Consider the following 57,671-nt stretch of genomic DNA (forward strand, 5'->3'; position numbering starts at 1 on the left):
GACCTACTCTTTAACTACGGGCTACCCTTAAATTTCTAACTCGGCGATGGGAACTCTCATTTTGACTAACCGTTTTGATTAACCGTTTCAACTAATCGTATTGGCGCAACCGTTTGGGCTCGCTGACTAATCGGCGCCACGCCAATACAATGCCGGTATATACTAGTACACACGCTAGTAATGACACCAACCCCGCCACCGTTTGGCCAATAACCCCGAAGTATTCACCGGTATGTAAAAAACGTGCCGTACCCCATGCTTGCCCACCAAGAGACCAATCTTGTTTTCTTAGTACCTGGGTTACTTCGCCTGTTTGGGTATCGAAAAAAAGCGAATAAGCGAGTTCTTGTCTATGCCCAATGCTTTTATCAATGAAGAAACGGGCTTCGTGTTTATGCTCACCTATTTCCATCCACATTGAATACCAGTCTTCGTACTCATTCGCACTGGCGTGTTGCTGGGCTGCTTTAAAGAGCGTTTCGTAGGGCACTAAGTCAGCCGCTAAACTGGTAATTCCTTCATGTTGCTCTCGGGCAGGCACACTTTCACCAAAGGCGCCGTATATGGCCTTATTGGCCCAATCGAAGTGAAAAATAGTAGCCGTTAACGCAATAACAAACAGCGGTATTAAACACCAGATACCGAAGACGAAATGCCATTGCCGATTTCTATGATGTGAATTTTGATAGGTTTTGAGTAATAGGGTTTGCTGTTTAAAGGCCCTTAAATTGAAACGCTTGGGTAGCCATAAATAAAGGCCACTTACGATCAAAAAGATAAACACAAGATTGGCGTACGCCGTAATGTTTTTGCCTATTGCGCGATAGTCACCTGCAAAGGATAAATACCGGTGAAAATCGGTGACCACATGGAAAAATTCTCCCACCATACCCTCGCCTTCTCGAAGAATTTCGCCAGTATAAGGGTGTAGTAAAAAGCTGTGCCTACCCGCCCAAGCAGGAATGACCGCGCCTTCTCGGTTTACCCAACGAACATAAATATGTGGTTCATTAGGCTTAAGCTGTTGCAGTATCGACACCACCTCATCGGTGCTGATACGAGTGCGGTCTGTCGGTTTGGTTTGGCTGGCTGAATCTTCTTTAGTGCTAACTTCTACGTCGTATAGCCTTTCACTGAATTCTACGATTTGCCGTTCATAAGTCAGTAATACGCCCGTAAAGGACATACACAAAACAAATATGCCGGCAATTAAGCCGGCAATAAGGTGGGTCCAAAAAAACCACCTTTTTATCGTTTTAGCGCTCATAGCGTTAGTGACCTAGCGCTAAAAATTATACGTCACTGATAGCCTGATATCTCTACCGGCTTCATGAGGGCCGATGACAGTAGCAAATACTTCGCTGTAATCACCCACACTTGAATGATCGATGTAGTACTCGTCAAACAAGTTTGATACCGCTAAGTTAACAAGTATGTTGCTTGTAGCCTGCCACTCACCATAGATATCAACCAAGGTGTAACTGGGTTTGTTTAGGGTATACAAACTATCTGTCCAACCCAAATCAACTGCTTGGTGCAAAGTATCAATATCTCGAGATCTAACCTGCCTAATACTTGTACCAACGCTAATATCGGCGTTAACCGTGTAATCTACGCCAACCACTAAAGTATCGCCGCGGCTATTACCTAAGCCCACAAATTCATAACCGTTCAAATCAATAGATGAATAATCTACGTTGTAAATACCGTCTCTTGGGTCAAGTTCAGTATCAGCAGTTGAGAAACCAAAGAAAAAGTCGAATGAATCTACGCGATAGGCAAGATCGAACTCAATACCGCTGCTTTCTACAGTACCAATGTTATTAAAAACAGAATTACCTTCGTAACCTTCAAAAATCACATCATCTAGGGTTGAGTTATAAACGCTTAATCTCGCATTTAAGTTGTTAGCGCTGTATTCAATTGAGGCTTCAATGTTTTGTACCGTTTCTGGTACCAAATCATCAGCAACTACTGGAATATCTGAGCCATCATAAAGGTAACCGTCGATCGTGAAACCATCGCCAATCTCTTTTCCTCTAGCGGCTTCGGCATAACCTAGCCCTAAGGTCCAAGCTTCGGTAAGCTGATAAGCAACACCAATATTGAAGCTTAATTCAGAGTCGTCTAGTGAAGCTTCGCTGTCGGTAACTGGGGTACCGTAATACTCTTCAAGCAAAATGCGTTGCTGGAAATCATAGTCGTCGTAGCGCACACCATAGCTAAGCAATAGTTCAGGGGTAATGTCGCTATAACCTTGAGCGTAGATGCCCATAACGCTGCTTTCTTCCGCGTTCTCTACCGCTCCTGCTGCGGGGCCGCTATTCACTTCATCGCTGCGGTAATCTACACCGTATACAAACTTATGATTTGCTGTTTCGCTGGTATTGCGAATATCAAAACCGTAAGTATCAATTTCAGCTAACCAGTTAAACCTACCACCTTGGAATGAAGAGTCGGTTTGATAGGCCGTGGCTTCTAAATAGAGCATGTCACTGTGCGCGAAACGGTAGTTTGCCACATAAGTATCACGCTGTGCTTCACTTGGGTAAAGTGCTGCACCTTCTAATACTACCCAGTTAGGGCGGGCAGAAAACTCACCCTCTTCGTCACGTTGTTCAACACTCAGCGATAAGTAATGGTTTTCTGCAATATCACCACTGGCTTTAAGGAACAACATATCTTGATCGGCTGCTGTGCCGTAAATTTCGTTTCCGTCGCCATCTTCCATATTGTCGCGATCTACCGTGCTGTAATAACCAAGCACGCCCCATGTATCACTTAGTTTTCCGTATAAACTACCGCTATAGCGTGTACCGTCATTCGAAAAGTAACTTGCTTTAACACGGCCACCAAATTGCTCACCTTCAGCTAAAAGGTCGTCAGCATCTTTGGTTTTAAAGCGGATTGAACCACCAATAGCACCAGGGCCACTGGTTGCTTCACCAGCACCAGCCTGCACATCAATTTGCTGGAGTAAATCTGGATCGATGGTGACACGGCCAATATGATGAAATAGGGTTGAAGTTTGCTGCGCACCATCAACAGTAACATTTAAGTACGCGTCTTCCAGGCCACGGATATATATCTTTTGCGCCACGCCAACCGAACCACCAACACTAATGGAAGGCGAGTTGCGAAATATATCAGCGAGATCATTAGCTTGGTATTGCTCGATGTCTTCAGCAGTAATGCTTAAGTTTGTTGTAGCGCCTACTACCGAGATTTTTTCAACAGCGGCTGTTTCGACAGGCTTAGCTTCATCAACTGCTTGTACCTGGGCATAGGAAAACGCGCTAGATAGAGTGCAAACCGCACCAATGAACACTCGTTTTTTCAAAGAAAGCTCCAATTAAATGTTTAGTTATTCTTAATAAGAAACATTCTCATTTACTTCGCCTTGAAAAGGTAGTGTTTTTACAATTGTTACATTTTGAGCTAAGAGGGAGTTTGAAAGATTACTGTTGTTCGTCTACAGGCTGAGTATTTGGATCTTCACTATTCGCTTGCTCAGCTAGTTTTTCGCGCTCGGCTTTAGAAACATAAGCCGGTTTATTGCTCTTATGAATTTTAGCGTTCGCTTTTTTATCTTTCTTCTGAAGTTTCTTAATGATTTTTTTACGACGGTTCATACCCAATTGCCTCAAACAGCCTTACTCATTCTGCCTATTATACAGGGTTTACGGCTAAAGCTGCCAATATGCGTATTTGCGAAGGGGGCTTACTGAATAATGGTGCCTCGACCCGGGATTGTAACGCGCGGTGCAACCGCAGGGACACGCCAGCGTGTTCCGCTAACTTGATACATTAGCTAAGATCAAAAAAGCCCCGCATTTTCATGCAGGGCTTCTTGAATAATGGTGCCTCGACCCGGGATTGTAACGCGCGGTGCAACCGCAGGGACACGCCAGCGTGTTCCGCTAACTTGATACAATAGCCTAGATCAAAAAAGCCCTCGCATTTCTGCAAGGGCTTCCTGAATAATGGTGCCTCGACCCGGGATTGTAACGCGCGGTGCAACCGCAGGGACACGCCAGCGTGTTCCGCTAACTTGATACAATAGCTTAGATCAAAAAAGCCCCGAACATTTCTGTTCAGGGCCCTTCGAATAATGGTGCCTCGACCCGGGATTGTAACGCGCGGTGCAACCGCAGGGACACGCCAGCGTGTTCCGATAGCCTAGATCTAAAAAGGCCCGCATAAATGCGAGCCTTTAGAATAATGGTGCCTCGACCCGGGATCGAACCAGGGACACGCGGATTTTCAATCCGCTGCTCTACCAACTGAGCTATCGAGGCAAAATCTTTTAGCGTTTGGGCGTTTGCTGCCTGTCTCGCTGTGGGTGCGTATTAAACGGATTTCCGACTAACAAGTCAACCGTTTTTGTCGGTTTTTTTTCGGTTTTGTTACCGTTTGCACATTGTTTATGCAAAATACGCTTTTTTGGTTATTTTTCAGGCGGAACATAGCCTTCAATTGTAGGTTCTACACCGTCGAACAAGTAAGCCGACATACTTTGCTCTAAAAACTGTCTGGCGGTCGGTTCCATCATATTTAACTTATTTTCGTTAATTAGCATGGTTTGTTTCTTTTGCCAGTCGGCCCATGCTTCTTTTGAAATGTTGTCGTAAATACGTTTTCCTAGCTCACCGGGGTAAAGCTGAAAATCTAAGCCGTCGGCTTCTTTTTGTAAACGTTGGCAAAATACCACTCTACTCATTGTATGTCCTTAACCTATTCGATGCGCTAAAGCACATGCACTAATTGTTGAATGATTTTCTTAGTAGGCGCAGCTAAACCTACCTCAATAGGTTCATTAAACATAAACCATTGGGATTTTTGTTCTGCCACCTGCTTTCTGGGGACTGAGTTTATCACGGCAAACACCGGTGTTATATCCAAATGAAAGTGACTAAAGGTATGCCTAAACGCCGTTTGGGTTTCAAACGAACTGGCTTCAATACCTCGCTTGGCAAGTTCAGCTTCGGCGCTTTGTATATCTTGGGCTTCAATAAAGCCATATAAACCACCCCACAAGCCGCTAGAAGGCCGCTGCTCCAAATAAACCTGCTGTTGGAACAATGGCACTATAAGTAACGTACTTCGCTCTGGTATGGCTTTCTTGGGCTTTTTACCAGGGAATTCAGTTTGTGCCCCTTGAGCATACGCCAAACAATCGTGTTGTAACGGGCATTCATCACACTTTGGCTTGCTGCGAGTACATACCATAGCCCCCAAATCCATCATCACTTGCGTGTAGTTGGCACTGCGTTTTTCTGGCGTGTTCTTTTCTGCCACTTCCCACAGCGCATTTTCTACTGCTTTTTGACCGGGCCAGCCGCCAATAGCATAGTAGCGAGCCAGCACGCGTTTCACATTGCCATCTAATATGGGGTGGCGCTGGTTGCGCGAAATAGACAATACCGCGCCAGCGGTAGAACGCCCTATTCCAGGCAAAGCTATTACATCGTCTATGTTGTCAGGAAACGTACCGCCGTGCTGCTCTACAATTTGCTTCGCCGCTTTATGTAAATTTCTTGCGCGGGCGTAGTAGCCTAAACCTGTCCAATGGTGCAGTACATCATCTTGTGCTGCATTAGCTAGCTCCACCACGCTGGGGAAAGATTGCATAAACCGTTCAAAATACGGGATGACAGTGGTGACTTGTGTTTGCTGCAACATAATCTCAGACACCCACACTTTGTAAGGGGTAATATCTTGTTGCCATGGTAGGTGCTTGCGACCATGAATGTCGTACCAAGCAAGTACTCGTTCAGCAAAAGTGTTGGGGTTAACCGTATTTGTCATAAAAACTGCACAATGAATGACCTTTAGCTACATTTAATAGCCATTAGGTTTTATTGATAAATGGCCTGATATGTTAGCATGTCGAGGTATAAATGTATTTTAGGAGTCTTTGTGACCACCAGCGCCCCCGTTCTATTTCTACCCGGAACCTTATGCGACGAACGTGTTTGGTTGCCCGTTTGGCAACGCATGAAAATTTCCCAGCGTCGCTATGTGCCCTTACAGTGGGCCGCCACCAAAGACGACATGCTCGCGCTTACTTCTGACCGCGTCATTCAAGACGAAAAAGTACATCTTGTGGGCTATTCAATGGGTGGCTATATTGCAGCGTTATGGGCATCGCAAAATATGGAGCACGTGGCGTCTATTACGCTTATTGGATACGATGCCAAAGGCTTATCTAGCGAAGAAATAGCAAGAAGAAAGCAAATGGTCTCTATGCTGAGTAACGGTGAATTCAAGCCTGAAAACCCTGCCTATTTCGCTCGCTTTGTTCACACTACACATCAAGAAAATCCCGATGTTATGGGCGTTGTGCAGTCTATGGCCGAAGACTTGGGTAAAAATACCTTAGTGGGTCACACTCAAGCGACAACACCTAGAGAAGACCTGATAAAAGTATTCGCAAAATCAAAGGTCCCCGTTAATATCATTGCTGCGGATGACGATGAAATTGCACCACTAGGTTCGCTACAAGCAATGGCCGACAAAATACCTACTTCGAATATTTACAAAGTAGAAAATTCCGGACATATGATGCTGCTGGAACAACCCGAAAAGCTTGCTACACTGCTTAGCAATTGTATAGATGTTTAAAAAAACCGCATTTTATTCGCTCTTTATTGTGCTTTTAGTTAAATATAGCGTTGCATAACATGCCGCTAACTGGATAATGCGCCACCAGTAAATTGGGGCAAGAAAGGTATTGCAAATGAGGCAATTCAAAAGCCAGGCCGAGGCTGAAGCCGCTGGTGTTCACGTAAGTAAAGTTAAAAGCTTCGTAAAGCGCGAAGGCCGCTTAACAAAAGCGCAAACTCGCGCCATTGAAGAATTTTGGCCAACCATGGGTATTGATTACCAAAAGGCTGAACTCGACTTATCTGTGCTGTTCGGCAGAACCGCGCCAGTAGTCATTGAAATTGGCTTTGGTATGGGTAAATCATTGGTTGAAATGGCCGCAGCTGCCCCTGAGAAAAATTTCATTGGCATTGAAGTGCATCGACCTGGCGTAGGTGCTTGTTTGGCTGAAGCTGGCGAACAGGGTTTAACCAATTTGCGCGTGATGGATCACGATGCAGTTGAAGTACTTAAGAATATGATCCCAGATGGTGGGTTGTCTCGATTGCAATTGTTCTTCCCCGATCCTTGGCATAAAAAGCGTCACCATAAGCGCCGTATTGTTCAGCCTGAATTTGCTGCCCTTGTGCTAACCAAATTAGAAAAAGGCGGCTGTTTCCATATGGCTACCGACTGGGAACCTTACGCAGAACACATGGCCGAAGTAATGGATGCAACTTCAGGCTATGCAAATACTGCACAAGAAGGTACCTATGTGCCTCGCCCTGAATATCGACCTATCACTAAATTTGAAACCCGTGGCCAAAAGCTAGGTCATGGTGTTTGGGATCTTATTTACGAGCGAGCGCAGTAATGATTTTAACGCCTCAAAGCCAACTATTAGAACGCAATATCAACATTTTTGAGCAAGGCGAATGGTTGTTTATCAACCCTTCTGATGCCTACTTCCTTGATGCCCTTAAGCATAAAAATATAACGGTAATGCACCAATACTTCGACATATTTTCTGAATGTGTTCGAGTAATATCGTCATCAAGCTTTGATAGCCGCGATATCACTAAAGATGGTTTTGAGGTAGTACAAAAAGTGGGGTCGCACACTCATCATTTCACGCCATTTATGCGTAATGAGCATACCCATACTGACGTGCTAATTTTTCTGCCTAAAGCAAAATCTCATTTTCAAATGCTATTGCGCATGGCAGCCGGCATGGTGGGTCAAAATGGCCGCATCCATGTAGTGGGCGAAAACAAAGGCGGCATTAAAAGCGCTGCTAAACTCATGCAACCTTACGGGGTTACCCATAAAGTAGATTCTGCCCGTCACTGCAGTTTAATTACCACCATTGTTGAACAGCCTCACTTAGCGTTTGAACCAGAAGCTTGGCTTGAAACCGACACTTATGAGATTGGCAGCACAAGCTGGCCTGTATGCTCTTTACCTGGCGTATTTAGCCATGGCGAACTCGACAAAGGCACCAAGCTACTGCTAGAAAAACATACCTCGGGTATGAGTGGCAATGTATTAGACTTCGCATGTGGTGCCGGGGTAATTGCTAGTTACTTAATGCTTACCTACCCTCACTTAAAAATGCAGTTGTCAGATATAAGCGCCCTTGCGATTTATGCCAGTGCAATGACGTTAGCGGCCAATGGTCAATCAGCCACCTTGCATGCTGCGAACGGTTTATATGGCATCGAGGGGAAAGTACAGCATATTGTCACCAACCCACCATTTCATACTGGCCTTAAAACCGACTACACCATTACCAAGCGATTTATTGAAGACGCTCGTAAAATGCTAAGTCAAAACGGCACGTTGCAAATGGTTGCTAACCGTTTCTTGCCCTACCCTGGGCTGCTAGCTGAACACTTCCCTCGCGTGTTAACTACTGCACAAACCACACAATTTTCGTTATATCAGGCAGCATAGTAATAGCACTTTTACTAAAGCCTGTGCTAACGTAAATAGATTCCCCCTATATTCGATATATGGGGCTGAATATATGTCAGCCCTAATTCGCGCAACAGCTATAGAGCCCACTCAGAGGCCATAGGCGCGTTCATATAATACGAGGCATTCGTGTGAAAATTGTATTCGCTATCTCTGAAGTAGAAGAACTGGTAAAAACAGGTGGCTTAGCAGATGTCGGCAAAGCACTTCCACTTGCATTAAAAGACGCAGGAGAAGATGTAGCCATTGTTATGCCTTACTACAAGGTATTAGCAGACTCGTTAGACTTACCTACGGCATGTGAAACACAAACGCTATTCACCGAATACAAGGTATATAACTTCGAAGTGCGAGTAATGGACTGGCATGGCATACCCGTATACTTTGTAGATTACCCAGAATACTTCATGCGTGAAGGTTTGTACTCCAACGCGTACGAGGCTTATGAAGACAATGGCGAGCGCTTTTGTTTCTTTAGTGGCGCAGTATTGGCCGCCCTTCAAGCTATTAATTATTCGCCAGACGTTATTCATTGCCACGATTGGCATACGGCCATGCTGCCTTACCTAACAGCTTACGATAACACTGGATTTTTTGATAAAACCCGTACCGTATTTACCATTCACAATGCCGCGTTCCAAGGGGTAAACCTACTTGAAAAAGTACCGTTTCTACGCCATCACCCCGGCATTCTGGCACAGGTTCATGGCGGCTATATCAATATGCTTCAATCGGGTATCGAGTTTGCCACTAAAGTAACCACCGTTAGCCCCCATTACGCACAAGAGCTGTTAACCGACCTAGGCAGCCACGGTTTGCATGAACGTTTAGTTAGACGTAAAACTGACCTTTCCGGCATATTAAACGGGTGCGATTATACGCAATGGAACCCAGCTACTGATTCTTTCTTACCAGAACACTACGATGTAGATAACCTACTGCCTAAGCAAACCTGTAAGAGCGCCTTACAAGAAAAGTCTGGTTTGCCGAAAAATGTCAGTATTCCACTTATTGGTATGGTGTGTCGTCTTACCGAGCAGAAAGGTTTTGGCTATATTCTGCCTATTCTTGATGAACTGGTTCAGCATAATGTGCAAATCGTTATTGTAGGTACTGGCGATCCTAAAATGTGTATGGATTTGGGTGAATTTGCGCAAAATAATCCGTCTCAGTTCGCGTTTATTAATGGGTTTAGCTCAGAACACGCGCATCTTGTTGAGGCCGGCGCCGACTTCTTCTTAATGCCATCGCAGTTTGAGCCTTGTGGGCTAAATCAAATGTACAGTTTGGCCTACGGCACCATTCCTATCGTGCGCGCGGTAGGTGGTTTGAAAGACACTGTGGTGGACAATCGCCATAGCGAAGATGCCACAGGCTTTGTGTTTGAACAGCCACGCCCTGAAGCCCTGCTTGCCTGTATTCGTCGCGCTTTATTGTTTTATTACGAGCACCCAGTGAAGTTCAGAGAAATGCAGCAAAGAGGTATGAATACCCGCTTTACTTGGGAACGTGCCGCTGGTGAATATATAAAACTTTACGAATCTATGTTCGTTTAACTATGCGGCCTTTAAAGGCTTGTACGGCGTTTCTTTCTTTTTGTTAAAGAATGCGCCACTATTATTGAGCGTTCATTGAAACAGATAATCTGATAATTAGCATGACAGATCGGGCTATAAAACTTTCTATACGAAGTTTATTTTTGTGGGTGGTAATGACCATCGCCGCAATTTCGCTGGTAAGCACCTCCGGTTTGTCTATCTATACCCAAATAAACGCTTATCGATACGAATTGGATAACCGCGCAAATCTACTGTCTAAGATGACCGCTAATGCGGTTGCAGGCCCGCTTCGAAATTCTAGCCAGGCATTGATGGAAGAATCTTTACTATTCTTAGATGCTGCTGACAAAGTGTTAAACGTTCATATCTATAAAAGCTTACCTGATGGCGCTAACACCTCAAGTAACGTTGAACGCTTTGCTTCTTACAACAAAGGCGGCCAGTTACTTATTCCTGGAAAGCAAAAACAGCTAATTAACCTAGATCAAACTCCCTTGCTCACTGAAGATAATGATTACTTAGAAAGTAGTCGGAAAATTTTTGACCCAGAGACAAACGAAGTTTTGGGATGGGTTTACCTTCGGATGTCTGCAGATGGGTTTAGCCAGCACATGGTTAAAACGGTTCTAGTTAACCTTGGGATTATGCTTTTCTTACTCATATTCAGCTTTTTGTTAGCATTGCGTTTTCAGCGCCGTGCCACTACCCCGATTGAAAAGCTTTCTTTTTTCTTACAGCGCACCTCTAGGCAGCGTGACTATTCCGCTAGAGCAGAACCGTCAAATATTAAAGAAATAAACGTGCTGTCTGATGATGTGAATATTATGCTGTCTCGCATACAAGAATACATGCACAAGCAGCGTCAGGCCGAAGAACAGCACAGAAAGCTGAATGCCAGCTTAGAAGAAATGGTAAGCCAACGAACTAATGCACTGAAAGACGCCAACCAAGAGTTAATTCAAACCCTTGAAAAGCTGCATGAGTTTCAACGCCAAATTGTACAAAATGAAAAAATGGCATCGTTGGGTGACATGGTGGCCGGAGTTGCCCATGAAGTAAATACTCCCATCGGTTTAGGGGTTACCGCTTCTACTATGATGCTCGACAGATTGGCGGTTATTGAAAGGGATTTTGAGAATAAAACCCTAAAAGCCAGTGCCATGAAACGCTTTATGGATGAAAGTCATGAAAATCTAAACATCATTTATCGCAATTTGAACCGCGCTGCCGAGCTAATTTCCAGTTTTAAACAGGTTGCAGTGGATCAATCGAGCGAAAGTAGCCGAACCTTTTGCTTTGCACAGCTAGTTAATGAGATACTACTGTCGTTACAGCCTCGCTTAAAAAAATTACAACACAACATCAACGTAGATTGCGACCCTACCTTATGCGTTGAAACGAAGGCTGGTCCTATTAATCAAATCATTATTAACCTTATTATGAATTCGGTTATTCATGGTTTTGAGAACATAGAAAAAGGCCAGATTGATATCTGTGCTGAATTAATTACAACGAACAAGCTAAAGTTAGTGTATCGGGATAACGGTATCGGGATCCCATCAGATATTCGTAAACGTATTTTCGACCCTTTCGTTACCACAAAACGTGGACAAGGGGGGTCTGGATTAGGCATGCACTTAGTGTACAATTTAGTCACTCAAGCGCTAAATGGTTCTATATCGATTACCAGCGAAGTGGGTAGTGGTGTAGAATTTGTTATAGTTTTTCCTGTTTCCAGTGCGAAAACATCATAATACCTGTATAACTATTGAACTTTGCTTGAAATTCGTTGGCTAACCCCAATACCTTGAATTTAATAATATTCGGTAGTAACTTGCATATAAGTAAACGAATATTAAAATTTAATCAGTAATTGCTTAAACCGATTTTATAAAGAGTGTAAAACACCATGCAGACGCCAAATGTGTTAATTGTTGAAGATGAAGTGGTCACACGTACCACGCTAAAGAGTTTATTCGAAGCAGAAGGGTACAATGTATTTGAAGCTGAAAATGGTGATCAAATGCATGACTTCTTTGAAAATCACGCAATTAATTTGGTTATTATGGATATTAATTTGCCAGGTAAAAATGGCCTCATTTTGGCGCGTGAAGTACGCGACCGTAAAAACGTAGGTCTTATTTTCCTTACTGGCCGTGATAACGATGTTGATCGTATCTTAGGTCTAGAAATTGGCGCAGATGACTATTTAACCAAGCCTTTCAATCCTCGTGAACTGACTATTCGTGCGCGTAACTTGTTATCTCGCACCACTAATTCAGCAGAAGACGATGATTTACCAAGCCGTGTAAACTTCAATGGCTGGATTTTGGATGGCGACAGCCGTTCACTTATTTCACCAACAGGTAAAGAGTTCCGTTTACCACGTAGTGAATTCCGTGCATTACATTTATTCCTTAGCAACCCAGGTAAAATTCTTACCCGCGAGCAGCTAATTATGGAAATGACAGGTCGTGAGCTTCGTCCTAACGACCGTACTGTAGATGTAACTATCCGCCGTATTCGTAAGCACTTCGAGTCAGATCCTTCTGATGAAGAATTGATTGTGACCATTCACGGTGAAGGTTACCGCTTCTGCGGCTCTGTTGACGGCTAATTGTCCCAAACAGAGATACCAACGGTATTCCCGTTGTAAGTAATAGCCTGATTAAATACCAAAAAGCCGCTCAATAGAGCGGCTTTTTTTTGTGTTCAACATTTAGAATGCCAGACTAACAAGCACTTAGGGATAAGAAGTAACGATACGCTTTTTTCTCTAACAAAAAGGCTTTGTGCGTACTTGGGCTCCACGAATCATCGCCGCCTACCCCCATGTGTGCATGATCTATATACACATAGGTACTGTCGGCCGATGTTAGGTCGCAAGTGTGTTTAGCATCATCAAGCTGCTTTTGCCCGTATTGGCTTACAGCAAAGTGAAAATCACCCGCTACTTTTATATTGTTAATGCTAAGTTCTCGGCAATTACTACGAAGCCCGTTATCGGTAGGAAAGATGTAAGGCGTATGCATACTGGCAATACTTTCGCTGTAACTCCCAAACCTGGCTGCGGCCAACCGGTCAGGGTAGTTCTCAAATGGTCCTAGCCCTTTCCACTGAATATTGGCTTCAGCCTGACTTGAATGAGGTACGGCCCACTGCAAACCAATACGCGGCATTGGAGGTAATGCATCGGCTAACTTAACCTGAACATCCAAGTCTATAGTGCCTGTTGCATTCACGCGGTAACACCAGGTTGTTGAGGCCACCAAAGCATTATCGTAATGATAGTTAAACAGTGACGTCACACGCACATCTTGTGTGCTTTCAACCACATCTACACCAGCACAGGTGCGTTGCCATTGCCCAATTCCAGCTCGGCGCCAGCGAGACTCCCACGCATTAGGATCGGGGTTATCCACTTCACTCACGCCAATGTCATTGTCTAACGGCGCTCGGAAGAAGTTATCTTCAAGCGGTGCGCTTAGCTGCTCTTCGCCATTTGCTGTCCATGACGTAAGCAGTCCAGTATCAGCACTTATTGTAAAACACGTGTTTGCGGCGTGAATAGTTACGTTCGACGCCAAGCGCTCGACCGTAACTTTATTTTTGCCATTGATAGCGCTAGTTAATGAGAGTGTAGATAGACCTGCAGTATTCGCAATCTCAAATTGCTCGGTATCTAATACGTGCCCAGCACTTGCCCAATCACAGTCCTCAACTAGCACCACATCAATATTTAAATGGTACTGCGCATCGGGCACAAACTTAAAATTTGGGTTTATCGTTAGAGTTTGTGACGACTGGGGGCCAATACTTAATGTTTCAGAGCCGTTAGCAACGCACTCTCCATTTTCGAGCAATTGCCACTGCAGTGCTTCGTTATCCGTTGACCGAAATACATAGTCGCTGGCGATGGTTAGCTGATAGCTACCAGCTTGTTCCTGCTCTAGTGCTTCAAGGCTAAATGCCAAATGCTGTTGGCAGTATTTGGCTTCAAATAATGCAGGGTGTGGCGTGCGATCAGGAAACAACAAGCCGTTAATGCAAAACTGACGGTCGTTATCGGTATCACCAAAATCGCCACCGTAGGCCCAATAGGCCTCACCGCTGTCTGTATGCTTCACTAAGCCTTGATCGACCCAATCCCAAATAAAGCCCCCTTGCAAACGTGGATAGTCTTTAAATGCCTGCCAGTAATCCGCAAAGCTCCCTAAGCTATTTCCCATGGCATGGGCGTACTCACACAAAATAACAGGGCGGGTTTCACCTGGTAGCGACAACCACTTTTTAATCGCCCATTTCGGCACGGCATCATCAAGCACGTCAGTATCTACCCGAGCATACATAGGGGCGATGATATCGGTTGCAGTAGTATTGGCACCACCGCCTTCGTATTGTACAGGTCGTGAAGGGTCAAACGCTTTAGACCAACCGTACATGGCATCTTGGTTTGGCCCATGACCACATTCATTACCAAGGGACCAAATGATAATAGAAGCGTGGTTTTTATCTCGCTCTACCATTTGTGTGTAACGGGCTAGATAAGCCCCTGCCCACACGGCATCTCTCGACAAACGCCCCATAGGGAACATGCCGTGAGTTTCAATGTTCGCTTCATCGACCAAGTACAACCCATATTCGTCACACAGCTCGTACCAACGCGGGTGATTAGGATAATGGGCAGTACGTACCGCATTAAAGTTGTTTTGCTTCAATAACTTTATATCTTCAATCATATCGGCTTCATTCACCGCATGACCTTTGCTTTCATGGTGCTCGTGCCTATTTACACCACGAATAAGAATAGGTTTTCCGTTTACGCACAGCTGACCATCAAGCATATCTACCTGTCGAAAACCTATGTTGTAGCCCTCGGCTACCACTAGGTTGCCAGCATCGTCAAACAGTGACACCACGAGTCGATACAAATAAGGCGTTTCGGCTGTCCATTTTTTAGGTTCAGTGACTGCTAACGATTGAAAAATCACATCGTCCCACCCGCCTTTCTCATCTATACGGCGGTTATTAGTGCCTGACACACTTTGTTCGGTGACCGGAGTTTCACCATTAAATAACTGAATGCCCACCGTATAGCTTGCGGGTGCGTTAATGGCGGTGCGAACAGCTAAGCTGCCATCGCGATAGCAAGCATCCAGCTTGGGCGTCGCGAACACATCTTGAATATGATGTTGTGGTTTCGTGACTAATACCACATCGCGAAAAATACCACTTAGCCACCACATGTCTTGGTCTTCTAAATAGCTACCATCAGACCAGCGAATAACCATAACCGCTAAGCGATTTTCACCAGCTTTTAAGAAGGGCGTTAAATTGAATTCAGCGGGTAGTCGGCTATCTTGTGAATAGCCGACGTACTCACCGTTACACCACAAGTGAAATGCACTATTAACCCCCTCAAACACAATATGGTTGCGCTGTTGCAACGTATTTTCAGTTACCGAAAAAGTAGTACGGTAGCAGCCTGTGGGGTTATCGCTAGGTACTTCAGGCGGGTTTACTGGAAAAGGATATTTAACATTGCAGTAAATAGGCTTATCGAAACCCTGCATTTGCCAATTTGAAGGCACAGTAATAGGTTGCCAGTCTGTGGTTCCGGGTAATGCTTCGCTCAATAAGTCTTCATCAACGGCTTCAGGTTGGGGGTATAACCTAAAATCCCATTCACCATTTAAACTTTGTTTTTGCGCATTAACGTTTTGTTTAGCATCGTCTTGGGTTAAAAAACCGTTTAATGGACTATGTCCATTCACGCGATTTCTTTGATAAACAACAGGATTCTGCCAATCTTTTTGCGCAACAACTTGAGCAACATTTGCCATTACTGGCTCCTTCTACGGTAAGGTTTTTTAATCACAGGCGAAATATAGCGGAAACACGCGCAATCCTTTATGCTTGTTTCTCTCTTTAATTTATCCAAAACTCTCATTTTACAATTATGCAACCTGCTAACTTCACTTCTACTGGCCCCTCAAATGCGCAGCGAACCTTTCGCGATATTGTGAATATTGGTCCACACTGTCTTGAACGTTTTATTGATAGTACCAATGCACCAGAGATTAAAGCGCTAGACATAGAGTTGGCGGGTTGCTCGAATTTATCAGGGGCTTATCAGGTAGGCCGAGTTACCCCGCCTAACCACACTATTTTTTATTCATTAAAAGGCAGCGGTAAAATACGCACGCCGAGTGGCGAGTATGCATTGCCTGCTTCAAGTGTGATTATTTTGCCTGCGCATCAAAGTTTTGAAGTGCAAATTGCGCATTTTGATGAAAGTAGCGCACCGCAGCTAGATCAAGCGCCGCGGCCGGATCAAGCGCCCTGGGACATCATTTGGCTAAACTTATCTGATAGCCCTCGATGGCAGCATTTTTTTGATGTAGAGCACCCCGTACAGCACAACATTGAGTTGTCAGGGCTACATCATGCGATGGAGTTACTGTATTTAGAAACCAACAGCCAGCACCGACAGGCGGTTATTCCTATTATTCAGCAATATTTGCAGCATATTGCCACCCCAGTGAAAAGCACGCACCAAGTTCGATTGTCGGCTCTGTTTGCTGCGGTAGAAAAGCAATTGCAGTTTAATTGGGATATCGACGCCTTGGTAGACAAAGTGCACTACTCTGCCCCCCACTTGCACAGGCTATGCCTTGCGCAATTCGGCAGAAGCCCCATGCAGCATGTTATTTATCTGCGCATGGTAAGGGCGAAAAATTTACTGATAAGCACGCAGTGGCCCATTGCTTATATTGCCAACTACGTGGGCTACAGCAATGTGTTTACGTTTTCGAAGCGGTTTAAAAAATCGGAAGGCATGCCGCCCAGCGAATTTCGCCAGCGGCAGTCTTTAAATTGAGCAAGTTCGTTCAAGCTCGCTAAATAAAACGACTGAGATTGAACGACTTAGAACGAAACAGAGAAACTAGCTTCCTGCTATTTTCATCTGATTAATAAGAATTGAGCCAGTATGCACACTACCGCGCAAATCTTTATCTTTACCAATTGCCACAATGCCAGCGAACATATCTTGTAAGCAGCCAGCAATAGTCACTTCGTGGACTGGATATTGAATAACACCATTTTCTACCCAAAACCCAGCTGCACCACGAGAATAATCGCCGGTAACCGTGTTAACGCCCTGCCCCATAAGCTCAGTAACGTATAGGCCAGTGCCCATTTCTTTTAGCAAGTCGCTGTCGCTATGACCGGTGTCGCCCACCGACCAGTTATGAATGCCACCCGCGTGACCATTGGTTTGGGTGTTTAGCTTACGCGCTGAATAGGTGGTGTAAAGATAAGTAGCAAGCTTTCCGCCATCTACGATGGTCATGTCTTTACAAGCCACGCCTTCATTGTCGAAGCTAGAACTTGCTAAGCCCGATTTCAAAAAAGGACGCTCTTCAATGTTTAACCATTCTGGAAAAACTTGCTTGCCTAAGCTGTCTAGCAAAAACGAAGAACGACGATACAAACTACCACCGCTGATAGCACCCACGTAATGCCCAAATAAACTAGACGCGATATCTTTGTGTAACAGAATGGGCACTTGAGCCGTATTTATCTTACGGGCGCCCAGACGCTCTACAGTGGCTTTTGCTGCATCTGTGCCAATAGAGACTGCTGATTGCAACAAAGGCGCTTGACGGTCGACTGTGTACGCGTAATCGCGCTGCATATCGCCATCTTGAGAACCAATCACCATACAACTTAAGCTATAACGGCTGCTTGGATACCCAGCGTTAATACCGTGGGTATTCCCGTAAACACGCATACCAAGATTAGCGTTATACGATGCACCGTCGGAATTTGTAATGCGCGGATCGTAACCTAACGCAGCAGATTCCGCTTCAATCGTGGTGGCAATGGCTTTCTCAGTATCAAGCTCTTGCGGGTGATATAAATCTAAATCGGGGAATTCTGTGGCCATAAGTTCAGCATCAGCAAGACCAGTACAAGGGTCTTCACTGGTGTACTTAGCAATATCTACGGCTTTTTCCACGGCACGAGTCAGTGCTTCTTTGCTTAAGTCAGCCGTTGAGGCGCTGCCTTTTCGCTTACCTACGTAAACACTAATGCCCAAGCCGCCATCGTTAGTAAACTCTACGTTTTCAACTTCTTGCATACGTGAAGATACCGCAATACCTTCCACTTTTGACATGCTTGCTTCTGCTTGGGTTGCCCCGTTTTTTAGGGCTAATTTCAGTACATCATCGACGACATTCTGAATTTCTGATAACTGTTGCTCAATTTGCATAGTAAGTTTCGCTGTCTAAATCCGACTGTGATAGTTACAATTTAGCTAAAGTGTAACACTTATGAGTTTGAAATGAGCGATCAGAAATCTAAATCACGACAACAATCTAAGTTAGAAAGCGCCGAGCCCGAAGAAGAGCTCATTAGTAAAAGCGAACTAAAGCGCCAATCTAAAGACTTACAAAAGCTAGGGCAAACCGTAGTAAACCTTACCCCTGCCCACTACGCCACCATTCCGCTTGATGAAGAATTGAAGGATGCGCTAGATATTGCCCGTGTCATCAATAAGAAAAAAGACGGTTACAGAAGGCAACTTCAGTTCATTGGTAAGCTACTTAGACAAAGGGATAATTCCCCTATTGAAGTGGCCTTGGCTAAAATAACCCATCAACATCAAGCAAATAACGCTGCGTTTCATGAATTAGAACGCGCTCGCGAAGATGTGATCACCCGTGGTGACGACGCTATTCAAGGGCTTATTGAAGAATACCCTGAGCTTGATAGACAAAAATTAAGGCAGCTCCACCGCCAAGTGAAAAAAGAACAAGAAAAGAATGCTCCCCCTAAAGCATACAGGGAGTTATTCCAATATTTAAAAGACGTTACTCAAAAAGAGTAGCAGCATAAGGAGAGGTATATGGGGCGGCTTTTAGCGGCATTTGCTTTCGTATGGGTATTATCAGGATGTAACGGTACCTCGGGGGCAAACGGCGACGACCCCTTTGGCAGTTCGGATGGCGACGATAGCACCACCTCTCCAGTTGTAGCACTCTCTCTTGAGATAGGCGACGCAAACTGTAATACGGTTAATCAGGCTAGTTTCGATATTGGTGATACCGCCTGCATTACTGCGACCATTACCGAAGATGGTGCGGTGTTAGCCGGAGAAATCGTCAGTTTTACAAGCGGTATCGGCACTCTCTCTGTTAGCGACAAACTTACTGACAGTAACGGTGAGGCGGTCGTGTATTTAGACTCAGATAGCGCTATTGCTGGTGCCAGTACAATTACCGCCACTTACGACAGCACATCATCACAAGCAAACATTGAGTTTTTAATTGCCGATACTGACACGGTCTTTTTACCTACCCTTTCACTTACCTTAAGTGACAGTGCAGGCAATCAAGTCAGTAGAATTACCGCTGATGAAACCGGCACCCTTAGCGCTTCGCTGATAAATATCGATGACACCCCAATTACAGATGCTATTGTAAGCTTCCAAGTGTCTCGCGGCTCGGTAAGCATAGACGATGCCCTCACGACCAATGACGGCCTAGCCAATAGCCAATTACTTCCTACCGAAGACGACCTAGGTGCGGGCACGGCCACTGTGTCATACGTTTATAATGAGCAAACCTTAACAGCCACCCTCAACTATGAAATTCAGTCTTCTGCGGTAACCGATGAGGTTATTCAAATTGGTACGTTTGATAACGGTGAATTTGTCGCTGGTTTATTAGGAGTAGACGGTTACACCACGGACGAAGACGTTGTCATCGCCGCTGGCGCAACCCTGGGTGTTAACGTAGCACTGGTTAATTCTGAAGGCGAAACTTATGCCACCAGCATCCCTGTGACCTTTAGCTCTGTTTGTGTGGCGAACGATAGTGCCGATATTGATGAAACTGTATTTACCGCCAGCGGACAAGCTCGCTCTACTTTTCAGGACAATAGTTGCGCGGGAAATACCGGCTTCGACGACGAGATAAGTGCGACGGTTACTATCAACAGCAGCACACTAAGTGTGTCTCGTTCTATAGAAATTTTGCCTGAAACCGCGGGTAGCATCGCTTTTATCGATGCGTCTCCGGCATCTATTGTGATAAGTGGAACCGGCGGCCAAGACGCGAGTTCGGTATCTCGGGTAACCTTTCAAGTAAATAGTGCGCTGGGTAACCCTCTTGCCCAACAAGAAGTGACGTTTAGCTTAAACAGTAATATTGGTGGATTGGCGCTTTCTCCTGCTACTGCACTGACTAATTCTGAAGGCCAAGTCAGCACCTTTGTGACAGCGGGTAGCGTGCCTACTGCCGTTCGGGTCACTGCTATTACTGAAATTGATGATACTAGCATTCAGTCTCAATCTGACTTACTTAGCGTGAACACTGGTTTGCCTGATCAAAACAGCATTAGTTTGTCGCCATCAAGTTTGAACCCTGAAGCGCACAATATTAACGGCAACGAATTAACCATTACCGCTAGCGCGGCTGATGCGTTTAATAACCCAGTGCCAGATGGCACCACGCTCAATTTCACTACAGAAGGCGGGTTAATTGAACCAAGCTGTACCACACAAAGCGGCAGTTGCAGCGTGACTTGGACGAGTGCCGAGCCAAGAGTAGCCGATCATCGCATTACGGTAATGGTGACCGCGGTAGGCCATGAAACTTTAATAGACGCAAACGGCAATAACTTATATGACGATGCCGATGGTGGCGCGATTACTGGTAGCACCGGCAATGGTATCTCTATACTCCTGCCTGACACCACGGGCTTTATCGATTACCCAGAAGCATGGCGAGACGATAACGAAGACGGCAATTATGATGCTACAGAGCCATTTTTCGACTACGACAGTTCAGGTAGCTTCACTGCTGCCAATGGGTTATTTGATGGCCCGCAATGCGATGCTACAAGCTGCGGAAATAGTGCGCTGCATGTTAGGCGCGCTATGGTGGTTATTATGTCATCGTCATCTGCATTGCTAACGTTTAATAGCAGTACCGATGAACTAGCAAACAATACTAATCCGCCTGGGTTAACTCCGGTATTGAGTATCCCAAGAGGAAGCAATGCGTTGCTATCGCTAGCGTATTCAGATACCGCTAATCAGCCGTTAGCGGAAGATACAGAAATTAGCATTACAAGCTCTGAAGGAGGGATTTCAGGTTCACTTGAAGCCACTGTGCCTTCTACCAACGCAGCAGGTAGCAGACAACTATCGTTTGTACTGACTAACCTATTAGATGAATCAGAAGCCAGCACCAGTGCGATTGTTAGCGCGCTAGTGACCTCTCCTAGCGGCGTTACTACCAGCCTTGATATGGTGGTTACTTTAGAATAGCGGGCCGTCTTTTATAGAGCTGGCATGCTGCAGTAACTGTCTATAGGCAGTCATGAAAATTGCAATAAAAAAGGCGCCAACCGGCGCCTTTCTTGAATCTTACACTAACCGAAAGCGTAATTTACGCAGTTCCGCCCACGGTAAGCTCATCTATTTTCAGTGTGGGTTGGCCCACCCCAACAGGTACGCTTTGACCGTCTTTACCACACACGCCAACGCCGTTGTCTAATGCCACATCGTTTCCAATCATAGAAATCTTCTGCATGACTTCAGGGCCATTTCCAATCAAGGTAGCCCCTTTGACCGGTGCGGTAATTTTACCATTTTCAATGAGGTATGCTTCTGCACTAGAAAATACAAATTTGCCTGATGTGATATCAACCTGTCCACCCGCAAAGTTAGGCGCGTAAATACCTTTATCGATAGAGGCAATAATCTCTTTAGGATCGTACTGCCCTTCTAGCATGTAGGTATTGGTCATACGCGGCATCGGTAAATGCGCATAAGACTCGCGACGACCGTTTCCGGTTGGCGCAACACCCATTAGCTTGGCGTTATGCTTATCTTGCATGTAGCCTTTTAGAATACCGTCTTCAATAAGTACATTGTGCTGGGTTGGTGTACCTTCGTCATCCACCGATAACGAACCACGACGATCAGCCAATGTGCCATCGTCTACCACTGTTACGCCTTTAGCGGCAACACGTTCACCAATCTTCCCACTAAAAGTAGAAGCACCTTTACGGTTGAAGTCGCCTTCAAGACCATGACCCACCGCTTCGTGTAACAATACACCAGGCCAGCCATTACCTAACACTACCGGCATGGCACCCGCTGGCGAAGCTACCGCTTGCATGTTAACGCGCGCCATATGCAAGGCATCGTCGGCTAACTGCTCATAGTAAGGGCGCCCGTCTTTATCAGACTCGAAAAAAGAATAGGCATATCTGCCGCCAGCACCTGCACTGCCGCGCTCACGACGATCACCGTCTTCAAGCAATACAGAGCAGTTTAGGCGAACTAAGGGACGGATATCGGTGGCAAACGTACCATCACTGGCAGCCACCAAAATTTCTTCGTATACACCACTAATGCTAACCACAACCTGATTGGCTGATGGCTCTTGCTGTCTAACGTACGCATCCACGGCTTTTAGCAGAGAAATTTTCTCAGCATCTTGCATGGCTAAAATAGGGTTTTTCTCACCATAGCGGGCTTGATAATCGCTACGCCCTAACGATGATACTTTCTGAGAACCACCATCGGGAGCAATACTGCGCGCAGCGTTGCACGCCTTTACTAAAGCATCTTCACTGATTTCATCTGAATAAGCGAAACCGGTTTTTTCACCGCTAATGGCACGAACCCCAACACCACGTTCAATGTTGTAGCTACCTTCTTTGATAATGCCATCTTCGAGCACCCAACTTTCGTGTTGGCTCGACTGAAAATAAAGATCAGCATAATCGGTATCGTGACGATGGATACCCGAAAGGGCTTTTTCTAGCGACGCAACATCTAGTCCAGAGTCAGACAGTAAATGGCGTTCAACAGATTTAGACAAAGTGACTCCTGAATCGGTTATGTTCGGCAACCGGCATATTTTGTTTAATGGCTTGTCGCACTTCAATATCAACACTGGTTTGAATAACACCAATGTCTTGTGGTAGCTCGCTCAAGGTTTCACCCCACGGCGAAACGACTAGGCTGTGACCAAAGGTTTCACGGCCATTTTGGTGCTCACCGGTTTGGTTGGCAGCTACCACATAGCATTGTTTCTCAATGGCTCGCGCTTTCACTAGCGTGTGCCAGTGCGCTTCACCGGTTCTTTGCGTAAAGGCAGCGGGCAACACTAAAATATCGATGTCGCCCATGGCAGTAAACAAGCCTGGAAAGCGCACATCATAACATACCGCTAGACCAATGTTGCCAATTGGCGTTTCGACAGTAACAACTTCACTGCCTGGGTTTGTAAACTTAGATTCTTTGTAGCTGCCCGTATTGTCATCAACAGACACATCAAAAAGGTGAATTTTACGGTAGTCGGCCAATACTGTGCCGTCTGGGCCAAACAATAAGCACGCCGCTGAAAACTTTGATGCATCGTCGGTCGCCATAGGAAACGTGCCCGAAACAATGTAGCACTCATGAGCTTTGGCTAGCGCTGATAAACGTTGCTGTATCAGCCCTTCGTCTTTAACTTCGGCGGCATTAAGTAGCTCACCATCTTTGGTACCAAAACAAGCAAAGCATTCTGGCAATACCACCAAGCTGTCTTTTGGAACTTGTTCTTGAGCAATAGCCTGTTCTACATGATTCAAATTATCTTCTACACTGGGCGTAGATGTCATTTGAACTGCAACTAGATTAACCATCGATAACCTCCATTTTTACTCTGCGTAAATCATCTTCGGTAAGCGGCCGATCTAAAGGCGAAGTGCTTTCTGGCGACACATTCGCCGGTAAGCTTATATCTTTACTATGTCGTTCTACTTCATCGAACTGCGGATTAGCAATGGTGCCAGAAACCTTATAGTTCACGTTCGATATCACTTTCGCTGATGTCAGCACTTGATCTAGTGCCAGTGCTGCCAATGCCGTTGGGGGCGTAGCTAAAAAATACACTAAAAACGGTAAATTCCCCGTTACGTTAGGGGCAAAAGTAATATTGTAATTAAGGCCACCGGTATTTAAGTTGGTATACCCTTTAATTTCTATTTCACCTGCACCGCCATCTATTTCGGTATCGTCGGTAAAGGCAGTACCATCAGCAATTTGTAAGCTTCCACCCATTTTGTCGTAGAAAAACCCAGTGGCAAATACATCTCTAAAATCTAGGCTTAGCTTACGTACTAATGAGTTTAGGCTGAATAACGTAAATATGCGCGACCCTTTATCACTGACCTCAGTGAGGTAACCGTCGGTGAGTGCCCAGTCTACGTCGCCGCTTACTTTGCCTAACGAGAAATCAAACGGGGCAGAAGGCCAGCCTAAATCGAATTTAATATTGGCTTCAGAGTCTTTAATACCTGACGTTATCCCTCGCTGCTTAAGCATTTGCCCTACGTCTGGTGAAGAAAGTGTACCGTTTAAACGGGTGGTGATTTCGCCGTCTTCATGCTGCCAGTATCCGGTTGCGGTTACATCTGCACTGGAAGAGCGCGTAAGTAATTGTCTGATTTGCAAACCTTGATCTGTTTTGGCTACGTCAAGGGTGACTTCACCTAAATCAAGGCCATGGACACTACAAACACTGCAATAGAAGTAGATAGGAGGCAAATCTAGCGGATCAACTTCGACGACATCAGCTTGCTTTCTAGCAATCTCGATTTCTTCTACTTGGGTTTCGATTGAGTTTCTCTCATCTTCAATAGCACCACCCTCTGTAGCAGGTTTATCCAGTACTAGGTAATCCGCATTGATATCTATACCTTGGTTGTTAATGTCGTTATTAACCCTAATGGTTGCTCTCGCTTTCGCTGCATCAACTTGTAGCAACCAATCGTTGTCTTGTTCCCGAGCGGTTAAGGACACATTATTCAATGAATGCCCCCACCCCGTTAGGGTATCTGCGGTGACAAATATGCGTGATGGCACACCGAAGATATTTTGCTTTTGGGCACGACTATCCGTCGATAACGTATCGTTAACGCTATTCTTGTTAACGGACACGCCTGCACTAGCTTCGTCCATTTTACTCGGCATGATCAGCGTCTGCAGGGTAGTAAACCATTCAACAATGTCGGCTTGCTCTAGGTTTGCAGCGATACTAAACCCGGTACCTCTATCACCCACATTAGCATCGCCTAAGGAAAGGAGCGCTCGAGAGAACTGCATTTCTTTATGAGGCAATACGCCGTCGAAATGAATATCGTCACCTAGCCTTGCTTCTACATTAGAGGCTTGTAGGTTACCTTCACTGTTAATTTGAAGTGGTAGGCTAGTTCCTTGCACTGTTGAAAACGGTGCAGGCAGCAAGCTTTGGGTTGCCAATAAATCGGCGTTAATTTGGGCATTATAGGAAAAATCGTTTTCAGATAAGCTCAAATTCACATCTGCCTGCCAATTGGTTTCACCATCTAGGTAGTCAATAAGGTCGGTTTTTACATACTTCACTAACGGGTGAACGTGCCATAACCCTTTCAAGTTAACATTAACGTCGTAGTTGTCGTTATGGCGCCCCTGCAGTGACATTTCCACGGGCTGACCTAACAAGCTTGCAGTTAACCCATTAGCGTCAATTTCTGCATTGTCGAAGGTAAGTGTTCCAATGGCATCATCAAACTGCATACGCGTGCTAGTGATATACACATCGTTGTTATTTAACTGAGCTGCGCCATGAACCCGAATATCTTTGCCTTTCAGGGGGATATCTAATGTCAGGCTTGCCGACAACGGCCCTGAGACTTGCACGTCTTTATCAAGCACTTTCCCTAATGAGCTGGCAATTGAAGACTGCTTCATCAACGACGTTAACTTTTCGCCTGTTCCAGAGCCTTCTGCATTAATAGTTAACGTTGAAGACGGGTGTAAACGCGGAATTTCTGCTGACATAGCCGACACGTCTATACCGGCTAACGTTCCTTTATCACTTACCATGACTAAGCCGGCATTTTCAAAACGCACCGACAAATCGAGTTCATTTAACGCAGGCCACTTTGATGAAAATACAAAGTCGCTATCTTCAACATCGACATAAGCTTGAAAAATTCCGCTGTTATCGTTAAACGGATAGTTCTTGGGGTTACCGTGCCACAATACTTGCGCTTTGCTTACGCTACCTTCGCCTGTGAAGGCACGGGTAAGAAACTTATCGGTATTGACGCCCATTAACGATGCAGGGAAGAAATCACTGACGGCGTTTAACGCCAAGGGTTCAATATTGGCAAATATGTCTAGGTGGCCCGAGGTTAGATTGGCACGAAATGCTGGCTCTAACACTAACTGTTCGCTATCGAACAAGAGATCTTTACCCGTCAATACCCATTGCTTTTCATCACCTACCGCTTGGGTGTGAAAATACAGATTGGCGTTAAAGGCATTGATATCGAGATTTTGCTTAATGATATTGTCGGCAGATAAGGTACTGTTTTTACTTTTTAGGTAAACAGCGCCAGCGTCTTTATACCAATAAACATCGGCATCTAGCGATGTCAGGCCTGGCGTTTTTCCTGCCTGCTCCCACGACAAATCAAGAATTTTTGCGGTTAATTCCGGGCGGCGATTTCTAAGTTGAAGTTCCAACGTGGCAAGTTGCCCTATGGGATTTAACGCGCGAATTTCCTCTTCGCTGGTGTCATCCATAAACAAGGGTAAAAGCATCAGGAATGGATTTATCTGAACCGGTTTTACAATACTGACGACTGCGTCGCCTGCATTTGTTACTTTACCAACGAAATCAGCTTCTATGGTTTCGTGGCCAGAGTCTATCACCAATTGATCTACCCTAACGCTCCACCCATCTTGCGTGGGTGCTGCTTCAATACTGCCACCGCGAATACCCGTGACAAGGGTTGAATATTCATCTCCGCCCCACTCCAATAAGCTTTCTTCAAACTGGGCTTGAACACCTGTAATGCCATTGCTTTGTACGTCGGCCCAAATTTCGAAATTGGCTCGGCTTTCAGTCAGCGGGCGCTTAGTTTTGATTAAGTCGCTCACCCAGGGGGATATATCTAACTCTTCAGCGCGGGCATAAAACACCCCTTCAAACGCATCTTTATTGCCCGTCACATCAATGATGAAAGACGCGGAATTCGACGATACATCGGCCACCTTCATTTGCCCTAAGCCTTGGTGACGTCTTCCGCTGTTATTCCAAGTTAACTGGTCGATGATGAAAGACTGGGGCTGGCTATTTTTAGAGAGGATCACTTCCCCTTCTTCAAGAGAGAAACTTTGAAGCTGTTCCAGGAATAAGCTTTTTAATGCATCAACAACGGGAAAGTTGTTATCGCCTGCACGCTCGAACCTATCGGCATCAACATCTAGCTTGAGACCACGAAGTTCAAAGCGCGTAGATGAGATCATTTGTCGTCTCAAAGACTGCCAAAAATCTAATTCAACATAGACTTGACGAATATTGAGCCCAACGGGAGACGCATCATTTTGCGCCATTGAGACCGAATTTAAGACAATACTCGGCCCAGAGCGTTGCCATACTGCATGCACGCTTTTAATAGTAAGATTTACGCCATAGCGCTGGCTGATATAGTCTTCCAGCAGGTGCTTGTTGTGTTCAATATGCGGCAGCGCATAGCGAGCGGCGCTGATTAACAGCGCGAATAGAACAAGCAGGATGGCAAGCAGCAACCATATTTTTTTAACTAAATAGGCTGCTACCGACGTTAAATTTGTCACACTTCGCCTTCGTATAGTTAATGCATTACATCATGACGACGTCGTACTTATCCTGGTTGTACAAGGTTTCGGTTTGTACTTTAATTTGCTTCGATACAAACACTTCCAGCTCTGCAAGCATATGCGATTCTTCGCCCATTAATGCTTCAACCACTTTAGGAGAAGCATAAACAACAAATTTATCAGCATCGTATGCGCGGTTTACACGAACAATTTCACGCATAATTTCAAAGCAGATGGTTTCAACGGTTTTCACCGTACCTCGGCCCTTACATACGGGGCATTCGCCACACAGTATGTGTTCAATACTTTCACGGGTGCGCTTGCGGGTCATTTCAATCAGCCCTAGCGACGTAAATCCGTGAATATTAATCTTGGCCCTGTCCTTACTTGTCGCCACTTCTAGACTATGTAAGACACGTCTTTTGTGGTCTGGTTCAATCATATCGATAAAGTCGATTAAGATCATACCGCCTAAATTACGTAACCGAAGCTGCCTAGCAATGGCTTGTGTCGCCTCGGTGTTAGTATTAAAGATAGTTTCTTCTAGGTTTCGGTGCCCAACAAATGCACCGGTATTAATATCAATGGTGGTCATGGCTTCGGTTTGATCAATAATCAAATAGCCGCCTGACTTCAAATCGACCCTACGTTCAAGCGCTCGCTGGGTTTCATTTTCAACATCGTGCAAGTCGAAGATGGGCCTGTCGCCGGTGTAATATTCTAACTTACCGTTCATTTCGGGCACGTATTCTTTTGTGAACTGGAACAGCTCCTGAAAAGACAACTTAGAGTCTATTCGAATTCTGTCTAACTCGGTGCCCACGAAATCACGAAGTACCCTGCGCGCCAGCGGTAAATCTTCATACAGCACATTAGATTTACGCTTTTTCATCCGCGATTGAATTTTGTCCCACAATCGACGTAAAAAAGCGGCATCTTGCTGTAATTCAGCTTTGCCCACTCCTTCAGCAGCGGTACGTAATATAAAGCCGCCGTTTTCATCGCAGAATTCTTGTACAAGGGTTTTTAAACGCTCTCGCTCGGCCTCTTCTTCAATACGCTGAGATACGCCAACATGAGTAACACTTGGCATAAATACTAAATAGCGACTTGGAATAGTAATGTCTGTAGTCAGACGAGCGCCCTTGGTGCCAATAGGGTCTTTCACCACCTGCACAACGATATCTTGGCCATCTCGAACAAGCTCACGAATGTCTTGTTTTTGAATGTGACTGGCTGAGACTTCCTCAGCTATTTCATTGTGAATAACAATGTCAGAAGCGTGCAGGAAGGCCGCTTTTTCAAGACCAATATCCACAAATGCGGCTTGCATGCCAGGAAGTACCCGACTAACTTTACCACGATAGATATTGCCTACTAAGCCACGCTTAGTATGACGCTCTACGTGAATTTCCTGCAATATCCCATTTTCGATGAGAACAACACGAGACTCTGACGGTGTAACATTGATTAGTAGCTCTGCACTCACTACACGACTCCAAATTCTCTAAGTAACTGCCTTGTTTCATACAAAGGCAATCCAACCACTGCGCTAGCACTGCCGTTTATTGCTTTTACAAACTGACCGCCAATACCTTGAATGGCGTAACTACCTGCTTTATCAGCAGGTTCACCTGTGTCCCAGTATGCGTCAATTTCATCGTTCGTCAATGCGGCAAAAGTTACCTTGGTGGTAATAGTTTGTGTTACTTGCTTGGTGTTAGACGCCACACTAATGGCCGTCAATACTTCATGCTGGTTGTTCGATAACATTGAAAGAATGCGTCTAGCGTCTTCTTTATCTTTCGGCTTTCCCAAACTCACACCGTTAAAGGCAATAAGCGTATCAGAGGCTAACACCCGCGTACTTTCACTAAGTGCATCTTCATCTTGTAACCGTGCGAGAGCTGTTTTCGCTTTTTGCTCAGCAAGACGAGCCACTTGCGCTTCAGGCGTTTCATTCACAAGGGCTGATTCATCGATGTCTACGGGCTTTACTGAGTGAGCAATGCCCATCTGATCTAAAAGCATGGTACGACGAGGGGAAGCAGAGGCTAAAACCACTGAATAATTCACGATAGGAGCCTCAAACGTTAACTTATGGAAAACTGGCGACGGGTTTTACGAAGTAGCCAAAACACCCATGGCCATAACAGCATAGAGGTAAGTACAGGCCACAAATAATCCAGTTGGAAATAGATATCTGTAAGTAGGTGCTGCACCCAGAATGTGAGCAAGTGGTAGAGCGAAGAAAGCAACCCTATAACGATAGCTTGTTGCCAAACAGAGTAATTTCGTAGCCGCTGATAGTTCGCTGCCAAAATATAAATTGAGATACTTAAGCTTAGACTGTGAATACCTAAGGTTGTACCCACCAATATATCTACCGCCACGCCGGTTAAGAAGGCCACGCCCACATTCACGCGATGGGGAAGCGCCATGCTCCAGTACGCAAGCACAATCAGCACCCAATCTGGGCGGTATAAATCAACTTGAATAGGTAATGGCACGATTTGAAGGACAAGCGCAATCAAAAGCGTAGTGACGATAACCGAATGACGCTTACGAATCATCTTCAGCCTCCTCATTACTTACCATGTTGCTATTACTCTCACTATCCACATCGCTGTCGATAGATTTACCTTCATCAGACCACAAGAGTAACAAGTACTTTAGTCGGTCTAATTTGGCCATAGGCGTTACGGTTACAATAGAGAATGGGCGACTTTCATCACGCCGTACTTCTTTCACTGTACCCACGGGATACCCTTCAGGAAAAATTTTTCCTAAACCGGAGGAAATCAATACATCTCCTGCTTTAATATCGACACTATGTGGCACATGCTCTAAGTACAGTTCGTTGAGCGCCCCACTGCCAGTGGCAATAAAGCGAATGTCATTACGTTGGGAGCGAACAGGAATAGCGTGGGTCACATCGGCAAGCAATAGCACACGGCTGTTGGTGCTGCCCACTTCCATAACCTGCCCCACAATGCCTTTTTCATCAATGATGGGTTGAGATAAATAAACCCCATCAATGGCGCCTTTGTTGATGACCACCTGCTGGCTGTAGGGGTTTTTATCAACCGCCATGAGCTCGGCCACCATTTTACGTAAGTCGTTACGTACGGGCGCATCCAGCAAATGCCTAAGTTGTTTATTCTCTTGAGACAAGGCTTCAAACCGCTGGAGCTTCTCACTCATGAGCAACAGTTGATTCGTTAGCTTGTCATTTTCTTCGAGAAGATCTTCATGGGAGGTTAAGCGCTGGGCGCTTTCGCTTAGCATTAACCGAGGTAAGTTAGCTAAATACTGAAGGGGGCTCATGAATGAATTTAAATAGACCCGTGTCGATTTAAACCCTTCCACTTTGTGATCCACAAAAATAAGTAACGCTGACAACACAATGGCCAGCGCTAATCTATTATTCAGTGAGGGACCGCGAGTAAAAATAGTATCCATAATACAAAGAAGGCAACCTTAAGGTTGCCTTTCCTGTTTACTCATAGCTAAACAGGTCGCCACCGTGTAGGTCAATCATATCGAATGCCTTACCACCGCCACGTGCTACACAAGTTAGCGGATCATCAGCAATAACGACTGGAATGCCCGTTTCTTCCATTAACAAACGATCTAAATCTTTCAGTAATGCGCCACCACCGGTAAGTACCATGCCGCGCTCTGAAATATCAGAAGCAAGTTCTGGTGGAGATTGCTCGAGTGCAACCATAACCGCTGAAACGATACCAGTAAGTGGTTCTTGCAAGGCTTCTAAAATTTCATTGGAGTTCAATGTGAAGCCACGAGGTACACCTTCAGCAAGGTTCCGACCACGCACTTCAATTTCACGCACTTCTTCACCTGGGTAAGCAGCACCAATTTCATGCTTAATACGCTCGGCTGTTGCTTCACCAATAAGTGAACCAAAGTTACGTCGTACATAGTTAATGATAGCTTCATCGAACTTATCACCACCAATGCGAACCGATGAAGAGTACACAACACCGTTAAGTGAAATGATAGCCACTTCAGTTGTACCGCCACCAATATCGACCACCATTGAACCGGTTGCTTCTGATACTGGCAAGCCTGCACCAATCGCTGCGGCCATAGGCTCATCAATCAAATACACTTCGCGTGCACCTGCACCTAGTGCAGACTCTTTAATGGCTCGGCGCTCTACTTGGGTAGAGCCACATGGAACGCAAACTAAAACACGAGGGCTAGGGCGAAGGAAATTGTTGTCATGCACTTGTTTAATAAAGTGCTGAAGCATTTTCTCTGTCACATAAAAGTCGGCAATAACACCGTCTTTCATCGGGCGGATAGCGCGAATGTTACCAGGTGTTCTACCTAGCATTCGTTTGGCTTCTGCACCTACAGCGGCAACGCTTTTCGGTCCAGCAGCACGCTCTTGGCGAATAGCCACTACAGAGGGTTCGTTGAGTACAATACCTTGGTCTTTAACGTAAATCAGCGTGTTAGCTGTTCCGAGGTCGATGGACAGATCATTAGAGAACATGCCTCGAAGCTTTTTAAACATGAAAAGTGTATTCCTGTTTCTGTGTTATCGCGTGTTAGCAAGGGTGAGATGACGCGCTTTAACGTGAAGTCGATGTTTATCCGCACACTTTAACAATGGGGGCATATTTGGGCAAGCAGAGAACCATTTTTTAAACGATTAGGTTGCGATTAAGTGGAAACCACGGCGCCTTCTACTCACTTCTTACCAACTTCTTGTTAAGTGGCTACTTTTAAACCAGTGGGAGTAGACAAGCATTTAAACCGGAAGTTTCACCTTAATACAGATATTTATTGTTTAATCATCATTGAATCGGTCATCGTATGCGATGAAATTAACTCACTGGCTGTACATTGAGCGGTAGAAGAAAAACGATAGAAATAATAGTCTACGCCTGCAATGGTCGTATTGGTTGTTTGGCAACTGGCTTGGTAGGTACACCCTTCAAGGCCTCTAATTTGGGCAAAAGAAACGGGGCTGTTAATGGTGCCGCTGCAAGATAATGGGGTTGCACCTGCTGGGTTTGCCGTGGCCTTTATATGCTCCAACCCCGCTTTTGTTGCTAGCTGAGAGCGAAACCCTATGTTATCCGCCGCTACCTTGTTGCCAGTAGAAGAAAGTGACGAAGCTAGGGTTAAACCTAACAGCGCCAGCACTATCATAATAAACAGTGCTGTAACCAACATACTGCCTTGCTGACGTTTTAGCGAGATAGGTAAGAACGAAGCGTCCACCACTCCCGCACTAGAAAGTGTTTTTCCTGCTCTATTGCTATTACGCCTTAAAAGCGTTTCATGCACTAAGTATTCTTGAGGCAAAGGTTTACGGCGCATTTTCAATTGCCACCTCGGTCGTTAGACTTAATAATTCATCGCCCTTTTGGGCGCGTAGGCGCAACATCACCATATTATTAACCCCACCGTTCACACTGCGAACCTGAAAAGGGTCGTCGTTTAAGGCACCGCTAGCAGGCGAGGCAGATAAAGCATTAATGAAGTCCACTCCTAGTCTTGGGCTACTTGCCGAAGCCAAAGGCTGAGATGTAGTAAACCCAGACTCAAACCGATGAAGTACTGAATTTCTTAAGCAAAAGCTCACCGCTTTTGAAGCAATATAGGCACGATTTACGAGTGATGCTTCAGCAAAAGCATCATTCACCGTAACTTCGAGAGTGTCGTCTGTGCTGTCTCTTGTTGCACAATCGCCATCTCCGTCATCGGTACAACTTACAATAGGTTGGCGGTAATCATTAGCGGCGTTATAAACATCTAATACACTACTTGGTGCAACAATCACAGATGCACTGGTGGAAAAGGGCTGAATGTTATCGAGTGCGTCCGCAGGAAATAAAATATCGATAGTATTTTCAGCGGCAGGCTGAATGGAAATGTCACTGTAACCTGTTACCACATCAGCAGGCACGAACTGCAAGCAATGCTGAGACGATGATCCCCTTACTCTAACACTGGCAGGCACTGCGCTTTGAAGTTCACGGGCCATACGATTCATTGCAAAAGACGTTTGGGCGACAAGTTGCTCTCTTTCACTTACGCCAACAAATACAGACATGCTACTGGTGACCACTTTTGCGATTCCTGTGGCTATCACCCCCATAACTACTAGCACGATAACAAGCTCTACAAGCGTAAAGCCCCGAGCTTGATTCATGGGTCTGCTATTTACCATCAGTAATTCCACCGATAGCTACTAAAAACAATGGTTTCATCGTTAGGAGTGAGTACCGATACGCGGACCAATTTTGCATTGCCCGTATAGCTACCCACGCCCGCCGCATCATCAATACCATCAAGGTTATCATCGTAAAACACCACTACGTTAAGCTGGTAGCCTTGATATAGACTTTGCTCACTTTGCGTAATGGTTTGACCCGCACTGTTTCGAATAACGCTGTAACCGTGGTAATCATCTACATCATCAAAAGTACTACGATTTTCTCCACTATCTGGCCCCAAGTTTGCGCTAGTCGTGCAGCTAACAGTGTCGCTACATCGCTCACCGGCATTATGCCCACTGCTGTTTTCATCAAATGCCTTACTCAGTATTTCTCGTTGTAACCCTTGAGCGAATACATTAGCTCGGGCTTGAGTAACAGGTGCCACGCTTTGTTGCGCTTGCGCGCCGAGTAAGTTGGTAACAATCAGCATGACAATACTGGTAACCACCAAACCAATCACTATCTCAAGTAGTGTGAAACCTCGCTCAGCACGCATAAATAAGCCCCTGAGCTTCAACGCAAACGCCTACTGTAGCGGTACCCGAAAAAGTCACTCTGCAAATATTTGATGCGCAACTTCCGGTGGCGGTTATTGGCCGACCAAGGTAATCGAAGTCAATATAGGAAGGTGAAGCAACTCCTTCTGAAAACGCAACAGACACTCCTTTACCGCCTATTTCATCACCCCGCGCCGCTAAAAATATGGGCGCATTGGCGGCAATAGTAGCGCCACAGCTGGCTGATTGATTTGCACTGGAGTAATTAACGACAGTAGGCCCGTAGGCACCGTCACCAGACGAACTTACAATAGTTCGATAGCAATAGCCCACGCGATTATCTTGCATAGCCTTGCCTTGAATATTTCGCAAAGAAGAGAGAAAGCGTGTTTGAAGGGAATATTCTGTGTAGCCGGTATCATCTTGTATTCGCGCAGAAGCGACCACGCCTAGGATACCAATAACGACGATGACTATAATGAGCTCAAGAAGCGTAAAGCCAGCGCCTCGGGCTTGACGCTGGCCAGGAACGAAATGCCTGGCCATGTGCTAGGTAATATTTAGCAAGCAGTCGAGGTTAATGTGATAGTCGGTGAACCACCCGCTGCCGCATTTCGGTACTCAACAAAGCAGTTAGCACCTTCAAAACCGTCAGGGTAAATACGTGCCCAAGTTCCATTTGCACTCACGTACCAATCTGTAGTGCCTTGGTCTGCTGCGGTGTTTACTGCGCGAATATCTAGGTTCATGTACGAATCTAATTGCACAGTCGTGGTGTTGTTGTTGTCATCGAAATAGGTGCTGTACGGGTAGCCATAACGAACGTTGATGTCAGTGCCGTTCACGGTGATGGTCGTGTTGGACGATGCAGTCGCGCCAGCAATAATTGCTTTTGCATGGATAGCTTCTGTAGCGCTAATCAGTGCGCCTTCTACCCCTTCTAGCGTAGCAATACGAGCGTCAGTTTGGAAACCTACAAACCGAGGCGCAGCGGTAACCGCTAAAATACCAAGAATTACGATAACGATGACTAGCTCAATAAGGGTAAAACCACGTTGCTGCATAAAAATGTCCTTTTATTTCAATTACGTTTATTATTACAAAAATGACGTTATTGAATATAAAACTTTAGTTTAAAAATCACTACGTTACGTATAAAACTCGATACATAGTTATGAGTTTGAATCATTACTAAATACGATAACTTGACCTATCCGAGGGTCGTACAGAAACCCATCACCTTGTGTATCATTCGTAGGGCTACTGTTCAGATTTTTTATAGACTGGCTAAGGTAATAATAGCAAAGGTCATTACCACTTGCGCCGCTGCCACTACTATTTGTAGCAAAGTATCGGTAACCGTCAAATGGTGACTCTGAAAAACTCGACGTGATGGAAGGCGCACTTTGCATTATTAAACTAAAAATACTTTCGCAGTCTAATGCGGTAATGGCCGTGTCTTGACTGTTACCATCACCGTTAAGCAAGCCTGTGGGATAACCGGTATCCTGATCAACCGCTACGTTAATGCCATCAAGGGTGACAAAGGTTTGATTGGTAGACGCATTCTCTTCCGGCCGACCTTCTATCTCCCACTGTGCGCGCACTAGTCCAACACCTGTGGCGAAACCACCTGCAACGCCCTCAACCGTGGCATCTTCAGCTTGTTCAGTAATATCAAGAAAGCGTGGAATCGCCACGGCCGCTAATAGCCCAAGTAATACGACTACAATCACAAGCTCGATTAGCGTAAAGCCTGATTGCTTTGCTGCTATTTGATGCCGTTGTTTTTTCATTTGGACCATCCCAGTTTTTCTCATTATTAAAATTCAGTTTGTTTGTTACTGTTCGTCTTCTGGAACCACATCACCACGAAATACAAAGTAGTCAAAGTAATCCCCCGCACTTAAGGAAAATCGGCAACGTGCATTCACGGCCTCATCGTCGACTAACTCACCACGGAAATATTCACCACGGACATTAAAACCATTAACTATCATAGGCACGGTTAGCAACGCGTTCCAAAGGGACTTACATCCTTTCACGGAAGGGGACACTTCAGGCCATCCTTCATGACTCATGAGTACAGGCGTACGTCCAACTTCATTACCTTGCCTATCATAGTGCGTAAGCAGAATGCGAACTGGCCGCCCTTCTGACTGCCACTTCCAATGAGCTGTTACTGCAGACTCTTCCAACTTGAGCGCTAACTGCCTAAGCATCTGAGCCTCAAAATTAGCTTCGCTGGTGTTCAGTCGCACTATAAAAACGGCCATTAATGAAGCAAACAACGTGATCACAATAATATTGATAAAGAGGGATCGGTTGTTATTCTTTGCGACTTCGCTTTTCGTCACCATGTTACTACCCTTGCTGCTATTACTTTTTAGCAGTCATTAATTGTTCTTAACATACTGTTATAGCACATCTTTAAGATAGGGAGTTATACGCCTTTTATTGCATTCATCATGTCCCACATGGGGGTGAAAATACCCAGCGCGAGTACCAGTACCATGGCTGCCACTACCACAATCAAAAAAGGCTCTATCTTTGCTGTCAGATTTTTCAGATCGTAATCAACTTCACGTTCATAGAACTCCGACGCCTCAACCAATAATTCATCCACGCGACCTGTCTCTTCGCCTACGCGTATCATCTGCATCACCAGTGGGGTAAAAAGTCCGCTTGCTGCACTCACTCGTGCTAGCCCCTCGCCCTTTTCAATGCGCTCGCGCATCCCAATAATTTTTTGTCCCATATACACATTCCCCACCGCGTCTGAGGTTAAGTTTAGTGCACTGGTTAAAGGGACGCCCGCCCGCAACATCATTGAAAAACTCCGGCAATAGCGGCTAAGTAAAGAACGATTAAAAATACTGCCCACTATGGGCAATGAAAGCTTGCGTCTATCCCAATTCAAACGCCCAATGTTGGTGTTTAATGAACGCCTAATCATGTAGGCAATGAATATCCCGCCAGCTATTAGCATGTACCAATAGTTCAGCAAGAAATCTGATGTGCCAATGAGGGCTCGAGTCATTAAAGGCAACTCGGCATTAAACTTAGAAAACATATCGGCGAACTTCGGAATAACAAAGATATTAAGCACCACAAACGCACCGGCTAAGGCAATAAGCACAAAGATGGGGTAGCGAGTGGCGGCTTTAATTTGTTTGCGAGTTTCTTGTTCGCGCTCTAAATATATCGCCAATTGAGCGAAGGCATCTTCTAACTGACCAGTGTTTTCGCCAACATGAATAATGCTCACAAACAATTGATTAAAAATTTTAGGGTGCTGATTTAAGCCAGAAGATAAGGTTCTGCCTCGCTCTAAACTCACGATAGCGTCTTCTAGAGCAAGTTTAAGGCGAATTGAATTACAGGATTCGGCTAAACCAGATACCGCTTTTAGTAAAGGAATACCCGCTTTGGTTAGAGAGTACATTTGACGACAAAAAATAACTAAATCGTCCAAGGTAACTTCTGGTACAAACCAGCCTTGCCAACCAGATACCACACTTTCTTTTTTAGCGCTCATGGGGGCAATAGCAATGGGCGTTACACTACGAGCGCGCAACATTGCCGCTGCACTTGTTGCATCGTTCGCGTCTAACTCGCCTTCAGTAAGGGCGCCATTTCGTTCGCGCCCCTTGTAGCTAAACCGTGCCATCTATCATTGCCCTATTGCGCGTTGGTGTGGTGTGCGTTGTCAGTAGTTTCAGAAGAGGGGGCATCTTGGGCTACCATCTCAATCAATTTTAAAACTTCTTCTACACTGGTTACGCCCATTTTTGCATAAGTAAGCGCAGATTGAGGTAAAGAGCGATATCCCGCGCTTTTAGTAGCAGCATCGCTAAACCCTTGAATATCGCTGGTCTTTAAATGATTCATCATGTTTTCACTCATTTCGAGTAACTCAAAAACCCCTATTCGCCCTTTGTATCCGGTTTGATTACATTTCTGACATCCGCGACCTTGTTTAAAGGCAACGTCTGCGACATTTTCATCAATACCGTTTAACCACACCTTTTCATCATCCGTGGGTGTATAAGAAGTGGTGCAATTATCACAAATTCGACGTACCAAACGCTGAGCAATAATGCCTCGAAGGGAACTTGCCACCAAGTAACCAGGCGCGCCCATATCTAATAGGCGTACTACACTGGATATAGCATCGTTGGTATGCAGGGTTGAGAGGACTAAGTGACCGGTCAATGCGCCACGAAGCCCAATTTCTACCGTTTCTTGATCACGCATTTCCCCCACCATAATAATGTCGGGGTCTTGTCGTAGTGTGGTTCTAAGTACGTTTGAAAAAGTCAGGTTGATTTTAGGGTTCACTTGAACCTGATTAATACGGGGCAAGCGGTATTCCACCGGATCTTCTACGGTGATAATTTTCGACTTTGCCGTATTTAATTCGCTTAATGCACCATACAAGGTGGTCGTTTTACCGGAACCGGTAGGCCCGGTCACCAAAATCATTCCATGGGGGCGGCGTAATAAATTTCTAAAGCGGGTTAACTGCGCTGAAGGCATACCGGTTTGTTCTAAAGTGAGCAGCCCTGCTGACTGGTCGAGCAAACGCATCACCACAGATTCGCCACCTTGCACTGGCATGGTAGACAAACGTACGTCTATTTTGTGCCCTTTAACCTTAATTTGAGTACGGCCATCTTGCGGTAGACGCTTTTCGGAAATATCTAGCCCCGCCATCAGTTTTAAGCGCAGCACTAACGCCGCCGCTATACTTTTCTCCGGAATAACAGTTTCTTGTAAAACCCCATCTACCCGCTGTCGTATTCTCAGCTGATTCTCATCAGGCTCAATATGAATATCGGACGCTTTTGCTATCACGGCATCTTCAAAGATAGATTGCAGCAAGCGAGCTACTGTTGTGTCTTGATCCCCGGCACCACCAAGCTCTATATTGAAGTTATCTTCGGTATCGTATTCTTCTGCCAGTTCTTGGGCAAAACTCGCAATTTCTTGGGTTTTTCGATAGAAAGTATCGTAAGCAGTAAATAGCTGTTGTTCGCTTACTACCGCGAGTTCAATTTGCCTATTTAACGTTTCTGAAAGATGATCTACCGCGGTTAAATCTGCCGGATCTGACATAGCAACGAGCAGAGTGTCACCTTTATCATCAATAACCAGTGCGCGATATCGCCTAGCTTGAATTTCAGGTAGAAGTAGCACCGCTTGTTGATTAACGCGGAATTGATCGATATCGATAAGCGGAACATTTAAGTGACGCGATAACAATTCAAGCATTTGGTGCTCAGTCACCAGCCCCATTGAAATCAAAGTGGCACCTAACTTACGCCCCGTACTTTTTTGCTCTGACAGTGCCGTCATTAGCTCATCAGCACTTATCAAATTGTGCTGAACAAGAAGGTCGCCAAGGCGAATTCTGGGTTTATTCATTTACTACTTCCCTAAGCCTAGCTATGCGCTCTTGCACATAATGGTGTACGTCTGGTGATAGGGCCTGCTGCGTATCAATCTGTATTACTTGGGAGAAAGCGCTTAACGCCAATGCAGAATGTTGCAGACTGTCAGCACTTATCGCAGCACCTAACCACCACTTGGGCTCTAAAGGTCGCCGCTTAGTTAACGCCAAATAATCGTTAAGAGACTTTTCGAACACGCCATGTTGCTGCAGTAGGTTCGCTCTAAAACTAAGTAACTCAATAGATAAGGGGTTACTGGATGAAGAAACAGCCTCACTCGCGTTTTCTATCGCTACTTCGGTTAGCCCTTGCTTCACATACAACCGCGACAACATAAGGCGAACGCTGTGATCATTGGGTGTATTCACAAGCATTCGTTGTAACAATGCCTGCGCTTGTTCTACTTGGCCGCTGGCAAAGAGTAAGGACGCTAGCTTCTTCTTAGCGCCACTATCACGTGGGTGGCTTTGCACTTTCTGCTGCATCAGCCCAATGGCTGTGTTGTAGTCGTTATTATCAAGGGCTAAACGAACTTGCTCGTCTATCGCAGGGGCGTTTTTAGTGTTATCGACCTGTTTTGAAAAGCGTGGCACGGGTGCCGACTCGACTGTTTTTAAGCTCCCTACCGACTTCGATGCAGTCTGCGCTTCAGCAATGCCAGTGGAGTAAGTATCTGGGCTAGTTATAGGGTTAGGGTTTGCACTAGGGGTTACATTAGCAGCAACCGGGCTCGGGCTTTTCTGAGGTTCACCCTCTTTATCCTCTTTACCTTCCTTACCCTCTATGTTTTTCGCCGTTTCTGAAGAAGTGTCCGGTGCAACTTGGGCAGACGTCTGTACCGTTTTTGATAAAATCTGCTGCGCATCCGTATCGTCGTTTTGTGAAATGCTTGGTTGAGCACTTGCATTAGACGGCGTAGACAAGGAGGCGGGCGACACCGATGATGAAACCGATGGCGCGGGGTTAAGCAGCACCCACGTAACTAACGCGATGGTCACGATAACCAATAACACAACAACGACAGTAAGCGCACTTACTGACTTTTTCTGTGGAGCTTCATAGCGGGCTTGCGATTGTTCAACGCCCTCGCGAGCTTCAAGATCTTTCAGCATTTTATTCACAACACTCATGCCATCCCCCCAAACTCGAGCATACTGGCAAGGGTAACCGAAACCACTGCACCGGCTGCTACCAAAGAAGGCCACAATGCAAGAGAAGCGTACCAAGGCAATGTAGTGGCTTCGGTATCAGCAATCGCCAATTTAATGTGTGATACATTCACTTTGTACTTACCTTCGCCGTACGCCAGCATCATGGCCTTATGACACAATACGTTGACCAGTCTTGGCGTGCCCTTCGTGGCCATAAACATGAGTCGGCAACACGCTAAGTCGAACACCTCTTCTCCTGGATGCCCTGCTACTACTAAGCGATGTTTTACGTAATGGTATATTTGGTCGGTATCCATGTGCGATAGCGAGTAACTGAATGTAATACGCTGCTTTAGCTGTCGCAGTTCTGGCATTGAAAGCTTTTGATTGAGCTCTGGCTGCCCAAACAACACCACCTGCAATAGTTTGCGGCTTTCTGTCTCTAAATTAGTCATTAAACGCAGCGCTTCAATACTTTCAACCGGTAACGCTTGCGCTTCATCAATGACCAAAACAGCACTTCGCTGCTGGGCATTAATATCGATAAGTCGCTCTTGAATACACTGGGTGAAACGCTGCTGATCGCAGGTTTGACCAAAATCTACTCCTAGTTCGCTTGCCACTGCACGGCGCAACTCATCTGGGCTTAAAAGAGGGTTAGGAATATAGGCTGATTGAAAATGCGCGGGTAACTCATTAAGAAACTTTCGACAGATAAGGGTTTTGCCTGTACCGACTTCACCAGTAACCTTAATAAAACCCTCACCAGATTTAAGCGCAGTGAGTAACACCTCACTGGCTTCAATATGACTGGGTAGGCCATAAAAAAAACTGGTGTTTGGCGTTAAAGTAAACGGAAGCTCTCTAATGCCAAAATGATACAAGTACATACTTAATCCACATACAACCAATCCACCATATTTTGGCGACTGGTTTCTAGTTGCTGTTCGAACGTGTCGTGCCCTACAACAGTGGGTTTGAGTAAAATGATAAGTTCTTTTTTCGTTTCGCTAACTTGGCGATTCTTAAATAATTCACCAAACAAAGGAATGTCACCCAATAATGGCGTTTTTGATACCATATCGGTTTGACTGGTTTGCATTAACCCACCTATCACCACAATTTCGCCAGAGCCAGCTCGAATTATAGTGTCTGACTCTCGAATGGTGCTTTGTGCCAACGGCAATACAATTTGCTCATCATCCATGGTCACTACTTTTTGCTGCTCAGCAGTTTCAATAACCGATGGGTGAACATGTAAAAGAACCGTGCCTTTGTCATCAATTTGCGGTGTTACATCTAGCGCAATGCCCGAGAAAAAGGGCGTAAGCTCAATATCCGGTGAAATAGACGTAGTCGTACTGGTTACCGTGCTGTCGCTTGACACATCAGTAACAAAATATTCATCGTCGCCCACTTTAATAACCGCTTTTTGGTTATTAATCGCGGTAACACGTGGGCTTGAGAGCACCTGTACATTCCCTTGCGTAGACAGTAACGACAATACCCCAGAGAAGTCTTTGTTCAAAAATGCGAGGCTTGTTACACCACCTAGGGTAGCACTGATATCATTACCTAAAGTGCCTGCCGTAGTTGAAAGTGAGAAATCAGTATTTCCTGTATTGGCCAGTATCTCATTCCAATTAATACCCTGCTGATAACCGTCATTCAGTTCAACTTCTAAAATTCGGGCTTCCAAAATAACTTGTTTCGTTAAGTTAGCTTCTGAGGTCTTCAAAAAGCGGCGTATGTCAGACAATTCATCAGGCATGGCCCTTACCGTAACTAGGCTGGCTTGCGGAGTCACAAACACAGCACGGCCGTCTTCCTTACCTACCATAGCTTCAAGACTCACTTTCAAGTCGGCCCAAAAGTCTGTTTCAGTGCGCGTGTTTATCGTTGTGCCGTTAGTATTACTGTTGTTCTGACTTCCATAGCTATCGGAACTACTGAAGTTGCCACTGTACGAGCCCGAAGAAGAACCATTGTTGTTATTTTGATTATTATTTTGCGTTACACCACCGGAGGTAATACTGGTTTGAGTTGCCCCGTTTCGCTGCATGTAGAGGTAATTAACGGCAAAGGTTTCAGTACGCATACCAGCAGCGCGCACTTTAAAAACCGTTCCTGAGCGCGCAATGTCATAGCCATATAAGTCACTAAGTAATGACATAACTTCATCTATTGTAACTTGCTTGAGTTGCAGCGATACAGACCCAGTTACTTGCGGATGAATAGCAACACTGTAAGGCGTACCTTCAACCAAGCCTGCGAAAAACGCACTTATAGGCACGCTTTGCGCGTTAACGTCGAAACGTTGTGGCCCGAACAAGCTGTTAGTTGAAGACACACTTTCGGGTGCTGCCAATGCAGCTGATACCGCAGAGGGGATGGGCACTGGGGTATTTACTTGTGAAGATTTACGCGCTTTTTCTGCATCAATTTGTTCTTGTAAGTCTTGTTCAACTTTTGACACAAGCTGCTGCTGAGGCTCTGATGTACTCTGACAACCGGTCATCGCTAAAGATATGCTTAATACTCCAAACAGACGGGGTAACTTGCCCATTTTACAGATCCTCTGATACATTTTTCTTAATTGTTGTTATTGGCGCTAGAGACAATACAGTTCGTACGGGCTTGGCATAACGGGTTTTCAAAATTACCACGGTATTCTTAGTTATGCTTTCTACTTTGCCCTCGGCGATATCATCCCCTTCCCTGACCACTTTATTATTAATAATGGCATGCTTACTTTGCGCAGAATACATAATGGCACTTAAGGAAAACTCCCCTTGCTGCGTAGCACCAATGCCTGCCATTTTGGTATTTCCAGGGCGAGTTGGGTCTTGCTGTGCAAACAACAAAAATGAGCTAAAAGTGAGCACTGTCGTTAGTATTAGTTTAAACACGGATAAATGTCCTTTGCGTGCTAACGGTATAAAACTCTATTGTCACTTTTCCGTTAGGGTAATCGCTGACTTGGTAATCCATCGCTTCCCAATAAAGCTTTATATTTTCTTTTTGAGCACGTTGAAGAAAGTCTCTGATATCAAAATAGCTACCGCTAAACGTTAGGGTTAGGCCATGTCGATAAAGCGTAAGCTCCGATAAGTCTTCACGTCCTGCAAATATGTTAACAGGCGCAATAGTTGCCATAGATTCCAAGCGCACTTGTTGTGCATCATCAAACATACGACTAACCAAAGCTGGCATTTCGTCAGGGGTGACTAGGGTTTTAAGTTCATCTCTAAATCGTCTTTCCAATATCGCATCTTTTTCTTCCAATTCTGCAATGCTTGATATCAAGGCCTCGTCGGGATCCTCTTCTAGCGCTTCGAGATAAATTTGTAATTGTTGGTTTAACGACGAGGTTTGCGTGGCTTCAGATGCTAGCCTTCTTTCCATCGATTGCGACTTTTTCCAAAGGGGCTCAATAAAAAACGTGAAACCAATAAGTACTAACACCACTAAGCCCGCGACGAAGAGCATAATGAGTTCTCGAGGGCTCATGGCGGCCAGTTTACTGTTCAAGCTATCTTTGCTCATTCTGGTGCCACCTCACCGTCTTCATCAGCTGGCTCACTGAGTAACTCAAACGACAACACGCCATTTGGATTGCCATCTTTGTTGATATCACGGCTTAATTTAATGACTTCAAATTCTTTTTCTTCAAAGTAGGTAGCGTTTCCTAGTCGTTTTAACCACGCTGGCAGTGCACCTGGGTCGTTTACCTTGCCATATAATGACAATCGCTCACTGTGCACCACAAATCGCGTTAGCCATAGAGAACCGTCTGCAACATCGGCAAAACCATTTAGTGCTTGGTAAAATGGCGCCTGCTCTCGGGTTTCTTGCCCACTCAATTCTTCGATAAGTAATGTTTTTTGGCTGACCGAAAGGTTTAACGTTTCGAGTTCTTCAGATAAAACTTGTGATGGCTTTCGTTCAGCTAATTGAGATTTCGCCATGGCTAAGTCTTCATCAAGCTGGATAGTTCGCTCTTGCGCTTGGTTTAACACTGCACTTTGTTTTTGAACCGTCGCGCTCAACCTCATGGTAACTAGCACGACTACCAATAATGTCAGTAACCACACTACGAGCATTGTGCCTACGTTCAACCAGCGAAACTCCGGTTTAAACTCTGGCCAATAGAGGTTAATCCGCTGTCTCATTTCAGCTCTCCTGCAGTACTCATAGTAGGAGGTGCCATAGGTTGTGGAACCAATGCACAAAACGCAGCACTTAAGCTCACCAAGTTCAGTCGATAAACATCAATGTCTTCGCTGACTTGAATAGGCGAAATTAACTGGTCGATTTGTGCCGGAATTAACTGGCTGAGCTGCATCTTAAGCGTAGTAGAATGGGGGGAGTCTAACCGAAATAAAACCGACCGGATGGGCGGTTGGCGCAACTGACTTTCAAAGTGATCCATAGAACGTTGAATTTGCACACCCAAATTATCAAGCAGTCCCATTTCCAATTCTTCTTGGGAAAAGGAGCCAATATTTTCAAAACCTTTTAACCGCCGAGAAGAATAAAGGTTTCCATCTTTAACCACATTCAAAACCACTTCTTCACCGGCTTCTTGTGTTAACAGTACGGTGGCGCTTTCCATTGACGGCATGAGCTCGCATAGCGCTAATTCAGCAGTCGTGATTTCTTTTAAAGTGACATCAGCAGAATGGATATGGCTGACAACATCAGCAATGACAGAGCGAGGTAACGCGAACACGTTTACCTTGTTAGTGCCTGCAAGAGGCACGGGCAAATCGACATAATCAAATACATAGGCTTTGTCGCTACCCAATATTTCGGCAACAGACCATTGCAGTGCACCGTGAACTTCATCGTTCTCAACATTTGGGCGGTCTAGTTGTAACGCGTTGTACCAACTGTGAGACATACACACGCAAGTTGAGATACCAAGAAGGTTTTTTTCCTTTAGCCAAGTTTGAAGCTTTTCACCCCATTTTTCTGGCGTTACCGTTTCTACGTCAACTAAAACTACTGAATCTTGCTCACGCTTTACTATGCAGAAAGATACAGACTCAGCGTCTACAGAAACACCGAGCATATGTTGCTTGGGAACACGTCTAAATTTCTGCTTTAAGTATTGGCGCCATCCAATGTGCATTGTAAAATCTTTGACCATGAATAATTGTGTTATTACAACAAAGTAATAACAATAGCACCAGTAGACGAAAGTTGTTTATTTTTAAGAATATTTTAATTTTTTATTAAACGCGTCACACCCCAATAACCGTTATTTTTCTCCGTTATTTTCCAGCCTCTTTTAGCCAGAAAAACACGAATATAGCGATTACTCATACCGTGTCCAAACACAACAATTTGAGCGTGCTTTTCGGCTTTTTTTTCGAGTGCATGAGCAGCTTTACCCACGCGATTTTTAGCCTCAATAAAAGACTCAAACCGCCCCGTTTTCCCGCAAATCCACATTAGCCTGTTTAATAAAACCCAATGCCACGCTTTTAATCTTAGCGGTAGCCTGTAGTAGGGAATATCCATTTCTTTTAATTCGGGAATAACTTCAACTGCGGGCTCGCCCATATAATAGCTCGCTGAAAGCTGTGCTCTTTTTAGCGGGCTAGCGATGATGTGGTGTGTGGCAAACCGGCGCTTTTCATTTGGGTAATGGGCGCTGTCTAAAGGTGACTGATTGTATTGGCGAACCCAATTGGTAAATTCACCCGCACTTAATTTATTGTTGTGAGCAGACTGTGGCTTCCCGTGCCGGATCAGAATTATTTCCTTCATCCTACCCTCCTTTTTTATCAATAGCGTCAAAACTAGATAGCTAAATATATTGCCATTTTTAAGTATATTGAACAAAAAAAAGCCCGCACTTTGTGAAATAAAAATACGGGCTTTTTAAGATTTTATAATGAATATCTACGCAGATTGCTGCATATCAACACTTTTTGAAACACGGCTCGTGATATAACTTTCTAGGCTGACTTGCTCGCTTTGATTTAAACGTAAACCATGTTTAGTACGGCGCCAAATTACGTCTTCAAGGGACATCGCCCACTCGTGATCAATAAGGTAGTCAACTTCAGCTTGGTACATGTCGGCACCAAAGTTTTCACCCATGCTATCGAGTTCGTTTTTGCCTTCAAGGAACTTAATACACAACATGCCGTATTGGCGCGCATAGCGAACCCCTACCGATTCAGGTAACCATGGGTAGTCTTGTTGAAGCTGTTTAATCAAATCTGCTTTATTAGTGAACGCACCACCTGGAAGTGGTACATCTTTGGTCCAGGCTTTGCCTGCTTTTGGAAACAAACTAGTTAGCTTATCTACGGCATGCTCGGCCAGTTTTCTATAGGTGGTAATTTTTCCACCGAAAATATTAAGTAATATTGGTGAAGACTCAGTTCCGCTTAGCTCCACTTTATAATCGCGAGTTAGCTCTTGAGCAGACGCATTTTTTTCTTCAAGCAATGGGCGCACGCCACTGTAGCTATGAACAATATCGCTTTCGTCAATTTTCGTTTTGAAGTACGTATTAACCACTTCAACCAGATATTCAGTTTCAGCTTCAGAAATAGCGGCTTGCGATGGCTCTCCAACATAGTTCTCATCGGTAGTGCCAACAAGTGAAAAGTCATCTTCGTAAGGGATAACAAAAACAATACGGCCATCTTTATTTTGAAGAATATAAGCTTCTTCTGTGTCGTAAAGTTTAGGCACGATAAAATGACTGCCCTTCACCATACGCATTGCGTTAGGGTTTTTGGTGTCGGCAAGTCTATCTAGAAATGAAACAGCCCATGGCCCAGCTGCATTAACCACAGCCTTAGCATTAATTGTAAACGTTTTCCCTAATGAGTCTTTTAAAGTGACTTTCCATAACTTATCTTGTTTTTCAGCACTAATACATTCAGTACGTGTATAGATGCTAGCACCCTGGTCTTGAGCCGCTAGTGCATTTAATACCACTAAACGAGCATCATCTACCCAACCATCTGAGTATTCAAAACAGGTTGTAATATCATTAACCAATGGGCCTGTGGGTGACGTCGACATTTTCTTTGAGCGCGGCAATACATTGCGTTTGGCTAGTGAATCGTACAAGAACAATCCAATACGAATCATCCATGCAGGACGAAGATGCTTTTGATGAGGTAAACGAAAACGTAAAGGCCACATAATATGTGGGGCTTTTTCTAATAGTACTTCACGCTCGGCAAGTGCTTCTTTTACAAGGCGGAACTCATAATGCTCTAAATAACGTAAACCACCATGAATTAACTTGCTGCTAGACGAAGACGTAGCACCTGCAAGATCGCCTTTTTCACATAGTGCTACCGAAAGTCCGCGACCGGCCGCATCTAATGCTACTCCGGCACCATTTACACCGCCGCCAACCACTAATACGTCAACGGTTTGTGTACTATTTGTATTCTGATTCATGTTCTCGCCCCTTTCGGCTTCACTAGCATGCTGGCTATTTGACAACCAAAAAGAAAACATGTCAACACAAAACGAACATTAACGAACATTCTTGCGCAATTTTAACCTACACGACTTAAGCGCCGGTTAAACATAGACTCACAGTTTATAAGAAACTCTTATGGAGGTTAGGTATTCCCACATGCTCTATGTATAGCCATTAGCTTACTTAACCCTAGCAGCTAATAGGTGGGTAACAAGGCTGGTGGGTCATTACAGCAATGCCAACTACAAAGCTGTTTTTTGGAGGTAGCGAAGAGACTGTTAAGTTGTTACAAAGGTAATAGATTGGCCGCTTAGGCTTTAATGAAACTGATGTTGTTTTCGTCGATAATTTTTCGAATAGCAGGAGGCGGTGTTTGGTCGCACACCAGGCAATCCACCTGGGAAATATGCCCTTGTTCTACCATGGCTCGACGCTCGAACTTACTATAATCTGCTGCAAGAATAACGTGCTGGGTGTGTTCCAGTATCGCTTGCGATACTTTTACTTCCCTAAAGTCAAAATCAAGCAAGGCACCATCAGCGCTTATTCCACTTATGCCTATAATGCCGTAATCCATTCGAAATTGACTAATGAAGTCGCAGGTTGCTTCCCCAATAATACCCCCATCTCGGTAACGTACTTCGCCCGCGGCTATAATCACTGAGAAGTCTTCTTTCGCAGAAAGAATGGTCGCGACATGAATGTTATTTGTTACCACGTGCAAATTTTTATGATTAAGCAACTTGCTAGCTATCATTTCGGTGGTGGTGCCAATATTTATAAATAGCGAAGCCCCGTCGGGTATCATGTCAGCCACGGCCTCAGCGATTCGTTCTTTTACTTCGCTGTTTTGTGTTTTGCGTTCTTGATAAGGGGTATTCTCCCAACTTCGATTAAGCCCCGCGCCACCATGGTATCGACTAACAATACCGGCCTCAGCAAGCTGGTTTAGATCGCGACGAATAGTTTGGGGGGTAACGTCACAGCGAGTGACCAAGTCGTCAATAGACATGAAGCCATTTTGTTTGATAAAGCTAACAATTTTTTCGTGTCTTTGGGTTTGGTTCATTGGGTCATTCCTTGTGGCGATTTAGCCATTATACGTGGTTCACCTTTGCCTGCCTATGGCAATTCGAACACTCAAATGTTCGTTTTCGAAAATATAGCATTGTTAAACTGGTGTAAATGATGCAAACTCTTAGCAAATTATGTTCAGGAGACGTGTCATGGGCCAATACATTCTTGCCATAGACCAAGGAACCACGAGTTCACGTAGCATTATCTTTGCACCAGATGGCGCCATTGTAGCCGTTGCGCAACAAGAGTTTTCTCAGAAGTATCCTCAAGATGGATGGGTAGAGCATGATCCTGAAGAAATTTGGGAAAGCGTAACCACTACCATGAAGCAGGTATTTGATAAGTGCTCGTTATCACCTGAAGATATCGCTACGGTTGGCATCACCAACCAACGTGAAACCACGTTGGTTTGGAACAAAGACACAGGAAAGCCTGTATACCCCGCTATAGTGTGGCAAGACAGACGTACCGCCCAGCAGTGTCGAGAGCTCGATGACGATGAAAGTCTGGTAGCGCATATCAACGAATCCACAGGTTTGTTGCTAGACCCTTATTTTTCAGCCTCTAAATTGGCTTGGATCTTAGACAACGTTGAAGGTGCGAGAGAACAAGCCGAAGCAGGCGATCTTCTTTTCGGTACGGTGGACACCTTCTTAATATGGCGTTTGACCAACGGCGAATCACATAAAACCGATGCGACCAATGCTTCACGCACCATGCTGTTCGATATTAATGAGCAATGTTGGGATGAGCGTTTACTCAGCACCTTTAATATCCCTAAATCAATGCTTCCTGAAGTCATGGATTGTGCTGATGAATTTGGTGTTGTGAGTAAAGATATCTTGGGCTGTACTATCCCTATTCAAGGTGTAGCCGGCGACCAACAGGCTGCGCTTGTTGGCCAAGCCTGTTTCGAAAAAGGCATGGCAAAAAGTACCTACGGTACAGGCTGCTTCATGATTTTAAATACGGGCGATGAGCCGCTTCAATCTAAGAACCGTTTGTTAACTACCGTCGGCTACAGGCTAAATGGTAAAACCACATACGCCTTAGAGGGCAGTATCTTTATGGCCGGCGCTACCGTGCAATGGCTACGGGATGGCTTGAAGCTTATTGATGATGCATCGGAAACTGAGGCCTTGGCACAAAGAGCCCGACAAGATAATGGTGTATTCCTTGTTCCAGCATTTACCGGACTAGGCGCTCCTTATTGGGATCCCGATGCCCGAGGTGCAATTCTAGGCCTAACTCGAGACACCGGCATTAGCGAAATTGTTGCCGCAGGTTTGCAATCGGTATGCTATCAAACCAAAGACTTACAAAAAGCCATGGAAAGTGATGGCGCAAGGCCAACGACTATTCGCGTAGATGGCGGAATGTCTCGAAACGATTGGGTAATGGGATTCTTGTCTGATGTATTAGGCGCAGAAGTTGAACGCCCCGAAATTACTGAAACCACCGCACTTGGTGCAGCATTCCTTGCAGGTCTTCAAGCTGGTGTATTTACCTCTGTTGATTCGCTTACCGAGTGCTGGAAAAGCGACAGTATTTTCACACCTCGACTTTCAAAAGAAGAGCGCGATAAGGCCTATGACGGCTGGAAAAACGCCGTTGCCCGCATTCGCTGCAGTTAATTTACTCCTTCCTTATACAGCGCGGTAATAAACCGCGCTTTTAATATAAAAAAATATTTTTATAACATTGTCATTACAATGTAAATTTGTGTTACTATCAAAAATTAAGGAAAACGTTTACCTTTTTCCTTATAAATAAAACCCTATAAAATTCATAGTGTTAATAATAATAAATTGAACTTTGGGTTACAGAATGTGTAAAGAAAATGTTAACTAGCTTGGTCGAGTTGCCAAATATAAGCTAAATGTTAATTAAAATATGTAAAACACAGCCGAAATACGGAGAAAACATAGTGACACATAAAACCAACACATCAATGATAGGTCCTATCGCGAAACGCTCACTTTTAGGTGTTGCTGTCGCAACTGCCCTATACGCGCCAGTTGCACTATCTCAAGAAGCTAATACAAGCTCTGCGAACGATGCCCCTGTTGAGGTTATCGAAGTACGCGGTATTGTAAGCAGCTTGAAACGTGCCATGGCTGACAAGAAAGAAAACTTAGCCGTTTCTGATGGTATCGCTGCAGAAGATTTGGGTAAATTCCCAGATTTGAACGTTGCTGAATCACTACAACGTATTACGGGTGTGTCAATTGACCGTAGTGGTGGTGAAGGTCAACAAGTTACTGTGCGTGGTTTCGGTCCTCAGTTCAATACTGTACTTGTAAATGGTCGTCAGTTAGCTTCTGATGACGCGGGTCGCGCGTTTAACTTTGATATTTTAGCCGCAGACCAAATTACAGGTGCTAATGTTTATAAGAGTGGCGTTGCTAACCTTCAATCAGGTGGCATCGGCTCTACTATCAACGTTTCTACTGCTCGTCCTTTCGATTACGATGGATTCCAAGCAGTAGGCAGCGTTAAAGGTATGTACGAAAGTTTGTCTGAGGAAGTATCTCCTCAAGCCTCTTTCTTAGTAAGCAATACCTTTGCAGACGACAAACTTGGTCTATTGCTCGCCGTTTCACATCAGGAACGTGAAGTTCAAATTAACCGAATTCAAACCGCGGGCTGGCGTCCAGGTTTAACGCTTTCAAACCGTAACGACGGTGTGATTGCTGAAAACGTTTACCTGCCTCGCAACTGGGATCAAATCGTAGATCAGCAAGAGCGTACTCGTACTAACGCATCTTTGGTTGCGCAATACGCACCTACTGATGACGTAACTATTACCCTTGATGGTTTTGTATCAAAATTTGAAGTTGATTCTCAAGTAACTGATTTAGCATCATGGTTTGAGCCAGATCGTGTGGGCTCGGCTACCATCAACCCAGAAACAGGCACTGCAATTCAGTTCACACAAGAAATTGATTTGCACCAAGGTAGTGGTAACCCTGCTTCTGACTTCGTATCTTCTACTCGTAACGTTCGTGACGTAACCAGTAAAGGTTTCGGACTTAATGTTGATTGGCAAATTAACGATGCACTTTCAGCAACGTTTGATGTTTCTAACTCAACAGCAGAAAACGACATCGCTGGCGAAGGTCGCTTTAACGTTGTTGGTATCATCAATAACTATGAGTTCGACGGCACAGGTGGTGTTCCAACCGTTCGTCATGATGGTTTCGTAGACGGTCAACTACCGGATATTGCTTTAAACCGCCTTCATTACAACGACCTAGGAAACACGGTAGCGTCTGATGATGAAGTAACTGAATACAAAGCTGATTTTACATACCTGCCAGACTCAGACGTTTTCCGTAAAGCAGATTTCGGTATTCTTCGTTCAGAACGTGAAAAATACGTTTACCAAATGTTTGCTTCAGAATGTTTATTCTGCGGTTACGGCACAGAAGCCCCAATCGATGAACTAAACATTCGTCCATTTACAGCAAACAACTACTTCAGCGGGTTGATTGACACTTGGTACACTTATGACGGTGATGCATACCTTGACTACCTAGCGTCGCAAGGTGCACCAGTAGTACCAACACTGCAACCTAACTACTACAATATCGATGAAGATGTTACTGCGCTTTACGCACAGCTTGAGTTTGGATACGACATCGGTGATATGCCGTTAACCATGAACTTTGGCGCTCGTTACGAAGAGACCAACGTTTCAGTTACTGCGGTTCAGGCATTTATCTCTGATATCGTTCCAACCACCGACTTAACGTTGTTCGCTAACCGTTTCGCGCCAGCTGAAGATATTACTGGTTCAAGCTCTTACGCTAATGTTCTTCCAAGCATCAACGTGAAGTTAGAAGTTCAAGAAGACATGATTGTTCGTTTCTCACGTTACGACTCACTATCACGTCCTACTATGGATCAAATGTCGCCAGCGACTACGTTCGGTGAGCCACGTCGTCAGAACTTACAAGCGAGTGGTGGTAACCCTAACCTTAAGCCTTTCGAAGCTGAAAACTGGGATATCTCATTTGAGTGGTACTACAGTGACGACTCTGTGTTCTCATTTGCATTGTTCAGTAAAGAAGTTGAAAACTTCATCGTTACCTTATCTGGTGAAGAATCTTATTCTATGACAGATCGTAGTGCAGCGAACGGTTACCGATGTGCAGAAGATACTTGTGCAGTAGGCGTTCAACTTGACCCTACGGATCCAACTCGTGACGTAGTCGCTGACACTGAAGAGTTAAATGGCGAAAGCGAGATTTACACAGTAACTCGCCCTCAAAATGGCGAAACTGCAACGGTTAATGGTTATGAAGTTGCACTAACTCACGTCTGGGATAACGGTTTCGGTATTACTGCGAACGCGACTGTTGTAAACAGTGATGCTGAAGTATCTGATGACGTTACACAAACGTTTGCACTTGAAGGCCTTGGTGATTCTCAGAACTTAATTATGTTCTACGAAAGAGACGCCTTCCAGGCACGTGTTGCATTTAACAACCGTGAAGCCTTCTTGTTTGCACTTGATAACACTTCTGTAGGCGGTGCTACTGGCGAGCCAGTAACCACAGAAACTTACGGTCAGTGGGATGTAAGTGCAAGTTATGACATCAACGAACATTTCACTGTGTTCTTTGAAGGCATTAACGTAACAGAAGAAGAACTTTCACAGGTTGGTCGCTTTGCTGACCAAACATACTCTATTGAAGATAACGGCTCTCGTTACGCAGTAGGTATTCGAGGTTCATTCTAAGAATATACTGGCAGGGTGAGAGCCCTGCCATTTATTCATAGGTTAATTGGCTATTTCAGTTAATCTATGAATAAATAAAATAAATCGCATACTTAGTGGTAGTTCATGGCACAGTCTTCTCAGCATTCATCTAAGCAACGTATTGTCATTGTTGGCGGCGGAACCGCTGGCTGGTTGTCTGCGGCTATTATTGCAGCCAAACACAACAGTGGCCCTGGTGAATGTGGGCTCGATATTACTTTAATAGAATCTAGTGACATTCCAACCGTTGGTGTGGGTGAAGGCACTTGGCCTACCATGCGCAATACACTAAAAGATATTGGTTTATCGGAAAAAGAAGTGTTTAGGCGCTGCTCTGCGGCATTTAAGCAAGGTGGAAAATTCGTTAACTGGGTAAAACCCCAAGGTGACGCTTACTACCACCCTTTCACCGTACCGTTAGGTTATGGCCGAGTTGAAATGGCGCCATACCTTGATGATATCGCCAACTTTGCCAATGCGACTAATTTCCAGCAGCATGTGTGCGAACAAAATATGGCACCGCGCACGTTAAGCGAAGCGGAATACAGTAGCGCGCAATCAAATTATGCCTATCATTTAGATGCCGGTGCATTTGCCGACTTACTTAAAGCGTTTTGCAAAGACAAGCTAGGGGTAAGCCATAAAGTCGCTACCGTCGACAATGTTAAAAAAGCTCACGGCAGTGACAATATTGAATCAATTCAATTAAATGATGGCTCACAATACCATGCAGACTTGTTTGTGGATTGTTCTGGTTTTCGCTCATTGCTACTTGGTGATGCATTAAATGAACCTCTTATTTCCACTAATGATGTGCTATTCAATAATTCTGCTATTGCCTTACATGTGCCTTACGATGGCGATTATGAGATAAAGCCTTACACCCAAGCGACCGCACAAGAAGCGGGATGGATTTGGGACATTGGCTTATCTTCAAGACGCGGTGTTGGACATGTTTTTTCTACAGACTTCACGTCTGACGATCAAGCAGAGTCTATTCTTCGCAACTACGTGGGCGACACTGACGCTAAGTTAAAGGCGAAAGTTATCCGATTCGAATCGGGTTATAGAAAGCAAATCTGGAAAGGAAACTGTGTTGGCGTAGGCCTTTCTGCGGGTTTTGTAGAGCCCCTTGAAGCCACCGCGTTAATGTTAATCGAAATATCAGCACGTTATATTGCTGAGCAAATGCCGCTTCCCCAAGCTGCTATGCCTATTGTAAGCCAACGATTTAATAAGCAAATGCAGTATCGCTGGCAACGTATTATCGATTTTCTAAAACTGCATTATATTTTCAACCAGCGAAGCGAACCTTATTGGGTAGCGAATAGAGACCCATCTTCCATTCCTGAATCGCTAAAAGAAGATCTTGAAATATGGAAATATAGAGGCCCTCAGATAGCCGACTTTTCCGCGGCTATCGAGCTTTTTCCTGCTGCAAGTTATCAGTATGTACTTTACGGCATGGGTTTTTCTCCCGACTTTAGTTTGCAGTCTCACTTCTATCAAGATCAAGCGCTTGCAGATAAAGTAATGAATCAAAATAAGCTCATTACTCAACAAAAATTAAGTAGCCTTCCTAACCATCGCGATTACATTTCGCAATGGTTAGAAGGGTAATGGAACGATAAAAGCATGACGAACTTTGAAACTGTATCACCAGAAAAGCATAACCAAATCCGTATCGATGAAAGCAAGCTTATTAGCCAGTTTTCAACATCACATTTGGTCAATATCGAAATAGGCGAAGCGATACAAGCTGCGGGCGAATATCCTTTGTTTTTCAGTAAAGTATCGAATGCTAATCAATGGGCACTATCTGCTCTTTGTGGTTTAGCGCCGGGTGAAAATGTGTTTGAAATTAAGCAATCTTGGCAGGCACTTTACACACCACTTAGTTTGAAGACGCTACCTTTTACGCTTCAATTTGAAACGGCTGAGCAAGAGCCTACGGTATTAATTGATACCCACTCACCTGCTGTTTCTTACAGTGAGGGCGAGGCACTTTATTTATCCACCAATCGACCGACTGCGTATTTTGACAACAAGAAAAAATTACTTAAAGAGCGCGTGTCAGCCATGTCGCAAACGGCAAGTATTCTTAATGAAATAGCGGAATTAGGCCTGATTCAACCTGTCGATTTGGTCATTGAGTTTTCTGATAACACACAACAGCGGGTTGGCGGTTTAGCCACTCTTAACGAACACCGTATTCAAGCTCTCACCGCTGAAGAGCTAAATACGTTAAATCAAAAAAATGTCCTTTCTGTCGTTTTCAATATTCTTGGTTCTATCTTTCAAGTAAACAGGTTAATTCGATTCCATAACACGAAATTCCCTGACCGCTCTGTAAGCAATATTAAATTCGAAACCAGCAAGTCATAACCCTTAGCGAGGAGCTTATAAATGTTTTCCAGCACTATCCAAGTGTCTGTTTTTGTATTCGTGACTGCCCTAATCGGTTTTTTAACCTATTTAAGTTGTCGCGGTCAAAATCGTAGTTCGCAAAACCAAAACCGAGAATACTTTCTTGCTGGTGGTGGCCTTGCATGGTACTTCGTAGCCGGAAGTATCACGCTTACTAACCTAAGTACCGATCAATTAGTGGGTATGAACGGAAACCAAATGGCGCTTCTTGCGTTATGGGAGTTTTCCGCTGTGGTAGGTTTATTTGTTTTAGCTAAGGTATTCTTGCCGGTTTACTACAAATTCAAATGCACCACGACCACTGAGCTGCTAGAACAGCGCTATCACGATAAACACATTCGAGCGGTAATTAGTGCATTGTTCTTTTTAGGTAGTGCACTAATTTTCTGCCCTGCGGTTATCTACTCCGGCTCATTGTTTATGCAGTCTATGTTCGGTGTAGATTTACCTCTTATGTACATTGCAGTGACTTTTGTAGTTGTAGGTGCGCTATACGCTATCTTCGGAGGTCTTAGAGCCGTTGCGGTTTCAGATACGTACTCAGGCGTATTACTGCTTACTATGGCTGTGTTAGTGGTTATATTGGCACTTCAAGCTATCGATTATAACTTCGATGGTATTCCAGTAGAGCGACTAACACTGATTGGCGACAACGACTCACCAATTCCATGGCATACACTACTCACCGGTATGATCTTCATTCAGATGTTTTATTGGGGAACCAACCAGGTTATTACTCAGCGTGCTATGGCTGCGCCAT

The 57,671-nt window shown here is 44.8% G+C and carries 48 protein-coding genes and 1 tRNA gene (1 of these 49 running past the window's edge); 14 read left to right on the forward strand and 35 right to left on the reverse strand.

Annotated features, from left to right (window positions below; translation table 11 throughout):
- Positions 1-91: 91 nt before the first annotated feature.
- From J8L84_RS01055 to mutY, 6 genes are all read right to left on the reverse strand, one after another.
- Positions 92-1,267: a PepSY-associated TM helix domain-containing protein gene (locus J8L84_RS01055; RefSeq protein ID WP_211069062.1), complete on the reverse strand. Its 1,176-nt coding sequence runs from the start codon at positions 1,265-1,267 to the stop codon at positions 92-94.
- 18 nt (positions 1,268-1,285) lie between these two features.
- Positions 1,286-3,340: a TonB-dependent receptor gene (locus J8L84_RS01060; protein WP_211069063.1), complete on the reverse strand. Its 2,055-nt coding sequence runs from the start codon at positions 3,338-3,340 to the stop codon at positions 1,286-1,288.
- A 118-nt stretch (positions 3,341-3,458) separates the two neighbouring features.
- Entirely contained in the window at positions 3,459-3,632 is a 174-nt protein-coding gene (locus J8L84_RS01065) for a DUF2986 domain-containing protein (RefSeq protein ID WP_211069064.1), read from the reverse strand.
- Positions 3,633-4,222: 590 nt separating this feature from the next.
- Positions 4,223-4,298: transfer RNA gene (locus tag J8L84_RS01070), tRNA-Phe, on the reverse strand.
- Positions 4,299-4,447: 149 nt separating this feature from the next.
- The gene (locus tag J8L84_RS01075) at positions 4,448-4,720 is read right to left on the reverse strand and encodes an oxidative damage protection protein (protein WP_013785835.1); all 273 of its coding nucleotides are present in this window, start codon (positions 4,718-4,720) and stop codon (positions 4,448-4,450) included.
- Between the two features lie 26 nt (positions 4,721-4,746).
- On the reverse strand, positions 4,747-5,808 hold the full coding sequence (gene mutY / locus J8L84_RS01080) for an A/G-specific adenine glycosylase (protein WP_211069065.1): 1,062 nt from the start codon (positions 5,806-5,808) through the stop codon (positions 4,747-4,749).
- A gap of 111 nt (positions 5,809-5,919) precedes the next feature.
- Between mutY and J8L84_RS01085 the strand changes: the two genes are divergently transcribed.
- The 6 genes from J8L84_RS01085 (at position 5,920) to arcA (ending at position 12,735) form a co-directional block, all read left to right on the forward strand.
- Entirely contained in the window at positions 5,920-6,624 is a 705-nt protein-coding gene (locus tag J8L84_RS01085) for an alpha/beta hydrolase (protein WP_211069066.1), read from the forward strand.
- Positions 6,625-6,739: 115 nt separating this feature from the next.
- Positions 6,740-7,459 carry a tRNA (guanosine(46)-N7)-methyltransferase TrmB gene (trmB, locus tag J8L84_RS01090; protein WP_211069067.1) on the forward strand — a complete coding sequence of 240 codons (720 nt, stop codon included), beginning with the start codon at positions 6,740-6,742 and terminating at the stop codon, positions 7,457-7,459.
- A complete protein-coding gene (locus tag J8L84_RS01095; RefSeq protein WP_211069068.1) occupies positions 7,459-8,538 on the forward strand; it encodes a methyltransferase in 1,080 nt (359 codons plus the stop codon). The genes trmB and J8L84_RS01095 overlap by 1 nt, the downstream gene beginning before the upstream one ends.
- A 152-nt stretch (positions 8,539-8,690) precedes the next feature.
- Entirely contained in the window at positions 8,691-10,115 is a 1,425-nt protein-coding gene (gene glgA / locus J8L84_RS01100; protein WP_211069069.1) for a glycogen synthase GlgA, read from the forward strand.
- 101 nt (positions 10,116-10,216) lie between these two features.
- Positions 10,217-11,872 carry an ATP-binding protein gene (locus tag J8L84_RS01105; RefSeq protein WP_211069070.1) on the forward strand — a complete coding sequence of 552 codons (1,656 nt, stop codon included), beginning with the start codon at positions 10,217-10,219 and terminating at the stop codon, positions 11,870-11,872.
- 155 nt (positions 11,873-12,027) lie between these two features.
- On the forward strand, positions 12,028-12,735 hold the full coding sequence (gene arcA, locus J8L84_RS01110; RefSeq protein ID WP_013785842.1) for a two-component system response regulator ArcA: 708 nt from the start codon (positions 12,028-12,030) through the stop codon (positions 12,733-12,735).
- Between the two features lie 115 nt (positions 12,736-12,850).
- Here arcA and J8L84_RS01115 read toward each other — a convergent pair whose 3' ends face one another.
- Positions 12,851-15,961, reverse strand: a complete 3,111-nt coding sequence (locus tag J8L84_RS01115; RefSeq protein WP_211069071.1) for a beta-galactosidase — start codon at positions 15,959-15,961, stop codon at positions 12,851-12,853.
- Between the two features lie 116 nt (positions 15,962-16,077).
- On the opposite strand from J8L84_RS01115, the gene J8L84_RS01120 reads away from it, so the two are divergent.
- A complete protein-coding gene (locus J8L84_RS01120; protein ID WP_211069072.1) occupies positions 16,078-16,998 on the forward strand; it encodes a helix-turn-helix transcriptional regulator in 921 nt (306 codons plus the stop codon).
- A gap of 66 nt (positions 16,999-17,064) precedes the next feature.
- Here J8L84_RS01120 and pmbA read toward each other — a convergent pair whose 3' ends face one another.
- Complete coding sequence (gene pmbA, locus J8L84_RS01125) at positions 17,065-18,396, reverse strand: metalloprotease PmbA (RefSeq protein ID WP_211069073.1); 1,332 nt, start codon at positions 18,394-18,396, stop codon at positions 17,065-17,067.
- 72 nt (positions 18,397-18,468) lie between these two features.
- Between pmbA and yjgA the strand changes: the two genes are divergently transcribed.
- Positions 18,469-19,014 (forward strand): ribosome biogenesis factor YjgA, encoded by a 546-nt coding sequence (gene yjgA, locus J8L84_RS01130; protein WP_211069074.1) that lies wholly within the window; start codon positions 18,469-18,471, stop codon positions 19,012-19,014.
- Positions 19,015-19,032: 18 nt separating this feature from the next.
- Positions 19,033-21,459, forward strand: coding sequence for an Ig-like domain-containing protein (locus J8L84_RS01135; RefSeq protein WP_211069075.1), 2,427 nt, complete (start codon positions 19,033-19,035; stop codon positions 21,457-21,459).
- Between the two features lie 121 nt (positions 21,460-21,580).
- On the opposite strand, the gene tldD is transcribed toward J8L84_RS01135, so the two are convergent.
- The 27 genes from tldD to J8L84_RS01270 all read right to left on the reverse strand — a co-directional run bounded on the left by tldD (position 21,581) and on the right by J8L84_RS01270 (position 49,711).
- Positions 21,581-23,023: a metalloprotease TldD gene (gene tldD / locus J8L84_RS01140; RefSeq protein WP_211069076.1), complete on the reverse strand. Its 1,443-nt coding sequence runs from the start codon at positions 23,021-23,023 to the stop codon at positions 21,581-21,583.
- Positions 23,016-23,834 (reverse strand): carbon-nitrogen hydrolase family protein, encoded by an 819-nt coding sequence (locus J8L84_RS01145; protein WP_211069077.1) that lies wholly within the window; start codon positions 23,832-23,834, stop codon positions 23,016-23,018. Before J8L84_RS01145 ends, tldD begins: the two co-directional genes overlap by 8 nt.
- On the reverse strand, positions 23,827-27,819 hold the full coding sequence (locus J8L84_RS01150; RefSeq protein ID WP_211069078.1) for a YhdP family protein: 3,993 nt from the start codon (positions 27,817-27,819) through the stop codon (positions 23,827-23,829). Before J8L84_RS01150 ends, J8L84_RS01145 begins: the two co-directional genes overlap by 8 nt.
- A 25-nt stretch (positions 27,820-27,844) precedes the next feature.
- Positions 27,845-29,311: a ribonuclease G gene (gene rng, locus J8L84_RS01155; RefSeq protein WP_013785851.1), complete on the reverse strand. Its 1,467-nt coding sequence runs from the start codon at positions 29,309-29,311 to the stop codon at positions 27,845-27,847.
- Positions 29,311-29,898: a Maf family protein gene (locus J8L84_RS01160; RefSeq protein WP_211069079.1), complete on the reverse strand. Its 588-nt coding sequence runs from the start codon at positions 29,896-29,898 to the stop codon at positions 29,311-29,313. Before J8L84_RS01160 ends, rng begins: the two co-directional genes overlap by 1 nt.
- 17 nt (positions 29,899-29,915) lie before the next feature.
- Positions 29,916-30,392 carry a rod shape-determining protein MreD gene (mreD, locus tag J8L84_RS01165; RefSeq protein ID WP_041453083.1) on the reverse strand — a complete coding sequence of 159 codons (477 nt, stop codon included), beginning with the start codon at positions 30,390-30,392 and terminating at the stop codon, positions 29,916-29,918.
- Entirely contained in the window at positions 30,385-31,284 is a 900-nt protein-coding gene (gene mreC, locus J8L84_RS01170) for a rod shape-determining protein MreC (RefSeq protein ID WP_211069080.1), read from the reverse strand. Before mreC ends, mreD begins: the two co-directional genes overlap by 8 nt.
- A gap of 37 nt (positions 31,285-31,321) precedes the next feature.
- The gene (locus J8L84_RS01175; RefSeq protein ID WP_013785855.1) at positions 31,322-32,365 is read right to left on the reverse strand and encodes a rod shape-determining protein; all 1,044 of its coding nucleotides are present in this window, start codon (positions 32,363-32,365) and stop codon (positions 31,322-31,324) included.
- 269 nt (positions 32,366-32,634) lie between these two features.
- Positions 32,635-33,177 carry a hypothetical protein gene (locus J8L84_RS01180; RefSeq protein ID WP_211069081.1) on the reverse strand — a complete coding sequence of 181 codons (543 nt, stop codon included), beginning with the start codon at positions 33,175-33,177 and terminating at the stop codon, positions 32,635-32,637.
- Complete coding sequence (locus tag J8L84_RS01185) at positions 33,167-34,012, reverse strand: prepilin-type N-terminal cleavage/methylation domain-containing protein (RefSeq protein ID WP_211069082.1); 846 nt, start codon at positions 34,010-34,012, stop codon at positions 33,167-33,169. The genes J8L84_RS01180 and J8L84_RS01185 overlap by 11 nt, the downstream gene beginning before the upstream one ends.
- A gap of 17 nt (positions 34,013-34,029) precedes the next feature.
- A complete protein-coding gene (locus J8L84_RS01190) occupies positions 34,030-34,575 on the reverse strand; it encodes a prepilin-type N-terminal cleavage/methylation domain-containing protein (RefSeq protein WP_211069083.1) in 546 nt (181 codons plus the stop codon).
- Entirely contained in the window at positions 34,565-35,122 is a 558-nt protein-coding gene (locus J8L84_RS01195) for a prepilin-type N-terminal cleavage/methylation domain-containing protein (protein WP_211069084.1), read from the reverse strand. Before J8L84_RS01195 ends, J8L84_RS01190 begins: the two co-directional genes overlap by 11 nt.
- A gap of 14 nt (positions 35,123-35,136) precedes the next feature.
- Entirely contained in the window at positions 35,137-35,640 is a 504-nt protein-coding gene (locus tag J8L84_RS20535) for a type II secretion system protein (protein WP_211069085.1), read from the reverse strand.
- 108 nt (positions 35,641-35,748) lie between these two features.
- On the reverse strand, positions 35,749-36,381 hold the full coding sequence (locus J8L84_RS01205; RefSeq protein WP_211069086.1) for a prepilin-type N-terminal cleavage/methylation domain-containing protein: 633 nt from the start codon (positions 36,379-36,381) through the stop codon (positions 35,749-35,751).
- A 36-nt stretch (positions 36,382-36,417) separates the two neighbouring features.
- The gene (locus J8L84_RS01210; RefSeq protein WP_211069087.1) at positions 36,418-36,936 is read right to left on the reverse strand and encodes a hypothetical protein; all 519 of its coding nucleotides are present in this window, start codon (positions 36,934-36,936) and stop codon (positions 36,418-36,420) included.
- A gap of 83 nt (positions 36,937-37,019) precedes the next feature.
- A complete protein-coding gene (locus tag J8L84_RS01215) occupies positions 37,020-38,246 on the reverse strand; it encodes a type II secretion system F family protein (protein ID WP_211069088.1) in 1,227 nt (408 codons plus the stop codon).
- A gap of 11 nt (positions 38,247-38,257) precedes the next feature.
- Positions 38,258-40,003 (reverse strand): GspE/PulE family protein, encoded by a 1,746-nt coding sequence (locus tag J8L84_RS01220; protein WP_211069089.1) that lies wholly within the window; start codon positions 40,001-40,003, stop codon positions 38,258-38,260.
- The gene (locus J8L84_RS01225) at positions 39,996-41,159 is read right to left on the reverse strand and encodes a tetratricopeptide repeat protein (protein ID WP_211069090.1); all 1,164 of its coding nucleotides are present in this window, start codon (positions 41,157-41,159) and stop codon (positions 39,996-39,998) included. The genes J8L84_RS01220 and J8L84_RS01225 overlap by 8 nt, the downstream gene beginning before the upstream one ends.
- Entirely contained in the window at positions 41,156-42,070 is a 915-nt protein-coding gene (locus J8L84_RS01230) for an AAA family ATPase (RefSeq protein ID WP_211069091.1), read from the reverse strand. The genes J8L84_RS01225 and J8L84_RS01230 overlap by 4 nt, the downstream gene beginning before the upstream one ends.
- 2 nt (positions 42,071-42,072) lie before the next feature.
- On the reverse strand, positions 42,073-43,746 hold the full coding sequence (mshL, locus tag J8L84_RS01235) for a pilus (MSHA type) biogenesis protein MshL (protein ID WP_211069092.1): 1,674 nt from the start codon (positions 43,744-43,746) through the stop codon (positions 42,073-42,075).
- A gap of 1 nt (position 43,747) precedes the next feature.
- Positions 43,748-44,089: a hypothetical protein gene (locus J8L84_RS01240; RefSeq protein WP_211069093.1), complete on the reverse strand. Its 342-nt coding sequence runs from the start codon at positions 44,087-44,089 to the stop codon at positions 43,748-43,750.
- The gene (gspM, locus tag J8L84_RS01245) at positions 44,082-44,726 is read right to left on the reverse strand and encodes a type II secretion system protein GspM (RefSeq protein ID WP_211069094.1); all 645 of its coding nucleotides are present in this window, start codon (positions 44,724-44,726) and stop codon (positions 44,082-44,084) included. The genes J8L84_RS01240 and gspM overlap by 8 nt, the downstream gene beginning before the upstream one ends.
- Positions 44,723-45,352: a hypothetical protein gene (locus J8L84_RS01250; protein ID WP_211069095.1), complete on the reverse strand. Its 630-nt coding sequence runs from the start codon at positions 45,350-45,352 to the stop codon at positions 44,723-44,725. Before J8L84_RS01250 ends, gspM begins: the two co-directional genes overlap by 4 nt.
- Entirely contained in the window at positions 45,349-46,314 is a 966-nt protein-coding gene (locus J8L84_RS01255) for an MSHA biogenesis protein MshI (protein WP_211069096.1), read from the reverse strand. Before J8L84_RS01255 ends, J8L84_RS01250 begins: the two co-directional genes overlap by 4 nt.
- A 92-nt stretch (positions 46,315-46,406) precedes the next feature.
- On the reverse strand, positions 46,407-46,955 hold the full coding sequence (locus tag J8L84_RS01260; protein ID WP_211069097.1) for a histidine phosphatase family protein: 549 nt from the start codon (positions 46,953-46,955) through the stop codon (positions 46,407-46,409).
- Positions 46,956-47,090: 135 nt separating this feature from the next.
- Positions 47,091-48,617 (reverse strand): glycerol-3-phosphate dehydrogenase, encoded by a 1,527-nt coding sequence (gene glpD, locus J8L84_RS01265; protein ID WP_211069098.1) that lies wholly within the window; start codon positions 48,615-48,617, stop codon positions 47,091-47,093.
- 335 nt (positions 48,618-48,952) lie between these two features.
- Positions 48,953-49,711, reverse strand: a complete 759-nt coding sequence (locus J8L84_RS01270) for a DeoR/GlpR family transcriptional regulator (protein WP_057794610.1) — start codon at positions 49,709-49,711, stop codon at positions 48,953-48,955.
- Between the two features lie 157 nt (positions 49,712-49,868).
- On the opposite strand from J8L84_RS01270, the gene glpK reads away from it, so the two are divergent.
- The 5 genes from glpK to J8L84_RS01295 all read left to right on the forward strand — a co-directional run.
- Positions 49,869-51,353 (forward strand): glycerol kinase GlpK, encoded by a 1,485-nt coding sequence (glpK, locus tag J8L84_RS01275; RefSeq protein ID WP_211069099.1) that lies wholly within the window; start codon positions 49,869-49,871, stop codon positions 51,351-51,353.
- Between the two features lie 317 nt (positions 51,354-51,670).
- A complete protein-coding gene (locus J8L84_RS01280) occupies positions 51,671-54,463 on the forward strand; it encodes a TonB-dependent receptor (protein ID WP_211069297.1) in 2,793 nt (930 codons plus the stop codon).
- A 105-nt stretch (positions 54,464-54,568) separates the two neighbouring features.
- Positions 54,569-56,104 (forward strand): tryptophan halogenase family protein, encoded by a 1,536-nt coding sequence (locus J8L84_RS01285; RefSeq protein ID WP_211069100.1) that lies wholly within the window; start codon positions 54,569-54,571, stop codon positions 56,102-56,104.
- Between the two features lie 15 nt (positions 56,105-56,119).
- Positions 56,120-56,869 carry a SapC family protein gene (locus J8L84_RS01290; protein WP_211069101.1) on the forward strand — a complete coding sequence of 250 codons (750 nt, stop codon included), beginning with the start codon at positions 56,120-56,122 and terminating at the stop codon, positions 56,867-56,869.
- Positions 56,870-56,890: 21 nt separating this feature from the next.
- A protein-coding gene (locus tag J8L84_RS01295) for an SLC5 family protein (protein WP_211069102.1) crosses the window boundary here: on the forward strand, positions 56,891-57,671 show its 5' portion. Its footprint extends 683 nt past the window's final position; only the first 781 of its 1,464 coding nucleotides appear in the window; the start codon lies at positions 56,891-56,893; its stop codon lies off the right edge, out of view.

Origin of the sequence: Alteromonas sp. MMG017 (genome assembly GCF_018100795.1) — a bacterium.
Lineage (GTDB): Bacteria > Pseudomonadota > Gammaproteobacteria > Enterobacterales > Alteromonadaceae > Alteromonas.

Bases quoted from the DNA above. Each gene is read 5' to 3' on its own strand.
- J8L84_RS01055 (WP_211069062.1), bottom strand. From the start codon at position 1,267: ATGAGCGCTAAAACGATAAAAAGGTGGTTTTTTTGGACCCACCTTATT.
- J8L84_RS01065 (WP_211069064.1), bottom strand. From the start codon at position 3,632: ATGAACCGTCGTAAAAAAATCATTAAGAAACTTCAGAAGAAAGATAAA.
- J8L84_RS01075 (WP_013785835.1), bottom strand. From the start codon at position 4,720: ATGAGTAGAGTGGTATTTTGCCAACGTTTACAAAAAGAAGCCGACGGC.
- mutY (WP_211069065.1), bottom strand. From the start codon at position 5,808: ATGACAAATACGGTTAACCCCAACACTTTTGCTGAACGAGTACTTGCT.
- trmB (WP_211069067.1), top strand. From the start codon at position 6,740: ATGAGGCAATTCAAAAGCCAGGCCGAGGCTGAAGCCGCTGGTGTTCAC.
- J8L84_RS01095 (WP_211069068.1), top strand. From the start codon at position 7,459: ATGATTTTAACGCCTCAAAGCCAACTATTAGAACGCAATATCAACATT.
- J8L84_RS01105 (WP_211069070.1), top strand. From the start codon at position 10,217: ATGACAGATCGGGCTATAAAACTTTCTATACGAAGTTTATTTTTGTGG.
- arcA (WP_013785842.1), top strand. From the start codon at position 12,028: ATGCAGACGCCAAATGTGTTAATTGTTGAAGATGAAGTGGTCACACGT.
- J8L84_RS01115 (WP_211069071.1), bottom strand. From the start codon at position 15,961: ATGGCAAATGTTGCTCAAGTTGTTGCGCAAAAAGATTGGCAGAATCCT.
- J8L84_RS01120 (WP_211069072.1), top strand. From the start codon at position 16,078: ATGCAACCTGCTAACTTCACTTCTACTGGCCCCTCAAATGCGCAGCGA.
- pmbA (WP_211069073.1), bottom strand. From the start codon at position 18,396: ATGCAAATTGAGCAACAGTTATCAGAAATTCAGAATGTCGTCGATGAT.
- yjgA (WP_211069074.1), top strand. From the start codon at position 18,469: ATGAGCGATCAGAAATCTAAATCACGACAACAATCTAAGTTAGAAAGC.
- J8L84_RS01135 (WP_211069075.1), top strand. From the start codon at position 19,033: ATGGGGCGGCTTTTAGCGGCATTTGCTTTCGTATGGGTATTATCAGGA.
- J8L84_RS01145 (WP_211069077.1), bottom strand. From the start codon at position 23,834: ATGGTTAATCTAGTTGCAGTTCAAATGACATCTACGCCCAGTGTAGAA.
- mreC (WP_211069080.1), bottom strand. From the start codon at position 31,284: ATGGATACTATTTTTACTCGCGGTCCCTCACTGAATAATAGATTAGCG.
- J8L84_RS01175 (WP_013785855.1), bottom strand. From the start codon at position 32,365: ATGTTTAAAAAGCTTCGAGGCATGTTCTCTAATGATCTGTCCATCGAC.
- J8L84_RS01180 (WP_211069081.1), bottom strand. From the start codon at position 33,177: ATGCGCCGTAAACCTTTGCCTCAAGAATACTTAGTGCATGAAACGCTT.
- J8L84_RS01185 (WP_211069082.1), bottom strand. From the start codon at position 34,012: ATGAATCAAGCTCGGGGCTTTACGCTTGTAGAGCTTGTTATCGTGCTA.
- J8L84_RS01190 (WP_211069083.1), bottom strand. From the start codon at position 34,575: ATGCGTGCTGAGCGAGGTTTCACACTACTTGAGATAGTGATTGGTTTG.
- J8L84_RS01195 (WP_211069084.1), bottom strand. From the start codon at position 35,122: ATGGCCAGGCATTTCGTTCCTGGCCAGCGTCAAGCCCGAGGCGCTGGC.
- J8L84_RS20535 (WP_211069085.1), bottom strand. From the start codon at position 35,640: ATGCAGCAACGTGGTTTTACCCTTATTGAGCTAGTCATCGTTATCGTA.
- J8L84_RS01205 (WP_211069086.1), bottom strand. From the start codon at position 36,381: ATGGTCCAAATGAAAAAACAACGGCATCAAATAGCAGCAAAGCAATCA.
- J8L84_RS01210 (WP_211069087.1), bottom strand. From the start codon at position 36,936: ATGGTGACGAAAAGCGAAGTCGCAAAGAATAACAACCGATCCCTCTTT.
- J8L84_RS01215 (WP_211069088.1), bottom strand. From the start codon at position 38,246: ATGGCACGGTTTAGCTACAAGGGGCGCGAACGAAATGGCGCCCTTACT.
- J8L84_RS01220 (WP_211069089.1), bottom strand. From the start codon at position 40,003: ATGAATAAACCCAGAATTCGCCTTGGCGACCTTCTTGTTCAGCACAAT.
- J8L84_RS01225 (WP_211069090.1), bottom strand. From the start codon at position 41,159: ATGAGTGTTGTGAATAAAATGCTGAAAGATCTTGAAGCTCGCGAGGGC.
- J8L84_RS01230 (WP_211069091.1), bottom strand. From the start codon at position 42,070: ATGTACTTGTATCATTTTGGCATTAGAGAGCTTCCGTTTACTTTAACG.
- mshL (WP_211069092.1), bottom strand. From the start codon at position 43,746: ATGGGCAAGTTACCCCGTCTGTTTGGAGTATTAAGCATATCTTTAGCG.
- gspM (WP_211069094.1), bottom strand. From the start codon at position 44,726: ATGAGCAAAGATAGCTTGAACAGTAAACTGGCCGCCATGAGCCCTCGA.
- J8L84_RS01250 (WP_211069095.1), bottom strand. From the start codon at position 45,352: ATGAGACAGCGGATTAACCTCTATTGGCCAGAGTTTAAACCGGAGTTT.
- J8L84_RS01255 (WP_211069096.1), bottom strand. From the start codon at position 46,314: ATGCACATTGGATGGCGCCAATACTTAAAGCAGAAATTTAGACGTGTT.
- J8L84_RS01260 (WP_211069097.1), bottom strand. From the start codon at position 46,955: ATGAAGGAAATAATTCTGATCCGGCACGGGAAGCCACAGTCTGCTCAC.
- glpD (WP_211069098.1), bottom strand. From the start codon at position 48,617: ATGAATCAGAATACAAATAGTACACAAACCGTTGACGTATTAGTGGTT.
- J8L84_RS01270 (WP_057794610.1), bottom strand. From the start codon at position 49,711: ATGAACCAAACCCAAAGACACGAAAAAATTGTTAGCTTTATCAAACAA.
- glpK (WP_211069099.1), top strand. From the start codon at position 49,869: ATGGGCCAATACATTCTTGCCATAGACCAAGGAACCACGAGTTCACGT.
- J8L84_RS01280 (WP_211069297.1), top strand. From the start codon at position 51,671: ATGATAGGTCCTATCGCGAAACGCTCACTTTTAGGTGTTGCTGTCGCA.
- J8L84_RS01285 (WP_211069100.1), top strand. From the start codon at position 54,569: ATGGCACAGTCTTCTCAGCATTCATCTAAGCAACGTATTGTCATTGTT.
- J8L84_RS01290 (WP_211069101.1), top strand. From the start codon at position 56,120: ATGACGAACTTTGAAACTGTATCACCAGAAAAGCATAACCAAATCCGT.